Source organism: Mycobacteriales bacterium (assembly GCA_035533475.1).
Lineage (GTDB): Bacteria > Actinomycetota > Actinomycetes > DATLTS01 > DATLTS01 > DATLTS01.
This window is the reverse complement of record DATLTS010000051.1, coordinates 1-57,671: the sequence shown is the minus strand read 5'-3', so window position 1 is coordinate 57,671 and position 57,671 is coordinate 1. Positions and strand designations below refer to the sequence as shown.

The 57,671-nt window shown below is 71.7% G+C and carries 42 protein-coding genes (1 of these 42 running past the window's edge); 17 read left to right on the top strand and 25 right to left on the bottom strand.

The genetic code is table 11. The features are described 5' to 3' along the window. From holA to VNG13_12905, 8 genes are all read right to left on the bottom strand, one after another. Nucleotides 1-897 carry the 5' portion of a DNA polymerase III subunit delta gene (gene holA, locus VNG13_12940; GenBank protein HVA61424.1) on the bottom strand. 75 nt of this gene lie to the left of the window's left edge, so only the first 897 of its 972 coding nucleotides appear in the window; the start codon lies at nucleotides 895-897; its stop codon lies beyond the left edge, outside the window. A 23-nt stretch (nucleotides 898-920) separates the two neighbouring features. Then, nucleotides 921-1,784 carry a DegV family protein gene (locus VNG13_12935; protein ID HVA61423.1) on the bottom strand — a complete coding sequence of 288 codons (864 nt, stop codon included), beginning with the start codon at nucleotides 1,782-1,784 and terminating at the stop codon, nucleotides 921-923. Nucleotides 1,785-1,839: 55 nt separating this feature from the next. Beyond that, nucleotides 1,840-4,392: a leucine--tRNA ligase gene (leuS, locus tag VNG13_12930; GenBank protein ID HVA61422.1), complete on the bottom strand. Its 2,553-nt coding sequence runs from the start codon at nucleotides 4,390-4,392 to the stop codon at nucleotides 1,840-1,842. 192 nt (nucleotides 4,393-4,584) lie between these two features. Next, the gene (locus VNG13_12925; GenBank protein ID HVA61421.1) at nucleotides 4,585-5,469 is read right to left on the bottom strand and encodes a class I SAM-dependent methyltransferase; all 885 of its coding nucleotides are present in this window, start codon (nucleotides 5,467-5,469) and stop codon (nucleotides 4,585-4,587) included. 62 nt (nucleotides 5,470-5,531) lie between these two features. Further along, complete coding sequence (locus VNG13_12920) at nucleotides 5,532-6,863, bottom strand: hypothetical protein (protein HVA61420.1); 1,332 nt, start codon at nucleotides 6,861-6,863, stop codon at nucleotides 5,532-5,534. Continuing rightward, the gene (locus VNG13_12915; GenBank protein HVA61419.1) at nucleotides 6,860-8,836 is read right to left on the bottom strand and encodes a hypothetical protein; all 1,977 of its coding nucleotides are present in this window, start codon (nucleotides 8,834-8,836) and stop codon (nucleotides 6,860-6,862) included. The genes VNG13_12920 and VNG13_12915 overlap by 4 nt, the downstream gene beginning before the upstream one ends. Continuing rightward, entirely contained in the window at nucleotides 8,833-10,668 is a 1,836-nt protein-coding gene (locus tag VNG13_12910; protein ID HVA61418.1) for a glycosyltransferase, read from the bottom strand. Before VNG13_12910 ends, VNG13_12915 begins: the two co-directional genes overlap by 4 nt. Continuing rightward, nucleotides 10,665-12,272 (bottom strand): lipopolysaccharide biosynthesis protein, encoded by a 1,608-nt coding sequence (locus VNG13_12905; protein ID HVA61417.1) that lies wholly within the window; start codon nucleotides 12,270-12,272, stop codon nucleotides 10,665-10,667. The genes VNG13_12910 and VNG13_12905 overlap by 4 nt, the downstream gene beginning before the upstream one ends. A gap of 42 nt (nucleotides 12,273-12,314) precedes the next feature. Between VNG13_12905 and VNG13_12900 the strand changes: the two genes are divergently transcribed. Further along, complete coding sequence (locus tag VNG13_12900) at nucleotides 12,315-13,754, top strand: phosphotransferase (protein ID HVA61416.1); 1,440 nt, start codon at nucleotides 12,315-12,317, stop codon at nucleotides 13,752-13,754. Between the two features lie 10 nt (nucleotides 13,755-13,764). Here the strand turns inward: VNG13_12900 and VNG13_12895 are convergent, their stop codons facing one another. Next, nucleotides 13,765-14,814 (bottom strand): glycosyltransferase, encoded by a 1,050-nt coding sequence (locus VNG13_12895; GenBank protein ID HVA61415.1) that lies wholly within the window; start codon nucleotides 14,812-14,814, stop codon nucleotides 13,765-13,767. 84 nt (nucleotides 14,815-14,898) lie between these two features. Between VNG13_12895 and VNG13_12890 the strand changes: the two genes are divergently transcribed. Continuing rightward, nucleotides 14,899-16,023, top strand: a complete 1,125-nt coding sequence (locus tag VNG13_12890; protein HVA61414.1) for a glycosyltransferase family 4 protein — start codon at nucleotides 14,899-14,901, stop codon at nucleotides 16,021-16,023. A gap of 19 nt (nucleotides 16,024-16,042) precedes the next feature. Here VNG13_12890 and VNG13_12885 read toward each other — a convergent pair whose 3' ends face one another. Further along, on the bottom strand, nucleotides 16,043-18,193 hold the full coding sequence (locus tag VNG13_12885) for a putative glycoside hydrolase (protein ID HVA61413.1): 2,151 nt from the start codon (nucleotides 18,191-18,193) through the stop codon (nucleotides 16,043-16,045). Nucleotides 18,194-18,477: 284 nt separating this feature from the next. Between VNG13_12885 and VNG13_12880 the strand changes: the two genes are divergently transcribed. Continuing rightward, nucleotides 18,478-19,863: a hypothetical protein gene (locus VNG13_12880; GenBank protein ID HVA61412.1), complete on the top strand. Its 1,386-nt coding sequence runs from the start codon at nucleotides 18,478-18,480 to the stop codon at nucleotides 19,861-19,863. A gap of 2 nt (nucleotides 19,864-19,865) precedes the next feature. Here VNG13_12880 and VNG13_12875 read toward each other — a convergent pair whose 3' ends face one another. Genes VNG13_12875 through VNG13_12860 form a run of 4 tightly spaced genes read right to left on the bottom strand, consistent with a single transcriptional unit; the run spans nucleotide 19,866 to nucleotide 24,371 of the window. Further along, nucleotides 19,866-20,843 (bottom strand): glycosyltransferase, encoded by a 978-nt coding sequence (locus VNG13_12875; GenBank protein ID HVA61411.1) that lies wholly within the window; start codon nucleotides 20,841-20,843, stop codon nucleotides 19,866-19,868. Next, entirely contained in the window at nucleotides 20,840-21,886 is a 1,047-nt protein-coding gene (locus tag VNG13_12870; GenBank protein HVA61410.1) for a glycosyltransferase, read from the bottom strand. Before VNG13_12870 ends, VNG13_12875 begins: the two co-directional genes overlap by 4 nt. Continuing rightward, the gene (locus VNG13_12865; GenBank protein HVA61409.1) at nucleotides 21,868-23,238 is read right to left on the bottom strand and encodes an O-antigen ligase family protein; all 1,371 of its coding nucleotides are present in this window, start codon (nucleotides 23,236-23,238) and stop codon (nucleotides 21,868-21,870) included. Before VNG13_12865 ends, VNG13_12870 begins: the two co-directional genes overlap by 19 nt. Continuing rightward, on the bottom strand, nucleotides 23,235-24,371 hold the full coding sequence (locus VNG13_12860) for a glycosyltransferase (protein ID HVA61408.1): 1,137 nt from the start codon (nucleotides 24,369-24,371) through the stop codon (nucleotides 23,235-23,237). The genes VNG13_12865 and VNG13_12860 overlap by 4 nt, the downstream gene beginning before the upstream one ends. 75 nt (nucleotides 24,372-24,446) lie before the next feature. Here VNG13_12860 and VNG13_12855 point away from each other — a divergent pair, with 75 nt between their 5' ends. Then, entirely contained in the window at nucleotides 24,447-25,592 is a 1,146-nt protein-coding gene (locus VNG13_12855; GenBank protein HVA61407.1) for a glycosyltransferase, read from the top strand. Here the strand turns inward: VNG13_12855 and VNG13_12850 are convergent. Next, nucleotides 25,552-26,985: an exopolysaccharide biosynthesis polyprenyl glycosylphosphotransferase gene (locus VNG13_12850; protein HVA61406.1), complete on the bottom strand. Its 1,434-nt coding sequence runs from the start codon at nucleotides 26,983-26,985 to the stop codon at nucleotides 25,552-25,554. The genes VNG13_12855 and VNG13_12850 overlap by 41 nt on opposite strands. Nucleotides 26,986-27,285: 300 nt before the next feature. On the opposite strand from VNG13_12850, the gene VNG13_12845 reads away from it, so the two are divergent. The 5 genes from VNG13_12845 to egtD all read left to right on the top strand — a co-directional run bounded on the left by VNG13_12845 (nucleotide 27,286) and on the right by egtD (nucleotide 32,277). After that, nucleotides 27,286-27,582 (top strand): hypothetical protein, encoded by a 297-nt coding sequence (locus VNG13_12845; GenBank protein HVA61405.1) that lies wholly within the window; start codon nucleotides 27,286-27,288, stop codon nucleotides 27,580-27,582. A 200-nt stretch (nucleotides 27,583-27,782) separates the two neighbouring features. Next, the gene (locus tag VNG13_12840; GenBank protein ID HVA61404.1) at nucleotides 27,783-29,489 is read left to right on the top strand and encodes a DUF4012 domain-containing protein; all 1,707 of its coding nucleotides are present in this window, start codon (nucleotides 27,783-27,785) and stop codon (nucleotides 29,487-29,489) included. 31 nt (nucleotides 29,490-29,520) lie between these two features. After that, nucleotides 29,521-30,063: an amino-acid N-acetyltransferase gene (locus VNG13_12835; protein HVA61403.1), complete on the top strand. Its 543-nt coding sequence runs from the start codon at nucleotides 29,521-29,523 to the stop codon at nucleotides 30,061-30,063. 55 nt (nucleotides 30,064-30,118) lie between these two features. Continuing rightward, nucleotides 30,119-31,312, top strand: a complete 1,194-nt coding sequence (gene egtB / locus VNG13_12830) for an ergothioneine biosynthesis protein EgtB (protein ID HVA61402.1) — start codon at nucleotides 30,119-30,121, stop codon at nucleotides 31,310-31,312. Continuing rightward, the gene (gene egtD / locus VNG13_12825) at nucleotides 31,312-32,277 is read left to right on the top strand and encodes an L-histidine N(alpha)-methyltransferase (GenBank protein ID HVA61401.1); all 966 of its coding nucleotides are present in this window, start codon (nucleotides 31,312-31,314) and stop codon (nucleotides 32,275-32,277) included. Before egtB ends, egtD begins: the two co-directional genes overlap by 1 nt. 6 nt (nucleotides 32,278-32,283) lie before the next feature. On the opposite strand, the gene VNG13_12820 is transcribed toward egtD, so the two are convergent. Together VNG13_12820 and VNG13_12815 are read right to left on the bottom strand one after the other, a co-directional pair. Continuing rightward, complete coding sequence (locus VNG13_12820; GenBank protein HVA61400.1) at nucleotides 32,284-33,843, bottom strand: glycosyltransferase; 1,560 nt, start codon at nucleotides 33,841-33,843, stop codon at nucleotides 32,284-32,286. After that, nucleotides 33,840-34,895: a class I SAM-dependent methyltransferase gene (locus tag VNG13_12815; GenBank protein HVA61399.1), complete on the bottom strand. Its 1,056-nt coding sequence runs from the start codon at nucleotides 34,893-34,895 to the stop codon at nucleotides 33,840-33,842. Before VNG13_12815 ends, VNG13_12820 begins: the two co-directional genes overlap by 4 nt. Before the next feature lie 119 nt (nucleotides 34,896-35,014). On the opposite strand from VNG13_12815, the gene VNG13_12810 reads away from it, so the two are divergent. Further along, nucleotides 35,015-37,300, top strand: a complete 2,286-nt coding sequence (locus VNG13_12810) for a hypothetical protein (protein HVA61398.1) — start codon at nucleotides 35,015-35,017, stop codon at nucleotides 37,298-37,300. Here VNG13_12810 and VNG13_12805 read toward each other — a convergent pair. Beyond that, nucleotides 37,247-40,372: an IPT/TIG domain-containing protein gene (locus VNG13_12805; GenBank protein ID HVA61397.1), complete on the bottom strand. Its 3,126-nt coding sequence runs from the start codon at nucleotides 40,370-40,372 to the stop codon at nucleotides 37,247-37,249. The two genes, VNG13_12810 and VNG13_12805, sit on opposite strands and share 54 nt — an antisense overlap. Nucleotides 40,373-40,547: 175 nt before the next feature. Here VNG13_12805 and VNG13_12800 point away from each other — a divergent pair, with 175 nt between their 5' ends. The 5 genes from VNG13_12800 to VNG13_12780 all read left to right on the top strand — a co-directional run bounded on the left by VNG13_12800 (nucleotide 40,548) and on the right by VNG13_12780 (nucleotide 46,468). Beyond that, nucleotides 40,548-41,594: a glycosyltransferase gene (locus tag VNG13_12800; protein ID HVA61396.1), complete on the top strand. Its 1,047-nt coding sequence runs from the start codon at nucleotides 40,548-40,550 to the stop codon at nucleotides 41,592-41,594. Continuing rightward, a complete protein-coding gene (locus VNG13_12795; GenBank protein HVA61395.1) occupies nucleotides 41,591-42,547 on the top strand; it encodes a sulfotransferase in 957 nt (318 codons plus the stop codon). Before VNG13_12800 ends, VNG13_12795 begins: the two co-directional genes overlap by 4 nt. Before the next feature lie 688 nt (nucleotides 42,548-43,235). Beyond that, the gene (locus VNG13_12790; protein HVA61394.1) at nucleotides 43,236-43,379 is read left to right on the top strand and encodes a hypothetical protein; all 144 of its coding nucleotides are present in this window, start codon (nucleotides 43,236-43,238) and stop codon (nucleotides 43,377-43,379) included. Nucleotides 43,380-43,958: 579 nt separating this feature from the next. Next, nucleotides 43,959-45,422: a hypothetical protein gene (locus VNG13_12785; protein ID HVA61393.1), complete on the top strand. Its 1,464-nt coding sequence runs from the start codon at nucleotides 43,959-43,961 to the stop codon at nucleotides 45,420-45,422. Next, nucleotides 45,419-46,468: a sulfotransferase gene (locus VNG13_12780; GenBank protein HVA61392.1), complete on the top strand. Its 1,050-nt coding sequence runs from the start codon at nucleotides 45,419-45,421 to the stop codon at nucleotides 46,466-46,468. Before VNG13_12785 ends, VNG13_12780 begins: the two co-directional genes overlap by 4 nt. Before the next feature lie 104 nt (nucleotides 46,469-46,572). Here VNG13_12780 and VNG13_12775 read toward each other — a convergent pair whose 3' ends face one another. The 5 genes from VNG13_12775 to VNG13_12755 all read right to left on the bottom strand — a co-directional run bounded on the left by VNG13_12775 (nucleotide 46,573) and on the right by VNG13_12755 (nucleotide 51,895). Then, nucleotides 46,573-47,652 (bottom strand): sulfotransferase, encoded by a 1,080-nt coding sequence (locus VNG13_12775; protein ID HVA61391.1) that lies wholly within the window; start codon nucleotides 47,650-47,652, stop codon nucleotides 46,573-46,575. Nucleotides 47,653-47,769: 117 nt separating this feature from the next. After that, on the bottom strand, nucleotides 47,770-48,450 hold the full coding sequence (locus tag VNG13_12770) for an ATP-binding cassette domain-containing protein (protein ID HVA61390.1): 681 nt from the start codon (nucleotides 48,448-48,450) through the stop codon (nucleotides 47,770-47,772). Between the two features lie 3 nt (nucleotides 48,451-48,453). Then, complete coding sequence (locus VNG13_12765; protein ID HVA61389.1) at nucleotides 48,454-50,223, bottom strand: glycosyltransferase; 1,770 nt, start codon at nucleotides 50,221-50,223, stop codon at nucleotides 48,454-48,456. A 29-nt stretch (nucleotides 50,224-50,252) separates the two neighbouring features. Further along, complete coding sequence (locus VNG13_12760) at nucleotides 50,253-50,915, bottom strand: hypothetical protein (protein ID HVA61388.1); 663 nt, start codon at nucleotides 50,913-50,915, stop codon at nucleotides 50,253-50,255. A gap of 707 nt (nucleotides 50,916-51,622) precedes the next feature. Beyond that, nucleotides 51,623-51,895 carry a hypothetical protein gene (locus tag VNG13_12755; GenBank protein HVA61387.1) on the bottom strand — a complete coding sequence of 91 codons (273 nt, stop codon included), beginning with the start codon at nucleotides 51,893-51,895 and terminating at the stop codon, nucleotides 51,623-51,625. 371 nt (nucleotides 51,896-52,266) lie between these two features. Here VNG13_12755 and VNG13_12750 point away from each other — a divergent pair, with 371 nt between their 5' ends. After that, nucleotides 52,267-52,665 carry a hypothetical protein gene (locus VNG13_12750; protein HVA61386.1) on the top strand — a complete coding sequence of 133 codons (399 nt, stop codon included), beginning with the start codon at nucleotides 52,267-52,269 and terminating at the stop codon, nucleotides 52,663-52,665. A gap of 499 nt (nucleotides 52,666-53,164) precedes the next feature. Beyond that, complete coding sequence (locus VNG13_12745) at nucleotides 53,165-54,085, top strand: glycosyltransferase (GenBank protein HVA61385.1); 921 nt, start codon at nucleotides 53,165-53,167, stop codon at nucleotides 54,083-54,085. A 349-nt stretch (nucleotides 54,086-54,434) separates the two neighbouring features. Here VNG13_12745 and VNG13_12740 read toward each other — a convergent pair whose 3' ends face one another. Next, entirely contained in the window at nucleotides 54,435-56,408 is a 1,974-nt protein-coding gene (locus tag VNG13_12740; protein ID HVA61384.1) for a DUF2723 domain-containing protein, read from the bottom strand. Nucleotides 56,409-56,645: 237 nt separating this feature from the next. Then, nucleotides 56,646-57,473, bottom strand: coding sequence for a hypothetical protein (locus VNG13_12735; protein HVA61383.1), 828 nt, complete (start codon nucleotides 57,471-57,473; stop codon nucleotides 56,646-56,648). Nucleotides 57,474-57,671 lie beyond the last annotated feature (198 nt).

The following is a 57,671-nucleotide window of genomic DNA, read 5'->3' as shown; positions in this document are numbered from 1 at the left end:
CTTGACCGCGGCGTCGGCCGCGGCGACGGCCCGGGCGGCCACGCCCAGCGCTTCCGGATGCCATCCGCGGGCCCAGCCCTGGGCCTTGCGTACCTTCCATACCGGCAGCCGCAGCTCGGCCGCGACGGCCTGGGCGGAACTCGACCGACCGGCCCCGGCGACTTGCGCGATGGTCCGCAGGTTGATCGCAAGTGCGGCGGTCATGCCGGCGGCGGACTGTCCGACGCCGAGCGCCCAGCGCAGCAGCTCGAGGGCACCGGCGAGGTTGCCCTCGACCGCCCGATCGGCGACTGCGAAGCTGCTCGCGTCGGCGCGCCCGCTGTGGTAGCGGGCAACCACCACCTCGTCGACCGAACCTCCGGAGTCCGCTGCCAGCTGGGCCGCCGCGTTGGCGAGGTCCCGCAGGTCGGTGCCGAGGGCGACGAGCAAGGCCTGCGCCGCCTCCCGCGTGATCGTGCCACCGGCGGCGGCAACCTCATCGATCAGGAACCGTTCGCGGTCCTCCGGCCAGCGTGGCTTCGGGCACTCGACGAGTTCGGCGCCGGCCGCTCGCAGGCCGTCGGCGAGGGCCTTCCCGCGGGCCCCCCCGGCGTGCGTTACGACGAGGGCGATGTCGTCGGCCGGCGCGGATGCCTGCCGAAGGATCGCCTCGGCGAGCGGCTTAGCCGCCTGATGCGCGTCTCGGATGACGAGGACGCGGCGTTCGCCGAACAACGACGGCGAGCTGATCTCGTCGAAACGATCGGCGTCGATCCCGGCGGCCGGCAGGTCGACGACATCGGCCGCCGGATCGGCCGCGCGCACCAGGTCGACGATCCGGGACACCGCCCGGGAGACCAGCAGGTCCTCATCACCGAGAACGAGGGTCGCCGGGCTGATCCGCGTCGGCGGGGGCATGGGGGCAGCATCCCACCCGCGGGTCAGCGGCGGGAGACGACGGCGGCGAGCACGCCGGGGCCGACGTGCGCCCCGATCACGGCACCCACCTCGCCGACGTAGAGCGCGTGGAGTGCGGGCAACCGGCCACGCAGCGTTGCGGCGAGCGCGTCGGCCCGGTCCGGGGACCCGAGATGATGCACCGCGATGTCCACCGGACCGGTGCCGGCCGCGTCGACGGCGAGCTCGGCGAGTCGGCCGATCGCCCGGCTTGCGGTGCGCACCTTCTCCAGCGCCTCGATCCCCCCACCGGCCATGTGGAGCAACGGCTTCATCGCGAGTGCCGACCCGAGCAGCGCTGAGGCCTGCCCGATCCGCCCGCCCCGGCGCAGGTATTCGAGGGTGTCGACGTAGAACAGCGTCGTCGTCCGACCGGCGGCGAGCTCGGCCGCGGTGGCCACCTCGTCCAGCGAACGCTCGCCGGCGGCCAGTTCAGCGGCCGCGAGGACGGCGAAACCCAGACCCATCGCGGTGGTCCGCGAGTCGACGACCCGGACCGGGACCGGCGCCGAGCCGGCGGCCTGACGGGCGGACTCCACCGTCCCGGACAGCGCACCGGACAGGTGCACCGAGACCAGCGCCCTCGCCCCGGCCCGCGCCGCGGCCTGGTAGGCGACGGTGAAGTCCTGCGGGCTCGGCCGGGACGTGGTGATCCGGTGGCGGCGGTGGCCCGGCCCGCCGAGCAGCTCGGCGACCTCAGCCGGGTGCACGTCGCGGCCCTCGGCTCCGGATCGGTGGTCGATCACGACCCGGAGCGGTACGACGGCGACGTCGTAGCGCCCGGCGAGCCCGTCCGGCAGGTAGGCGGTGGAGTCGGTGACGACGGCAACCCGACCCGAACCCGACATGTCCGTCACGGTAGCCACCAGCCGCTTCGCCGAGGAATCGGCCGGCCGGAGCGGCTCACCCCCCGGATGGAGCCTGGCTCAATTCGGGGACGATGTTGACCAGCCGCGGGGGGCGGACGATGACGGCGCGGACCGGCCGCCCGTCCAGGGCTCGCTGCACGGCCGGCGACCCGAGGGCGGCCGCGCGCAAGGTCTCCTCGTCGATGTCGGCCGCGACCTCGAGCCGCTCCCGGACTTTCCCGGCCACCTGCACGACGCAAGTAACGGTCAACTCGACCACAAGCGCTGGATCCGGCTCCGGCCAACCGGCTTGGAGCACCGACGGCGAGTTGCCGAGCAGATACCAGGTCTCCTCGGCGGTGAACGGGGCGAACACGGCGAGCATCCGGCTGAGGAAGCCGGCCCCCTCCCGGACGACCGCCGCCTCGTCGGGCCGGTCGAGGGCGCCCGCATCGACGGCGCGCCGGAGCAGGCTGGTGAGTTCCATCAGCCGGGCGATCGCGACGTTGAAACGCTTGCCCTCGGTCAGACCGGTCGCCTCATCGGTCAGCCGATGGACGGCGGTACGAATGGCGGAGTCGCCGCCCGCGGCGGTGGACGCGTCCGATTCCGGTCCCCCCGGGGCGCCGGCCGGGCCGACGTCGACGGCCAGCCGCCAGACCCGGGCCAGCCATTTCCGGGCTCCCGTCGGCGAAAGATCGGCCCAGTCGATGTCGTCCTCCGGCGGACCGGCGAAGAGCATGGTCAGACGGACCGCGTCCGCGCCGTGCCGGCCGATCTCCTCCTGGAGGTCGACCAGGTTGCCCTTCGTCTTGCTCATCGCCTCGCCATCCATGATCACCTGACCCTGGTTGGTCAGCGCGCGGAACGGCTCGGTGAACTCGAGCAGACCCATGTCGTGCAGGGCCTTGGTCAAGAAGCGGGAGTAGAGCAGGTGCAAAATCGCGTGCTCTACCCCGCCGACGTACTCGTCGACCGGGAGCCAGCTTCGGGTGCGGTCGGGGTCGAACGGCTGTCCGGTGTCGTTCACGGAGGGATAGCGCAGGTAGTACCAGGACGAGTCGACGAAGGTGTCCATCGTGTCGGTGTCGCGGGTCGCCGGTTCCGAGCAACGCGGGCAAACGGTGGTGAGCCACGCCTCCGCGGTCTGCAGTGGGGACCGGCCGCCGTCGGGCCGCAGCTGGTAGCCCGAGTCGGGTAGCCGGACCGGCAGATCGGACTCCGGCACCGGCACCGGTCCGCAAGTCGGGCAGTGCACGATCGGGATCGGGCAGCCCCAGTAGCGCTGCCGGGAGATCAACCAGTCGCGCAGCCGGTAGGTAACCGCCGGTTCGCCGTGGCCGTCCCCGGACAGGTGGGCGACGATCCGTGCCTTGCATTCGGCGGTCGGCAGTCCGTCGTAGCGGCCGGAGTTGACCGCCCGGCCTTCGCCGAGGGTCGCGATGCCGGTGTCCGCTGGGTCCGGCTCACCGGTGCCGACCACGGTCCGGACCGGCAGGTCGAAAACCCGAGCGAAGTCCAGGTCACGCTGGTCGTGGGCCGGCACCGCCATGATCGCGCCGGTGCCGTAGTCGGCGAGCACGTAGTCCGCGGCGTATACCGGGATCCGCTCCCCGTTCACCGGATTCGTCGCGTGCCTACCGAGGAAGACCCCGGTCTTGGGCCGGTCGGTCGCCAGCCGTTCGATCTCGCTGGTCGACTTGACCTGGTCGACGTAGGCCTGCAAGGCGCCCCGCTGCTCCTCGGCGCACAGCTCCGCGGCCAGCGGTGCGTCGGCCGCGACGACGAAGAACGTCGCACCGAACAGCGTGTCCGGGCGGGTGGTGAACACCCGGACGGGTTCCGCGTGACCTTCGATCCGGAAATCGACGTAGGCCCCGGTCGAGCGGCCGATCCAGTTTCGCTGCATGGTGAGCACCGGACCGGGCCAGCGGCCCTCCAACTCGGCCATGTCGTCGAGCAGCCGGTCGGCGTAGTCGGTGATCCGGAAGAACCACTGGGTAAGGGTGCGCTTGGTGACCTGCGCGCCGCAACGTTCGCAGTGCCCGGCGATCACCTGCTCGTTGGCCAGCACGGTCTGGTCCACCGGGCACCAGTTCACCGGCGACGCCTTGCGGTATGCGAGACCGCGTTCGAACAACCGGAGAAACAACCACTGGGTCCAGCGGTAGTACTCGGGATCGGAGGTGTGCAGCCTGATCCGCCAGTCGAAGGAGATCCCGAGCCGGCGGAAGGATTCCGCCTGCACCTCGATGTTGTCGTAGGTCCACACGCGGGGGTCGAGCCCGCGCCGGAAGGCGGCATTCTCGGCGGGCAGACCGAAGGAGTCCCACCCGATCGGGTGCAGCACGTTGTAGCCGCGCATCCGGGCGAACCGGGCCACCGCGTCGCCGATCGAGAACGCCTCCGCGTGGCCCATGTGCAGGTCCCCGGACGGGTAGGGAAACATGTCGAGCACGTACCGGCGGGGCCGTGGGTCTTCCGGTCCGGCGGTCTCGTAGAGCCGCAGGTCGTCCCACACCGGCAGCCATCGGTCGACCAGGGCATGCGGGTCGTAGCCGTCGCGGGACCCCGGCTCCGCCGCGGCTGTCGACTCCGTGTCGGTCATCGGGTCCTTCCTCGGTCGATCGGCGCCACGCTAGCCGGGGCTAGCCGAGGGCTAGCCGGGGCATGAAAAAAGCCCTCCGGGGAGGGCTGCCGCACCTGCCGGACGTACCGGGTCAGCGCGGCCCGAGAAGGAGGGTGACGACCGGCACTCGCATGCGCCGACTCTACTCGACTGCGAAGCGGACGCGAGCGGTCAGCCGGGGCGAGCCACGATCCGGACGTCGAGGACACGCAGGTCGGGGTCGGGGAGCCCGCGGAACTCGCCGGCCAGGCGACGGCGATCCAGCGGAATCACCGGCCACCGCTGCGGCTCGTCGGTAACGACCTCGAAGCCGGCGGTGGCGAAGGCGGCGAGCCAGTCCGGATGCCGCATCCGGTTGGTGTAGAACCCGGACCCGGCGATGAGCCTGGACTCCCAGAGGGCGCGGGGGAACCGTAGGTTGTTGAGGCTTTCGGCCAGGTGATCGCGCAGGTCGATGCGGTGCGAGGAGACCCCGTCGGCAGCGCTGACCCGGCGCAGTTCGGCGAGGGTGTCGGCCACCTGCGCGCGGCGGACGTGCTCGAGCACCGCATGCGACCAGACGAGATGCACGCTTGCGGAGGCGATCCCGCGCAGGGAGGCGAGACCGTCGCTGAGGTACGTCGCGTGCAGGCGGTCGAGCATCGCGGGCACCGACCCGGCCGTCTCGACCGTCGGGACCGGCAGCCCCTGCTCGCGCAGGCCGGCGGCCAATCGCGCGTAGGCGCCGAGATCCACGGTCGCGAAGGGGCCGACGTCGACGAGCAGGATCCGGCCGGCGCCGAGTGCGGCCAGCACCAGGGCTGACGCCAGGGAGTCCCCGGGGCCGAGCTCCAGGCAGGTGGCGCCCTCGAGCGGCCGGCCCAGCGCGGCTACGTGCTCGCGGACGACGCCAAGCACGTAGCCGGGATCGTCCATCCGGCCGTGCTCGAACAGCGACAGCTTCTTCCACCACCGGTATGGCACCGGCAGCCGGGCCAGGACCATCTTCGCGACGGCCTTCGCCGGCCAGGGCAGCGCGGCCTTGGTGCGGGCCAGCCGGCTGGGGGACGCTTGCACGAACGCAACGTACCGGCCGCGGTGCGGCATCGACCGCCGCCGGACGGCGCCGACCGGGTGGGTCACTCGGGCAGCTCGTCGAGGACCTCGCGGACGATCTGCGCGAACACCTCCTCCGCGGCACGGGACCCGTCGATGGCGCGCACCGGCAACCGGGCTGACTCCTCGACGTAGAGCTGAGCCTGCTCGCCGAGCTCCGGCAACGTGAACTGGTCGGCCTTGCGCGAGTTGGCGGTCTCCGGCGGGACGACCAGCAGGTAGGACAGCTGCGGTCGGGGGGTCACGATCCGCAGCAGCAGGCGTTGCAGGGCGAACTCGCGCTGCCGCCCGTAGCGGAAGCGCAGCTGCACGTAGGAGTCCAGCAGGTAGCGGTCACAGATCACGTTGCGGCCCCGGCGGGTGTGCCGGCGCACAACCCGCCGATAGGTGAAGGCGTTCGCCAGCGCGACGATGAGTGCCCACGACTGGGTGACGAGGCGGTGATCGACCCGCCGCGGGGCTGGTTGCGGGGCTGGTTGCGGGGCTGGTTGCGGGGCTGGTCGCGGGGCTGGTTGCGGGGCGGGATCGGACGCCGCCCCGGCGGGCTCCGGCCCGGTCGCCGGACCGGGACGCGTGCGGATCGACAGCAGCCGCTTCACCGGCCGGGCGATCGTGTCGAGCCCGGCATTGTGGCTTAGCCGGGCCCACTCGATCACGGTGTCCTGGCCGAGATTGTCCATCGCCGCCCGCAACAGCCTGGCCTGCAGCGACTTCCCGGACCCGTCCAGCCCGGACAGGCTCACGAGCCACCCGGTTGCGCGGTCCGGTCGCTTCATCGGTGACCGGATCCGCGACCTGACCCGGGACCGGACCCGCGAGCGCAGGCGCGGCACGGGGGCGGCCAGCGGCAGCCCGGTGCGCCAGGCGAGCTTGAGCCGCTCGAGGTCCTCCTCGATGCCCCAGCGGGTGGCCCGCAACCACGCGTGCTCCCACCCGTCGGCGTCCGCGCGGAGGGCCATCTCCAAACGGGCCCGCCGATGCCGTGGCAGTGGCACCCCGGGGGTTCCCTTGAGGGTCTGCAGGAGCAGCTCGTGCACCGGACCCGGCACGAACATCCGGGTGTGGCCAGGAAGCGGCAGGGCCGCCGCGAACAGGTCCGCGATCTCCGGCCCCGGAATGCCGAGGCGGTCGGCCGGGACGAGGTCGACGACCTGGAGTTCGCAGTCGCTCACTCGGATCCAACGGGTCGCCGGCCGGTGCACGGAGAAGCCGAGCGTTCGAAGCGCTGCCGCGAACGGAGCGGCGTCTTGCGGGACGCAGACCAGGTCGTAGTCGCGGCCTTCCGGGGGAAGCGAGCCCCACACGATCACCGGTCCCGGGGCCGCCGCGTCCAGCTCGTCCAGCACGCTCGTCACGAGCCCAGCCTCCGGTCGTCGAGCAGCCGCGCGTAGCGGGCGAGCACCGACGGGGTCACGTTGACCAGACGGTCGCCGCCGGCGACGCGGGCCGCGAGCCGGTGCAGCTGGGCACCGTGTTCCCACACCTCTCCGGCCAGCGCGAACAGTGGGCTGTCGACTGTGCTGACCAACCAGCCGGGCCCGCGGCGCAGCCGCAGCCGCCGTTCCGCGGCCTCGATGTCGCCGGCCCGGCGCACCGTGTAGAACGGCGACCAACCATCCCAGTGGCCGGCGGTGAACGGCAGCGCCACGAACCCGTCGCGCCGCCAGAGCACGCGCTGCCGGCCGAAGCCGGCCTTGGTGAACATGTACTCGAGGCCGCAGTCCGCCACGGCAGCTCCGATCCGCGGTTCGAAGGCCCCGGGGCGGCGGCCGTCGAAGGGCCGCCGCTCGCCGAACAGCGCCTCCGCCCCGGCCCGCCGCACGATCTCGCCGGCCAACCGGCGAGCGTGCACTCGGGAGCCACCGCCCCCGGCGGCTTCGGCACCCTCCACGTGAACTTCGGCCCGCCGGGTGAACAGCAACCGTGGATGACCGTCCAGACGCACCGGCGGCGGCACGCTCCGGCGCAGCGGGGTGTCGAGCAGCGGCCACCAGCCACGGGGGCGAAGCGGCGCCGGCAACTCGGCGAAGCTGCGGCAGGCGCTGACCAGCCGATCAGCGAGCACGCCGTCGGGCAGGTCCCATTCCGCCGCGACCCCGTGTCCGGTACTGCCCAGCACGGGCTCGAGCCGACCGAGCAGGCCGCCTCGGTCCACCTCGACGGCCAGCGGAAGCAGCGCGTCGCCGGCCCGGATCGTCTCGGTTGTCACGATCAGCCCGGCCCGCAGCCCGGTGTCCAGAACCAGATCCAGCAACCGGGGGATGGCGTCGACTTCACGGATCATGCCGGCCCACAAGCACAAGGTGACGAGGATCCGACCCTCGTCCGCCCACCCGGCCAGCTCGGCGTCCGCCGGCTCGACGGCCGACGCAATGTCACGGGGCAGCGCCGCCGCCAGCCCGGGTGACGCCTCGAACGGTGGCCCCGGGTCGACGACCTGCAGGCCGTGGCCGAGTCGACCCAGCTCGACGAAGTCGTCGTCGTCGTACTGGCGGCCGAGCACCGGCTCCTCGGCCCGCCGGATGCTGGCGGCGGCCCGCTGCAGGATCGCCCGCTGCGGCCGGCCGTAGAGGGGAATCAGCCGACGGTGCGCGATTCGCGACAGCTGCGCGGCGGTGAGGTCCGGATCGGCCAGCAGCACTCCCGATCCCCAAGCCGCGTAACGCCCCGCGAGGTCGGACGTGAACGACGCGTAGGTGTCGAGAGCCACGTCACCGCTCGGCTGCTCCAGCCGCACGGGGAAGCGTGCGGACCGGGCCGGCTCGGGCCACAGGCCGACGAAACGGTGCACGCCGATGTCGGTCAGCCGGCCCAGCGCATCGGCGTCGGCCGACAGTTCGATCCCGAGGGCCGGCGGGCCGGACAGGAACTCCGGTGCCAGATAGGGAGCCGTCTGCAGTCCGGTCACCAACCGCGGCTCGGCGTCCACGACGTAGACGGTGTCCGGTGGTCGACGATCGAGCCGGCGACAGACCGCCTCGTAGATGGTGGCCGGGTCGTCGGAATCGACCAGAGGCTCCGATCCGGCGTCCGCGAGCGGCCCCCACATGGCGCTGCGGCCGTCGCCGACGACGACCGTCGGGTACTGGCCGGCCAACCGGCACAGCTGGTCGGTGTGGCGCCCACCGGCCAGCGGCGTCCCGCCGGCGAAACCCGGCCGGAGCCCCGAGGTCTCCCCGCCCCCGAAGTGCCGGCCCAGCGCGAGCCGGTCGTAGTAACACTCGAAACGCCAACCGGCCGCGACTGCGAGCGCGGCGAGCGCCGGCCCGACCGCCACCCGCTGCACGTCATCGTTGGCCGTCAGGTAGAGCAGCAGCGAAGGCCTCACCCGGGCGCCCGCACGGCCTGCCACACGTGCCATTTGACCAGCCCGAGCCGGCCGATGCCGGCGACCGGCCGCAGGTCCAGGCGGGCCGCCGCGGCGGCGGTGCGCACCTCGGCGGGCAGGTGGTGGCGGACCTCGGGCCATTCCGGAAGCACGCCACGAGCGGCCATGGTTCGGACCAGACGGCGCGGTCGCCAGTTGACATAGGCCGGGTGGGCCAGCACCCACCAGGGGCGGCCGTTGGTGGTGTCGAAGATCAGCCGGCCGCCGGGCCGGAGCACCCGGGCCAGCTCCCGCAGGGCCGGCTCGAGCTGGCCAACATGGCAGAGCAGGTCGATGGCGACGAGGGCGTCGAAGGCGCCGTCGGCGAAAGGAAGGGAACGCGCGTCGGCCCGGACCACGGCTACCCCGGGGCCGCACCGGGCGCGGGCCAGCGCGAGCATCTCCGCGGACAGGTCGCACATCGTTACCCGGTGTCGGCGACCGAGCGGCTCGGCGATCCGGCCGGGGCCGCCGCCCGCGTCGAGGATCCGAAGGTCGGCGGACTGGGCGAACTCGGCCAGGACCCGGACCCGCTTGCGCGCATAGCTGCGTTGGAACGGGTTCGCGGCGTCATCGGGCTGGAACCAGCGGGCGTAGCCCTGATGGAAGACCTCCGGGCCGAACCGACGCGAACCGGCGGCCGCGGAACTTGCGCCGGCGGCCGCGGCGAGCTCCGCTTCGAGCTGCTCGACGACCCGGCCGATGTCGAAGTCCGCGGCCCGCCGCCGGCCGGCCGCGGCGAGGCGGCGCCCGGTCGGCGGATCGTTGGCCAGCCGGTGCAGCGCACCGGCCAGGGCGGCGACGTCGCCCGGCGGCACAACCAGGCCGGATTCGTCCTCCTCGACGATCTCCACGAGGCCGCCGGCGCGGGACACGACCACCGGCAGCCCGAGCGCCATGGCCTCCACGCAGACGTAGCCGAAGCTCTCCCACAGCGAGGGGACGACCGCGATCTCCGCGCGGGCCGCAACGGCCAGTGCCGTGTCGGGCGGCAGTTCGCCGAGCAGGTGCACCCGCTCGGCGACCGGGGCCACCGCCGCCCGGAACTGCGAGACACTGGGATCCCCGGGGACTTCGCGGCCGATGACGACAGCGTGCAGCTCCGGGTTACGGGCCAGCACGTCGGCCAGCGCCGGGCCGAGGACGGCGATCCCCTTGCGATGTTCGAGCCGACCGACGAAGACGACGAACCGCGCCGGGAGCGCCATCGGGACCGGTCCGCCGGCCGCCCGGCGGACCGCTGCCACGTCGAGCGAGTTCACCACGATGCCCAGCCGCGACTCGGGAAGGCCCCAGTCCCGGCCCACTCGCTCGGCGATGGCCCGGCTCGGGGCGTACACCCGGCGGCTGTGCCGGGCCTGGTCCCGTTCCAACCGGCGCAGCAAAGCGCTGTTCGGGTCTTCGGGGCGGCCGTTGAGCTCTTCGACCAGATAGGTCGGCGTGGCGAGCCGGGTCACCACCGGGATCGACAGTCCGCGCGATACCGCCCAGGCGAGGGCGCCCCACTCGGCGGCGTGGACCACGTCCGGGTGGAACCGCCGGCTGGCGGCGGCCAGCCGGGCCCGGTTCACCAGCAGTTCGGCCCGGCGGTCGGGCAGCCAGCGATACCGGAGGCGCCGGGTGGTCAGCCGGCCCTCGCGGACCTCACTGCTGGACGAGTCGAGGACGAGGACGAGCGTGTCGTGGCCACGATCGGCGAGCGCCCGGGACAGCGCCGCGGTGTTGGTGCCGATGCCGCCGCGGGACGGCGACTCGGGCAGTTCTGAGGTGAGCAGGACGATGCGCATGGTCATGCCTCCGGCGGCACGGCGATGACGGGCGGCGGAGCCGGCCGGGCGGCCCAGCGGGCGAGATGGCAGACCCGGCGAACCAGGCCGCCGAGCCGGTCGCCGGCGGCCGCTTCCAGCCAGTCGAGGTCGGTCGAGGGGAATGGCCGCACGAGAACCGCAGCCACCGCGTAGGCGGCTGTGCCGGCGACCACCCCGGCGGCGACACCGGCGACGCCGCCGACCACCCGCACCGCAACGACCGCCGCTGCCGCGCTCACCCCGGTAGCGAGCAGGCCGCGGGTGATCGCGGGGAACCGCCACTCCACCGGCCCGACGATGCGCACGGCCGCGATGATCTCGAGGACCGCCGCCACCGCCTGGGCGGCGGTGTTCGCCACCGCCGCGCCGAGCGCCGCGTGGCGGGGAATGAGGGCGAGGCAGAGCGCGATGTCCACGACGGTCGCCACCGCTAGACAGCCCATCAGCACCCAGAGCCGGCGCAGCACGTTGAGGATCGACGCGCCGACCCGGGCGACGATGACCAGGGGGATGACCGCGGCCAGGATGACGAGCACCGGGCCGGTCTGGCGGTAAGCGTCGCCGTAGATCAGGCGCAGGGCCTCCGGACCCACCGCGAGCAGGCCGCCGATGATGGGTGGCGTGGCCAACAGAACCAGCCGGGCGGCCCGGCCGACGGCCACCCGGATCCGCTCGTGCTGGCCGGCGCCGAGCATGGCCGCGAGCACCGGGTGCAGCACCGCGGTAATGCCTTCGAGCACGCGCTGGACGGCGGTGGCCGAGGCGTAGGCGATGGAGAACACCGCGATCTGCGCGGCGACCGTGTAGCGGCTGAGGAAGAAGAACTCCGAACGCTGCCAGACCACGTAGGCCAGCAGGGTCTGGGCGGTGGCCAGCCCGGCGAAGCGGAGGATCTCGCCGGTGAGCTCCTCCGGGTCGCCGACGGTGGGGATCAGCTCGCGCACGGTGGCTCGGGACCGGGCCAGCACCCACCCCACGTTGACCGCGACCGCGATCAGTTCGACCCCGAACATGCCGGGGATCCCCCACCCGGCGGCCAGGACCGCCGCCGTGGCCGCGGTGGCGACCACGCCGGTGAGCAGGCCGATAACACCGGCCTGCCGCCAGCGCTGGGCGCCGATGAGGATGGCCGACGGGACGGTCTGCAGGACGGTGAGCCCGCTGGTGGCAGCCGAAAGGATCCAGGCCAGCCGGATCGTCGAGTTGGTGTGGGTCAGGCCGATCGCCGCCAGCCCGGCGAAGTCGGCGACGGCCGCGACCGACTGCAAAACCCACACCCGGCGCAGCGCACCGCGCAGGGCGGCACCCCGACCCATCCCGATGGAGGTCCCGACATAGCGGTACAGGGCGCTGGACATTCCCGAGGACAACGCCAACCCCAGCGAGAGCGACGCGAAGGCGATGAAGCTCTGCTGCCCCATGCCGGTCGGACCTAGGAACCGGGCCGCCACGACCGACGTGGTGAGCAGCAGCAGCGGGGCGGTCAGGTTCGACAGCAGAGTCCACAGCAGGCCCCCGACCGCGTTGCTCCCGGTCGTCCGAGCGAGGAACTCGCTCCCCGGTGACTCCTCGGGCGGGGCCTGGCTCACGAACCCCCTCAAGGTCGGTCTGCTCGCACCTATCCTCGCAGAATGCTCAGCGAGGGTGGCGGCGCGAGCCACATCCGCCGCTTCGACTCGAGGTTCCTGCTCCCCCGGCTGCCGAGCACGGCCGTGCTGGTCGGCGCGCTCGCCGGTTGGCGCGACGCGCTGCTGGCCGCCGGGGTCGAGCCGGTCGCCCCGGAGCGGGCTCGACCGGAGGACACGGTCTTCGCCCTGAACCGCGACGCCGACGCCGCGTTGGCGCTCGGCGCCGCGCAGGTCGTCCTGCTGGACAGCGGGGCCGGTCGGCGCCGGGTGGTCGCGGTGCCCGACCTGCACTCCCCCCGCGTGCTCGCGCCGACCGGTCATCGGGCGGCTGCCCGATATGCGGTCGGAACGTGGACGGTGGCACGCAACCGGGCCGGTCGGGTCCGGCAGGCCACAGCCGCACTCAGCGTCGGCGCCGGCTTCGCGCCCCCCCGGCTGCCGACCCTGCGGCTGGCCGGCCGCGCGGCCGGCCCACCGGCGGTAGTGGTGGCCGCAGCGTCGGCGGCTGGCGTGCCGCCCGGCGGGGGCTGGTTCTACACGGCCGAGGGTGGCGCGGCCAGCAAGCGCAGCTCGTTCTTCCTCTTCGCCCCCGGCGCCGGCCGGCCTACCGCCGTGGCGAAGTTCGCCCGACTGCCTGGTCGGCTGCCGAGTTTCGGCCGCGAGGAGCGGGGGCTGGCCGCGGCCGCGACGGCGGGTGCGGCAGTCGCCGAACGCGCACCGCGGGCCCTCGGGTGCACCGACGTCGGGCCCCATCACGTCTGCGTCCAGTCGGCGGTGCCCGGCGCGAACCTCGAGCTGATCCTGCGCGGCCCGGCCCCGCGGGCCCGCAAGGTAGGGCTGCTCGAGGCGCTGGCCGAGTGGCTCGTCGACGTGGCCAGCGAAACCTCCGGGCCGGCGAACCGGGCGGGTGACGAGCGGGGCCGGCTCCGCCGGCAGCTCGCTGCGGTCCTGCCAGCCGAGGCGTTCGGCGTGCTCGACCGGGTGCCGACGGTGTTCCAGCACGGGGACCTCGCCGGCGGCAACATCCTCGTCGACGGGGACGCGTTCATGCTGGTCGACTGGGAGTGGGCGACCGAGCACGGCCAGCCACTGTGGGATCTCCTGCACTTCGCCCTGCACGCGCTCCCGCTGCTCGACGGTGCGGACTGGACCGCGCCGTCGCTACGGGCCCTATTCGACGGCTCCGCGGCCTCCTCCGGGCTGCTGTTCGGCTGGATCCGCCGGATGGCGAAGGCGCTTGCGCTCAGCGAGGCCGACGTCGGCGGTCTCGCGCTGCTGTGCTGGGCGCGGCACGCCGCGGTGACCAGCCAGGTGCGGGCCGAGGCCGGGGCGGGGGCCGGGGCGGGGGCCGCGTCCCGCCTCGGAACGCTCCCGGTCGAGACGGCGCTCGAGCTGTGGCGGAGCGATCCGGACTTCGGGTCGGGCTGGACCCGGTGGGCCTGAGCGGGCGGGCTCAGCGCCGCTCGAGGATCCAGCGGGCGTCCCGGTGGACCAGGCCGGCGGTGCCGTCCGGGGCGCCGGGCAGGACCGCCAGATCCAGGTCGGCCGCCCGGTAGCGGAACCGGGGCTGGCTGGCCCAGACCGCCGGTCCGGGCCGCAGCGACATCCCGGCCAGCTCCGCCGCCATGCCGGCGGGCATCCGGCCCAGCCGTGGCTCGGGACTTCGCGGGCGTCCGGCGGAGGCCAGGCCCCGGGTGAAACCCGCCGCCGTCCGCACCGCCTCCCGCCGCCGCTGGCGATCCCGGGAGAGCACCCCCGTGCGCCAGCTCTGGGCGATCGCCACCCCGTACCGGGCGGCCAGCCCCAGGTCGCGATGGCGTCGGGCCAGCGCGCCGGTGCCGTAGGCGTAGGGCTCGCGGCTGGCCAGATGCTCGGCCGGCGTCTTCGACGGGTGGTAGACGACGGCGTCCGGCGTCCACACCAGCGGATGGCCGGCGCGCAGCAGCCGGACGATCACGTCGGACTCCTCCGCCGACCGGCCGGGCGCCCCCGCCCCGAGCTCCACAGTGAACCCCGAGATCTCCTGTAGCCGGTCACGCCGGAAGGCCATGTTGCCACCGGTGCCGACCACCCACGGCGGTGTCGTCGGGCGCCGGAACACCCGCAGCTCGGTTCCTTCGACGACGCAGTACGGCAAGCCCTCCTCGTCGAGCGCGGCGACGGCACCGAACACCGCCGCCGCATCCGGGTTGGTCGAGAACCCGTCGACCAGCCCGGCGGCCCAGCCGGGATCGACCACCTCGTCGTCGTCGACGAACCCGACGAGCGGGGCGGAAGCCAGGGCCAGTCCCCGGTTGCGCGCATACGACAGTCCCGCCGGGTACACGTCGAGCACGCGGGCTGGGCCCAGCGACGGCGGCGGCGAATCCGCCTGCCAGACGACGATGACCTCGATCGAGATCCCGCCGGCGCCGGCTGCCGCGAGCAGCCCGGCCACGGTCCGCTCGACATCGGCCAGCCCGAGGGTCGCCACCACAGCGGACAGCTGCGGAGCCTCAGCCACTGTGCCCTCCGTCCCGTCCGCCCAGGGTAGTGAGCCGAGCCGACGCGGGCGGTTACAGTTCGCGCCGAGCGAGGGGAGCGGCCGGTGACCAGGCTGCTGGTGGTGACCGCCCAACCCCCGCTCGTCGAGGGCGGGGCGGCCGGCCGCTGCATGGTCGCGCTGCTGCGCGGGCTGCGCGCCTGCGGGGTGGACGTCGAAACGCTCGCCCCGCGCCAGGAGTTCGCGGCCCCCGGCGACCCGCCCGACGACCTCGACGTCGAGATCGTCGCGGTGCCGGGCACGACGGCCGGCCGCTGGGACCGGCTGCGCCACCCGGTCGCGGATCTGGCCCGCGGTGCGTTCGCCGACCGGGTGCGGGAGGCCGCCGGGCGCTCCGACGCCGTCTACCTCGACCAGATCGAGACGGCCTGCCTATCCCGGGAGGTCGCCGACCGGCCGACCGCGCTGCACCTGCACTACCGGGCGCGCCGCGATGCCCCGCTCGGCGCGCCTTGGCGGCCCGCGTTCCGGCACCGGCTGGAGTTCGCCCGGGCCGAGCGCCGGGCGATCGGGGACAGCCGTTGGCTGGTGGCGAACTCCGCGGAGGTGCTGGCCGGTTTGCGTCCGGGGCGCCCCGGCGGCGGGACGGCGGTCGTCCCGCTCGCGATCGACCCGGCCGACTACCCGCTGGCCGCGGGGCCGGTGGCGCCGGTCGCCGGGATCATCGGGACCGCCTCGTGGGCGCCGACCCGGCAGGCGATGCTGCGGCTTTGCCGGGAGGTCTGGCCGCTGGTCCGCGCGCTGCTGCCGGACGCTCGGCTGCACGTCGCCGGTCGGGGGACCGACCGGCTCGCCGCCGAGCTGGCCGGACCGGGGGTCACCGTAACCGGGCCGGTGGAGTCGGCGGCCGGGTTCCTGCGGTCGGTGTCCGTGCTCGTCTTCCCGCCGGGGCGTGGGAGCGGGACCAAGGTCAAGGTGCTGGAGGCCCTGGCCAGCGCCGTTCCGGTGGTGTGCACGCCGCCCGGGGCGGAGGGCCTGGCGCCCAATCCTGGCCTGGTCGTGGCTACCAGCTCCGGTGAGCTGGCGTCCGCGGTGGCCCGGTTGCTGACCGACGGCGACGAGCGCGCCCGGCGGGGCACGGCCGGCCGCGCCTACATCGAGGCCCGGCACGGACCGGCGGCGGCCGCGGCGCCGCTGGTGGCGCTCCTGGAGCGGATGGTGCGCCAGTGAGCCTCCTGCGCCGGGTCGCTCAGGTGCCGACCGCGCCGGCCCCGTTCAAAACGGCCCGGTCGAGTCGGATCCAACCGGTGGTGCCGCTGCGCGAGTAGAGGCCGTTCGGGCCCTGGACGTAGAACGTGCGGCCCGCGGCGTCGGCGGCGAGGCCGACGGCACCGGTCAGCCGGGCGGCCAGCAACCGGGGTCCGGTCCAGCCCGCCGGGCTCCCCTCCGCGACCAGGGCGTTGCCGCCATGGGTGCGGCAGAAGAACGTGGTCGTCGAGGCGACGGTCGCCACCGCCGGGCGGCCGAAGCACGTCCACGGCAGCGTCTGCCAGTGGCTACCAGCGCCGAGGGTCAGCGTGTCCACCCGGCCGTCGGTCCCGTCGGCGAAGAAGCTGACCCGCCCGTCGACGGAGGCGATGGCCGGTCCGCTGTCCACCTGGCGGCCGCCGAGGCGGGTCCAACCCCCGGCGTGCGGAGCGGAGCCGTTCGCGGGCACCGGCGCCACCGCGTAGTAGAGCAGGTGGTTCGTGCTCTCGCAGGAGACGACGACGGCCTGCCCGTCGGACCAGGAGGGAACGCTGCCGAAGGCGGCGGCGTCGGTCACCACGGCACCGGGGGCGTCGAGGCAGGCGCCGGCCCCGACGAACTGCGTCCACCCCTGGTTCAGGGTGCGCACATAGACGCGACGGTTGCTGCTGATCGCGAAGAACGCGAGCTCGGACGAGCCCGAGCCGTTGGGGATGCTGACCACGGCCGGTGCGGCGGTGGTCACCCCGCCGAGGTCATGCCAGCCCCCGCCGCTTCCGCGGGCCATCCACACCGCGTGGTCGGTGCCCTCGACGGTGAGCACGGTGGCCGCGCCCGGCGGGTAGGCGATCGAGGCGACCGTCGACTGGGCGCTGGCGCTTGTCGCCGGAACCGGCGACGCGGCCCCCCCGCGAGCGGCCAGCAGGGTTGACGCCGTCGAGGGGTCCGCGGCGGACTGGAGCACCGCCGCCTGGGTCGGACCGAGGGTCACCGCGCTGACCGCCGTGCCGTCCGGCTCGGTGAAGGTCGCGCCCAGCGGAACGGTCACCGTCGCCGTGGTGCTGGGGTTGACGAGCACCTGGCCGGCGGTGAACTGCCGCTGCCACACCCCGGATGCGAGCTGGGTCCGGGCCCCGGTCGGGGTACCGACCGACGCGGTCCAGGCCGGCTGCCAGGGATCGGTGTTCGTCGAGGTGGGTGACCAGATCTGCCCGGCCTGGCCACCGTTCCAGGTCAGCAGGAAGCTGGCCCGCGCGTAGGTCTGGGACGTGGTGTCGTTGATGTCGCCGTAGGTCACCGGGAGGAAGATCTTGCCGGCGGACTCCACGTCGTCGGCCTGCTGCATCTGCCAACCCCAGCCCGCGTCGCCGAGGCGGGCGTAGCTCGAGTCGTGACCGTACTTGGACCAGTACTCGTACATCACGCCGTCGACGTCGCCGACCCACCGCTGCCACAGCGGCTCCCAGTTGGTGCTCCACGGCTCGCTGATGTTGGCAATCGCCTGGACACCGGAGGCGTGCAGCGCCGGGACGACGCTTTCGAGGAAGCTCTGGGTGGCCGCGGCCCACGAGGCGTCGGTCGGGTACTTCGCGAGGGTCGTGCCGGAGGCCAGGTGGAATCCGAGGGCGGCGTTGACGTCGTCCATCATCACCCCGTCCGCCCCGTAGCGGTGAACGTCGGCGGCGACGTTGGCCGCCCAGGCGGCCTGGTAGCTCGGGGATGCGACGTCCATCCACCAGTCCCCGGCGTAGTCGTCGAACGGCACCCGGGCTCCGGTGGTGTCCTGGAGGAACCATTCGGGGTGCGATGCGGCGGCCTCGGCGTACCCGACACCGGTCGTGAGCGGGGTCTGGTCCACGCCTCCGACGACCTCGTTCGTCGTGGTCGCCTGGACGTCTTTGTAGATGTAGACCTTGAGCGAGGGGTCGGCCGCCTTGAGCGCGGGGATCTGCGCCCACTCCGAGGGCTGGCCGAGCACCATCACGTCGTACCGGCCGAGCTGGGTGGCGGCCGGCAGGTCCCCGGAGCGCAGCGCCATCAGGCCGGTCGCGGGGTTGGGGAGCGTGGCCGCCGACGCCTGCCCGGCGGTACCGATCAGCGAGGTGGCCGCTGCCGCACCGGCAACCACGATGGTGAACGCTCGCCTGAACACTTCCGCCTCCGGATCCCCACGACGTCGAGGTGCGTCGCTTCTCTTTGGGGATCGGGGCATTCGGGCGAACGCTGACCCGCCCATTGGGGTGACCCTGAGTATTTTTTCTCGGTGATATGCGCCGGTTTGTCGCAATTTTCGGTCACGGATGGTCATCGACGGCCAGAGGTCGAGGCGAAACAGGGCCGCCGGGGCAATTCCCAGGCCTGGCGGATCCGCCCCGGGAACTCCGATGCTGCGCCACTATCCTGAGACGCTCGAAACCTTCAGCTGCCGGGAGCCCGATGAACCTGCCCGACGTCCTCGCGGTGTTGCGCCGGCGCTGGGTGACCTTCGTCCTGGCGCTGCTGGCCGTGATCGGCGCGTCGATCGGCGCCCTGGAGCTGCAGACCCCGGTCTACCAGGCGTCCGCCACGCTTTCGCTGACCCCGGTCACCACCGCGGCGAACCCGGCCCTGGCGCTGGAGATCCTGCCGCAGATCGGCGTGCTCACGCCGGCCTACGCCGAGGAGATCACCGCCGCCGACACCCGGGTGATCGCCCGGGCGCAGCTCGCGACCCAGCCGGGCAACTACGCCCTCACCGACGCGAAGGTCTCGACGTTCCCGAACGCCCCGACGATTCTCAAGCTGAGCACCAACTCGACGAGCCCGCTGGACGCCCAACTGTCGGCGGCGGCCTACGTCACCGCCCTGAACACCCGGGTCAAGGCCGGGCAGTTGGGCGGCAACATCCTGATCAAGGTGGACGAGATCGAGTCGCCGGTCCTGCCCACCGCACCGGTCTCCCCCCGCAAGACGGTCACCATCGGCGCCGGGGTGCTGCTCGGTCTGATCGTCGCGTTCATCGCCGCCTGGGTCCGTGATCAGACCGGCGGGACGATCGAGGACGCGGAGGCCCTCCGGCACGCCGCCGGGATCCAGGTGTTCGGTGAGATCCCGGAGAGCCGTCGGGTCCCGCGGATCCACAGCGTGGACGCGCTCCTCACCGACGACCGGCTGCGTCCGGTAGCCGAGGCGATGCGTGACCTCGGGGTGGCCCTCCAGCTCACCCAGTTCGACGCCGACTCCGTCCTGGTCACGAGTCCCGGCGTGGCCAACGGCAAGACCACGGTCGCGTTCGGCCTGGCCGTCGCGCTGGCCCGGTCCGGGGTCGAGACGCTGCTCGTGGACGGCGATCTGCGACGGGGACGGCTCGAGGAGCTGCTCTCCGAGGAGCCGACCGGGGTGCGCAAGTCGCCGGGGCTGATGGACGTGCTGCGCGGCCTGCCGTTCGAGGACGCCGTCCAGGGGACGACGCTGGCGAACCTGCACGTGCTGACGAGCGGGGAGCTGGTGGAGGATCCGAGCGTGCTGCTCGACTCCGCCTTCCCCGCCGTGCTGCGCGAGATGGAGCGCCGCTACGCGGTGGTGCTCGACGCCACCCCGCTGATGCCGATCAACGATTCCCGGGTGATGGCCAAGTTCTGCAGCACCACGCTGCTGGTCGCCAGCTCAGGCTCGGCGAGCCGGCGGGACATCAAGCGCGCCCTCGACCGGCTCAAGATCATCGGAGTGACACCCACCGCCACCGTGCTCAACCGCGCCCGGGTGCGTGACTCGGTGGGCTACGGCAGCCCCTACCTGCGGGCCAGGTCGGCCCGGGAGACGGTCCGCGGAGCCTCCAGCTGAGCTCAGCGGTCGTGCCGCTCGTCCATGCCCAGCCGGGCCTCCCGGGCGAGCTGGCGGCGGCGAAGCACCGGGCCGACCAGCCAAGGTACCGGCCGCATGATCCGAGCCTTGCGCACCAGCGGCGTCTCGTCGGGGATCAGTTCGGCCGCGGCGCCGTAGAGCCGGGCGGCCGCCCGGTACTGCCCGACGCGCAGCGCACGGTCGCCCTGCCCGGCGAGGTCGTTGGGGGTCGGGGCGGCGAGCCGGCGGCCCACCCAGGCCCTTTCCGAATCCGTCAGATCCGGCCGGGCGGCCACCCGGGTGAGGATCTCGTGCTCGGCGGCCCGGAACGACTCCGCCCGCGCGGACAGCCCGTCGACACTCCACCGGTACAGCGCGAGCGGGCGCGGTTGGTGCACGACCGGGTAGCCGGCGAGCACCGCGCGGATCCAGAACTCCCAGTCCTCGCCCTGGCGCAGCGTCGGGTCGAACGACCCGACGTGGTCGACCATGGTCCGTGGGAACATCGACATGGTCGAGAGGAAGTTCGACGCCAGGATCGCCCGCCGCTGCTCGGCCGGGGGCGGGAAGCGCCCCCGGTGACGCAGCTTGCGGACGTCGATCCCGCCGGGCAACCACCAGTAGGCGTTCGCCGTCGCGATGCCGCCATTCCCCCGCTCGGTCCACACCGCGTACAGCGCCTCGAGGTGGCGGTCGAAGAGCAGGTCGTCGGCATCGCAGAAGGCGATGAGCTCGCCGCGCGCCGCCGCGATCCCCGCCGCCCGGGCGGCGCCGACTCCGGCGTTGGGCTGGCGGACGATCGTCGCCCCGGGTGCCACCGCCCGCGCGATGTCGACGGTCGCGTCGGTGGAGCCGTCGTCCACGATCACGGTCTCCACGTCGGCGAGGGTCTGGGCGAGCACCGAGGACAGGGCGGCGCCGATCGTCGCCGCCGCGTTGTACGCCGGCATGACCAGGCTCACCCGGGGCCGGCGCGTCACCGGGCCAGCTCCCGGTACAGCTCCAGGTAGCCGTCGACCATCGCGGTCTCGGTGTAGCCGGACACGGCCTCCGCGGCGGCCGCCCCGAGCCGCCCCCCGAGCGCCGGATCGTCGAGGAGCCGGGTCACGGCGACGGCAAACCCGGTGGCGTCGCCTGCCGGGACCAGCAGGCCGGTTCGCCCGTCATCGATGATCTCCCGCGACCCCCGGACGTCGGTTGCGACCACCGGGCGGCGGTCGGCCATCGCCTCGCAGATCGCAAGCGACATGCCCTCCGAGGTGGAGGTGGATACGGCGACGTCCGCCACCGCCTGGATGGCCCGGGCGTCCGCCCGGGTTCCGGCGAAGACCACCCGACCGGCCACGTCGAGTCGGGCGGCGAGCGCCTCGAGGGCATCGCGCTCCGGCCCTTCGCCGATCAGGATCAGCCGCACCGCCGCCGGCATCTCGGGCAGCGCGCGGATCGCCAGGGCCTGGTTCTTCACCGCGGCGAGCCGCCCTACGCCGACCACCAGCCGGCTCTGCGGCGGCAGCCGCCACGCGCGCAGAACGTCGCGCCGGTCGATCGGGGCGGGGGCCGGCGCGACCCCGTTGGGCACCATTCGGTGCGGCCGGAGCCCTTCCGCGCGCAACGCCTCGTCGACCCCCGGGCCGCAGGAAACCACCGGCAGCCGCCCCCAGCGCAACAGCCGGGCCGCCCTCGGGTAGTCGCCGGCCGGCAGACCGTGCACGGTGGCCAGCGCCGGGCGGCGGGTCGCCAGGGCGGTCACCACCGCCATCCCGGGATTGTGCACGTGGCAGACGTCGGGCCGAAACGCCGCGAGGGCCCGCCGGACGTCGCGGACGGCGCCGGGCAGGCGCAGTGGATGACGTTCGAGCAGCCGGATCGGGTAGCAGGCGACGTCGAGCTCCGACGCCAGGTCCCCCGGCTCGGCGACGATGGCGCACTCCACGCCGCGGGAGGCGCTCGCCCGCACCAGCCGCGCGACGACCGACTCGGCACCGCCGGTCCGCATCTGTTGGATCACGTGGAGGACTCGCACGACTCCACCCACAGGATCGTGGCCAGGCCCCCGAGCAGCCAGACCGGGGCGAAGAACTCCTCGGACAAGGTGAGAAACCCGACGAGCACCGCGATGAACGACGCGCGGACGAAACCCGCGAGCCCGGGCGGGCCGGCCCCGGAACGCACCGCCCCGTTGAGCCGGAGCAGACACATGGCGAGGAAGGTCATGAAGAAGATGAAGCCGGGAACGCCGAGCTCGGCGGCGACCTCGAGGTAGGTGTCGTGGACGACGAGCAGCGGCGGTGTTCCCGGCGGGGCGCCGGTGATCTGGTAGTAGTAGTTGCCGAAGTTCCCGGGGCCGACGCCGAGCAGCGGGTGCCGGACGGTCAGGCCAAGGGCGCCCTGATAGAGCGCGAGGCGGCTGTCGACGTTCTCCTGGGCGACCACCTGTTTGGCCTGCACGCCTTGGCTCACCCGTCCCGGGTTGGCGTAGACGAACAGGGACGTGACCACGGCGGCGACGAGGGCCAGGCCGACGATCCGGCTGGCATGCTGGCGGTTGGCCGCCGCGTACAGGACGAAGGACGCGACGACCGCGAGCCACGCGCCTCGGGAAACGCTGAGGACGATGCCGGCGGCGATCAATCCGGCCGATACGAGCGCCACAATCCGACGCCATCCGGTCTGGTTCAGCACCAGCCACGCACCGATCGGCAAGACCGCCGCGAGCACGAAGGCGTAGTCGTTCTGCTGCCCGTAGCGCAGGTCGGCCAGCTGGGTGAGCCCGGCCAGGAAGTTGTAGCTGCCGATCGCGCCGGCGGCGCCGGAGCTCAGGACCAGGGCCCAGACCAGCCGGCGGAGCAACGCCCGGTCGCCCGGGAACTGGGTGAGCACGAAGTAGAGCAGCGCCCAGCTCACGTACCGCAGCGTGGTGGTCGTGCCCTCCGACACCGATTGCGAGAGCGCGGTGGAGGCGAGGGCGAGCAGCAGCAGGCCGACGATGAGCAGGTGGCTGCTGTCGAGGAACAGCGGCCGCCGCTGGCGGACCGCGTAGATGGCGAACGCGGCGAAGCACAGCCCGCCGGCCAGCTTGGTGATGGTCAGCGACGGGCTCGCGCCCAACCTGAACTCGTACTCCAGCGGGATCGTGGCCACGAACAGGATCAGCGCCCATTGCGGCCGGGCGCCGAAGAAGGCGAGGCAACCGAGCGCGGCCAGCCCGCCGAGCACCGGGACGGTCGCCCAGCTGGCGGCCGCCGCGAGGCCGGCACCGACTACGACGACCAGACCGGGCAGGAGCAGGCCGGCGACGCCGGGGCCGCCACCGGCGCCCCGTCGGAGCCGGGCCGGCCGAGCCAGGGGCAGCCGGTTCGTGCCGGCATGGCTCACGGCCCGGCTCCGGGGATCGATGCCGACGGGACGGCGGTGACGTCGCGATACAGCGCGGCCCAAAGCCCGGCCACGACGTCGATGTCGAACTTCGCTGCCGCCATGGCGCGCGCGGACTGCGCCCGGGCGGTTGCCGCCCGCGGATCGGTGAGGCACGCCACGATGGCGGCGGCGAGCTCCTGCGGGTCCCCGGGCCGGACCAGCAGCCCGGTCTCGCCGTGCGCCAACAGTTCGGCGGTCCCGCCGACGGCGGTCGCCACCAGCGGCGCGGCCTGCGCCATCGCCTCGTAGACGACGTTCGGGGATCCCTCGCTGCGGGACGGGACCACGACGACCGCGGCCGCGCCGAGCAGCCCGGTGGGGTCGCTGACCGGGCCGACGAACTCGATCCGCTCGGTGAGCCCGAGCTCGGCGACCCGGGCACGCAGCGACCCCGCGAACTCCCGCTCCACCGGCTGCTCGGCCGGTCCGGCCAGCCGGCAGCGGGCGTTCGGGACGGCGCGCAGCACGCTAGGCATCGCCTCGACGAGGAGGTCCGCGCCCTTCACCGGATGCAGCCGGCCGAGGTACACCACCTGTCCAGCAACCCGCTCGCCGCGCCCGACCTCGGCCGGCACGACGACCCCGTTCGGGATCACCTCGAATCGGGTCCCGCCGTTGCCGACGGCGAGGAAGCTGCGGACCGCGGCCGAGTTGGTCACCACCCGGTCCGCCCAGCGGTAGACCCGGGCGTCGACCCGGCGGTGCAGGCGCCCCTTCCACTCGTCGAGGGCGCCTTCGGTGACCACCAGGTGGGGCACACCGGCCAGCCGGGCCGCCGCGGCCCCCCAGACGTTGGCCGTGGTCCCCCAGGTCTGGAGCACGTCCGGGGCCTGGCGGCGCACCGCCGCGACCAGGCGGGCCAGGAACACCGGGTCCACCTTGCCGTGTTTGGGGATCAGCTCGGTCGGCACCGCCCGGGCGAAGTCGGCCGCGAGCCGCCCCCCGCGAATGATGACCAGGCGGGTGTCGATCAGCCCGGCCAGCCGGGGCAGCAGGAGCAGCAGCTGCCGCTCGGTCCCCCCGACGCCGGCGCCGGCGAGGACGTGCAGGACCCGGACCGGCGCATCGACCGGCGAGCCGTCCTGCGACATCCGTTCGACCTTTCGCTCGGGTCCGAACGACGCTACCTCCGGGACGGGGCCGTGCCGGTCGATAACGTGCGTTCCGTGCCGACACCCCGGGTTGTCCACGTGGCGCAACCCACCGACGGCGGGGTCGCGGCCTACGTCGCGCGCCTGGCCGGGGACCAGGCCCGGCGCGGCGTGGAGGTGGCGGTCGCCTGCCCGTCCGGTGAGCCGCTGGGCGGCGAGCTGGACCGGCGCGGAATACCTCGGCTGGCCTGGTCGGCGGGGCGCGGGCCGTCGCGCCGGCTGGCCGGGGAGGTCGCCGCGCTGTCGGCGGTGCTGCGCGAGCGGGTCCCGGATCTGGTGCACCTGCATTCGTCCACGGCCGGGCTGGCCGGTCGCCTGGCGCTGCGCGGGCGGACCGCGACGCTGTTCCAGCCGCACGGCTGGTCCTGGCTCGCGGTCGGCGGGGCGCTCGCGCCGGCAACCCGCGGCTGGGAGCGATGGGCGGGCAGGTGGGCCGACCGGGTGGTGTGCGTGTCCGAGGCCGAACGCGAGCTCGCGGAGCGCGCCGGGGTGCGATCCCGGTTCGCGGTGGTGCGCAACGGGGTCGACCTGGCCCGGTTCCCGCCAGCGACCGCCGAGGAACGGCTCGCGGCCCGGGCCGCGCTCGGGCTCAGCGCCGGCCCGCTCGCCGTGTGCGTCGGGCGGATCGCGGCACAGAAGGGCCAGGATCTGCTGGCCGCGGCCTGGCCGCGGGTCCGCCAGCGGGTCCCCGGGGCGCGGCTGGAGCTAGTCGGCGGCGGGGAGTTCCGCGCACCGGGCGAGGGTGTCCGCCACGTCGGCGCCACCGACGACGTGCGGTCCTGGTACGCCGCGGCCGACGTGGTCGTCTTCCCATCCCGGTGGGAGGGGCTCTCGCTCGCGCTGCTCGAGGCCTGCGCGACCGGCTCGAGCATCGTCGCCACCGATGTGGCCGGGGTCCGCGAGATCCTCGGGGGGAGCCAGCGCGGCGCGGTCGTGCCCGCCGGGACCGCGTCACTCGTCGACGCGGTCGCGCGGCGGCTGGCCGAGCCGGCACTGGTGGAAACCGAGCGGGCCGGAACCGCCGCGTTCGCCGCGGCCCACCTCGACGAGCAGGTCACCTTCGAGCAGATGAACGCGCTGGTCACCACCGTCCTCGACGAGCGGCGCGGCCCGCCCCCGGTCAGCCGCCGCGGGCGGCCGACATCGCGGTCCGAAGGATGATCTTCACGTCGAGCCACAGCGACCAGTTCTCGACGTAGTAGTTGTCGAACCGCGCCCGGTCGGCGATCGACGTGTCGCCACGCAGACCGTGCACCTGGGCGTATCCGGTCAGGCCGGCCGGAACCCGGTTGCGGTGGACGTAGCGGGGCAGCGAGCGGGCGAACTCGGCGGCGAAGAACGGCCGCTCCGGGCGCGGACCGACCAGGCTCATGTCCCCGGTCAGCACGTTCCAGAGCTGCGGGAGCTCGTCGAGCGAGCTGCGCCGGAGGAACCGTCCGACCCGCCCCATCCGGTGATCCCCGACGACACTCCACCGGGTAGCCGACTCCTCGTCGTCGACCGGGCGCAGCGTGCGGAACTTGTAGACCTGGAACCGGCGGCCGTCGACGCCGACCCGCTCCTGGCGGAACAGCACCCCCCGCCCGCTGTCGGAGCGGACCGCGAGGGCGATCAGCCCCATGAGCGGGGCGGCGACGGTGAGCGCGACGGCCGCGGCGACGACGTCGAAGAGCCGCTTCGCCCGCCACGAAGCCGAGCGGTACGCGGCCCGGCGCATCCGGACCAGCGGCAGGCCCCAAACCGTGTCCATCCCCTGCCCGCCCGCGCTGTGCATCTCGAAGAGCCGGGGGACGAAGAAGATCTCGCACTTGAGCCGGTCGCAGGTACGCAACATGTCGATCATGTTCGACTCGCGCTGGCCGGAGAAGGCGATGATGACCTCGCGGACCGAGAACTCGTGGATCACCCGAGCCAGCTCGTCGTAGCCGCCGAGCAACGGCACCGGCCGCTGCGACTCGCCCAGCAGCGGATCGGAGTCGAGGAAGCCGACCGGGAGCAGGCCGTACTCCGGGTGCTCGAGCAGGGTCTCGGCGAGCTGGCCGCCGATCTGTCCGGCACCGAGCACGAGCGTCGGGTGCGCCACGAAGCCGTTCCTGCGGACCTGGCGGACGACGGTGTAGGCAACGGTGCGGGCGAGCGCCGCGGCCACCACGAAGACCGCGGTGGTGCCGAGCAGCCCCGCATGCACGGCCCGGCCGTTGCGGGCGACGTCGACGGCGAGCGCGATGGCCCCGGCGGCCAGTCCGCGCGCGACGAGAACGGGCAGGTCATCGAGCAGCGACAGGGTGAGGCGCGACCGGTACAGGCCGCCGAGGCCGTACACGACGAGCGTCGCCACGGCGAGGACACCGACCGACTGGAGCGGCGCGACGGTGAGCGCACCGGCTACGACGACGGCGAGCAGGTCGACCGCAACCAGGAACGGGCTGACGCCGTAGCGCAGCGCCCGACCGCGCAGCTGTTCGCGGGCCTGGAGCAGCCCCTCGATCCGCCGTTCCACCGGCGCGAGAGCAAGCGCGAAGCCGACGTTCTCCTCGCGACTGATAACACTCACGAGCAGCGCACCCCCTACCTTCCAGCCAGATGAGGTCGGTCACTGACCGCGACAGCGGAGCGTGGGGACGTGACGCGCCCTACTGTCAGTGAGAACGACCAGGTAAGCGGAAGGTTACTCACAGTCAGCCGGGTTGTCTCGTCGATCGCCCGATAAGGCGTCTTTACCCCGCTTTACGCTCCGTAATTATCCGGAGCGTGACGAGTTTCGCTCCGCCAGTCACGGGCAGAACCTAGGAAGCACTTGCCGCCGGTCGAAAAATCCGTCACACTCTGTTCCACTACAACGAGGGGACGTCCGATGGTCCGGCTGCCGAGAGCGACTGCGGTCGCAGCCCTTGCGATCGGGCTGAGCATCGCGCCCGCCGTCGCAGCCCAGGCCGCCGGCGGAACCTGCGAGGCGTACAGCCAGAATTGCCCGCAGGTCCAGGGCAAGCAGTTCCACAAGGCGACCCCCCCGACCGTCGTGCTCGGTGAGCACTTCGCGCTGCCGTTCACCGGCGCGGACGTCGCGCTGATGTCGCTGGCCGGCGGGGTGGCCCTCGGTGGTGGCACCCTGATGATCGTCGCCGGCCGACGCCGGCGCGCCGCCGCCTGACCGAGCCGGGACAGCCGGAGCCGGGACTGCCCGAGCCGGGCCTGACCGAGCCGGGACGGCTCGAGCCGGGACGGCCCGGGTCCCGGTCGCGCCGTCGACGCCTGCTCCGACCCGCGGTCGCCCTCCTCGTCGTCGCCGCGTGCGGGCTGCTGGCCTGGGCCGCCGTCGACGCGGTCATCGTCCGCGACCGGTTGACCGCGGTGCGGGACGATCTGCGCAACCTCGCGGCCGGCGAGCACGTCGGCGTCGCGCAGACGCTGCCCCGGCTCGCCGCCGACCTGCGCTCCGCCCAGTCGGCGCTCGGCCTGCTCTCGGCTGTCGGACCCCGGCTGGTCGGTGACGTCCCGCTGCTCGGGCGCTCCGTAGTAGCCGAACGCGCGGTCGGCACCGCATTCGTCTCGCTGCTGTCCGCGAGCCGAACGCTGGCCGCGGACACCGAGCACCTCGGCACCGCCGGCCGGATCGACCTGACCCGGCTCGACCGCCTGCACACCGACCTGGCGGGCTCCGAGCTCGCGGTGGCCGGCGCGCTCGACCGGCTGGACCGGGTCCAGACCTCGTTCACCCCCTGGTTCGTCGGGTCCGCGGTCAGCTCGGCCCGCGGCCGGGTCGCCGGCGCCGACGCCGGCCTGCGCCGGGCCACCGCGATGACCGCCGCGCTCGGCGACCTGCTCGGGGCCGGCGGCCCGCGCACCCTGCTGCTGGGACTGGAGAACAACGCCGAGATCCGCGGCACCGGCGGCCTCGTCTCGACGGTCGCGCTGGCGCACAGCAGCAGCGGCCGGCTGACGGTCGGCGCGTTCCGCGACGTCACGTCCAGCCTGTCCAGGTCGCCGTCCTACGCCACGTCGGTCCCCGCCCCGGCGGACTACCTGCGCTCCTACGGCGGGTTCGGCGCGAACACCACGATCTGGACGAACGCCAACTTCTCCCCGAGCGTCCCGGACAGCGCCACGGTGCTGGCCGGGTTGACCCAGCGCAGCCTCGGCGTGCGGCCCGACGCGGTCGTGCTGCTCGACGTGCCGGCGATGGCGGCGATCGTCGGCAGCACCGGGTCCACGGTGCTGCTCCCCGACGGGCACCGGGTGACCGGCCCGGAGCTGGCCTACGACCTGCTGGTGCAAAGCTACGGCCCGGTCCCGGTCGACCCCGCGCAGCAGCAGGCCCGGCGGGTCGGGCTCGAACGGGCCGCTGGCGGGGTGGTCCGCACGCTGCTCGGCCGGCCCCCGACGCTCAGCCTCATCCTGACCCTCGCCGCGCAGGTCGCCGGGCGGCACATCGTGCTGTGGAGCGCCGACCCCGCCGCCGAGGCGGAGCTGGTCGACGCCGGCGCCGCCGGGGCGGTCGACCCCGCGGGGGGCGACATCGCGATGGCGACGGTGGACAACCTCGGGGACAGCCCGATGCACGGCAACAAGCTCGACTACTACGCCCGCCGCACGCTCGACGTGCAGGTCGTTCTCGGTAAAGGACAGGCGGAGGTCTTCGAAACCTTTCATCTGCATAACGACGCCCCCGCCGCCCTCGGCAGCTACGTAGCCGGACCGCTGCATCCGGGGCGGCTCAGCGAGCTGGTCGGGTTGGCTTTCGGTGGCTCCGCCCGGGTGACCGGGTTCTCCGTCGACGGGGTCCCCGGCCGCGGGGAGGTCGAGCCGCTCGACGGCGGCCAGCAGCTGCTGACCGAGGTGGTCCTCCCCCGCGGCGCGAGCGTCACGCTGAGCCTGTCCTACACCGTCGCGATCACCGGCGGGAGCTACCGGCTGCTGCTCGTGCCGCAACCGACGGTGTACCCGGCGCAGCTCGTGGTCCGGTTCTCCGCCCAGTCCGGGGTCCGCCTGCACGCCCCGCTGCCCTCGATCGACCGACCGTGGACGAGCGTGTCCACGCTGACGGTGGCCGTTGGCTGACCGGACCGGGGTAGGTTCCGCCCTCGTGCGAATCCGCCGGGCCCGAACCGAGGACGTGGCGGCGATCCGGGCGCTGGTCGACACCTATGCCGGCCGGCGGATCCTGCTGGACAAGGCGACGGTCACCCTCTACGAGGACATCCAGGAGTTCTGGGTGGCCGAACCGGCGTCCGGACCCGGGATCGCGGGCTGCGGGGCGCTGCACGTGATGTGGCAGGACCTCGCCGAGATCCGGACCCTCGCCGTCGCCCCCGAGGCCAGGGGCCGCGGGGTCGGGCACGCCCTGCTCGAGCGGCTGCTCGACACCGCCCGGGAGCTCGGGATCCGGCGGGTTTTCTGCCTGACCTTCGAGGTGGACTTCTTCGGCCGGCACGGGTTTCGGGTCACCGACGGCGCGCCGGTGGAGTCCGAGGTCTACGCCGAGCTGCTGCGCTCCTACGACGAGGGGGTCGCCGAATTCCTCGACCTGGAACGGGTCAAGCCGAACACCCTGGGCAACACCCGGATGCTCGTCGAGCTGGAAGCCCGGCCTGAACCGCATCCGGTAGGCATCGAACACCCCCCGGGCGGGTAGCGTTCGAAGGGTGTCCGTGACCTCGCAGCCACAGGTCGCAGCTCCAGATCTCGCGATCTCCCTGAACGACAGCGGCGGCGACCCCGGTCCGACGGCGAGCTGGGCGGAGCGCTACCGGGCCGTGCGTGCCCAAACCGAGTTGCTCGCCGCCCCGCTCTCGGCCGAGGACCAGACCGTGCAGTCGATGCCGGACACCAGCCCCACGAAATGGCATCGCGGCCATACCAGCTGGTTCTTCGAGACGTTCCTGCTCGAGCCGCGGGAGGGCTACCGGCCGTTCGACCCGGCATTCGGCTACCTGTTCAACTCCTACTACGAGGCGGTCGGGCCCCGCCAGCCGCGCCCGCAGCGCGGTGTGATCTCCCGCCCCGGGATCGCGGAGGTCGCCGCCTACCGGGAACACGTCGACCGGGCGATGCGCGACCTGCTCGCCGCTCCGCTGGCCGGGGGGCTAGCGGAGCTGACCGAGCTGGGCCTCAACCACGAGCAGCAGCACCAGGAGCTGCTGCTGATGGACATCAAGCACGCGCTGTCGCTCAACGTGATGCGCCCCGCCTACCGCGACGTTCCGCACCGGGCCGGCACGCTCGACCGGGCCGCGCGCTGGGTCGAGCATCCGGGCGGCGTCGCCGCGATCGGCCACGCGGGGGACGGCTTCTGCTTCGACAACGAGACCCCGCGCCACCGGGTGCTGCTGGAGCCGTTCGCGCTGGCCGACCGGCCGGTGTCCTGCGGCGACTGGCTGGCCTTCGTCGCCGACGGCGGGTACCGCCGCCCGGAACTGTGGCTCTCCGACGGGTGGGCGACCGTGCTCGACCAGGGTTGGACGGCGCCGCTGTACTGGTTCGAGGACGCCGGCGAGTGGCAGCTGTTCACCCTCGGCGGCCCCCGCCCGGTCGCCACCGACGAGCCGGTCTGCCACATCAGCTACTACGAGGCGGACGCCTACGCCCGCTGGTCGGGGGCCCGGCTGCCCACCGAGTTCGAGTGGGAGGCGGCCGCACCGGCCGGCGCCGGTTACGTGTGGGAGTGGACCGGCTCGGCCTACCTGCCCTACCCGGGGTTCCAGCCGGCCCGCGGGGCGGTCGGCGAGTACAACGGCAAGTTCATGGTCAGCCAGCACGTGCTGCGCGGCGGCAGCGCCGTCACGCCCCCGGGGCACGCCCGGCTCACCTACCGCAACTTCTTCCCGCCCTCGGCCCGCTGGGCGTTCAGCGGCGCCCGGCTGGCCCGCGGGCCGCTGCGCTGATGCTGACCGTCGACGTGCATCTCGCGCAGGGCGAGCGCCGGGCCGCGCTGCTCGCCGACGCCGCCGCCGGGCTCACCGCCAGCCCCAAGTCGATGCCGCCACTGTGGTTCTACGACGAGCGGGGCAGCCGCCTGTTCGACGACATCACCAAGCTGGCGGAGTACTACCCGACCCGGGCCGAGCGGGCGATCCTCGCCACCCACGCCTCCGACATCGTCGGGCGGGCCGGCGCCGACACCCTCGTCGAGCTCGGCTCCGGATCGTCGGAGAAGACCCGGCTGCTGCTCACGGCGATGGCGGCGGCCGGCTCGCTGCACCGGTTCGTGCCGTTCGACGTCAGCGAGGTGGCGCTGCGGGAGGCCGCCGCGCGGATCAGCCGCGAGTTCGCGGTCGAGGTCCGCGGGGTGGTCGGCGACTTCCACCGCCATCTCGGCGAGATCCCGACCGACGGCCGGCGCCTGGTGGCCTTCCTCGGCGGCACGATCGGCAACCTCACCCCGGCGCAGCGGGCGGTGTTCCTCGCCGACCTGGCCGCCGGGATGACCCGCGGCGACACGCTGCTCCTCGGCACCGACCTGGTCAAGTCCCCGCAGCGCCTGGTCCGCGCCTACGACGACAGCCTCGGGGTGACCGCCGAGTTCAACCGCAACCTGCTCCAGGTGCTGAACAACGAGCTCGGCGCCGACTTCGACCTGGCCGCCTTCGACCACGTGGCCGTGTGGGACGCCGACGCGCAGTGGATCGAGATGCGGCTGCGGTCCCGCGTCGCGCAGAGCGTCCACGTAACCGACCTCGACCTGATCATCGGCTTCGACGAGGGCGAGTACCTCCTCACCGAGATCTCGGCGAAGTTCACCCCGGAGCGGATCGAGCACGAGCTGGCCACCGCCGGCTTCGGCGTCGAGCAGGCGTGGACCGATCCCGACGGGGACTTCCAGCTGACCCTGGCCCGCCCGCTGCGCTGACCGGGCTCACGGCTCGCAGACGTTGGAGAAGCCGTCGTGCACCGTGTGGGCGTGCCAGTCGTCGAGGAAGCGGCGAACCTCTGCGGTGGTGACGATGGCGGCCCGGGTGGCCGACTCGTGGTGGACCAGCCGCGCACCGTTGGCCTGCACGATCCGGTACCCGCAGAGCCCGATCTTCAGGCAGAAGTCGATGTCGTTGAAGTTCATCGGGTACGCCGGGTTGTATCCGCCGACCCGCGTGAACAGGTCCCGGCGGACCAGCTGGCAGGCGCCGGTGACCGCCAGGTAGTTGAGGTTCACCACCAGGTTGCTGTAGTAGCCGGTGCCGTCCGGCTGCGCGTACGCGCGGTGGTGCGGCAGGCCGTCCACGTGGATGACACCGGCGTGCTGCACGGTCCCGTCGTCGTAGAGCAACTTCGCCCCGACCGCGCCGACCGCCGGATCGGCGGCCAACTCCACCATCACGTTCAGCCAATCCGGGTCGAGAGGTTCGACGTCATCGTTGAGAAAAAGAAGCAGTTCGGACCGGGCGTGCGTCGCCCCGATATCGATCACCCGGGCGTAGTTGAACGGACCCTGCGGATAGACGAAGCGGATCCGCTCGCCGGCGATCGCGAGCAGCCGCTCGGCGAGCCGCGGCGGCGCCTTCTCGTCGATCAGGCAGACGATCTCGATGTTGGGGTAGTCGGTGCGGTTGATCAGCCCGTCGACGCAGCGCGACACCAGCTCGACCGGCGCGCCGCCATTGGCCCGGGTCGCGCCAGCGGTGGGCAGCACGACGGAGACCCGGGGCGGGTCGGGCAGCCGGCGGCGGGGACGGTAGTGGCCGGGGTTCGGGGTGTCCTCGATCCAGCCGTCGATCCCCCGCCGGCGCAGCGCGTCGGCTAGGGCGCGGCGGCCGGCCTCGTTCGCGTAGGGCTTGGCGATCGGGGAGGACGCGACGCTTCCCGCCCCGACCCGCCAGTGGTAGCGCACCCGCGCCACGTGCTCGATGCGGGCGGCGCGTTCGGTGACCCGCAACGCGAGATCCCAGTCCTGGGAGCCCTCGTACTCGGCGCGGAACCCGCCGACCGCCTCGACCAGCGAGCGGCGGTAGACGACGAGGTGCCCGATGTACATGGCGCAGTCGAGGTATTCCGGCGACCAGGCCGGCTTGCGGAACGCGGAGCCGTGCGTCCCGTCCGGGTAGAGCTTGTCCTCGTCGGTGTAGACGACGTCGGCGTCGAAGTTGTAGGTCACATGGTGGATGTCGGAGAGGGCCTCCGGGTGCAGCGCGTCGTCGTGGTCGAGCAGGGCGACGTACTCGCCGACGGCCATGGCGAGGGCGTCGTTGGTGGCCTCGGCGGTCCCGCCCCGCCGGTCGCGGGACACGAGCCGGATCCGCGGGTCCCGGGCCGCCAGCGCGGCAAGGGTCGCGACCGTGTCCGGCCGGGCGGAGTGGTCGTCGACGAGGCACAGCTCCCAGTCCGGGAAGGTCTGCGCCAGCACCGACTCGACGGTGGCGGTGAGCACGTCGGGCGGGGTTTCGTAGACCGGGGTGAGCACCGAGAACTCGGGTCGGCTCACCGCCCGACGCTCCGCTGGCGGATCCGCTCCACCACCTGCCGGTAGCGGGTCGCGGTCAGCCACAACCGGGAGCCGTAGATCTCCGCGAGGGTGGTCTCGAGCGCGGCGGTGCGCGCGGACTCCTCCCGGGCCGAGCGTTCCGCCGCCTCCAGGGCCGCCCGATGCCGGGCCAGCTCCTTCTCGCTGCGGATCAGCTCGTCGCGGGCCGCGAGCAACTCGAGGTAGGCCTGCTCCGCGGTGGCCCGCAGCTCGGCGAGCTCGCCGTCCCGGCCGATGCGCAGCGTCGCGTTCTCCGCGGCGAGCGGCGACAGCCGCTCGATCAGCGCCGGCAACCCCGCCCCGTCGAGCGCCTCGGTGGGGTAGGCGAGCGCCACGTACTGGTAGTCGATCGCGGTGGGGTCGTGATCGACGAAGCCGGTAACGGCGTCCGGCAGGTGCACCTGCGGCGCCGGCTTCACCTCCGCGTCGCGGACGCCGAGCAGCACCGGCTCGACGTGCACCGTGGTGAAGCCGCCGGCGGCGAGCATCTCGAGCAACGTCTCGCGGGTGTAGAAGCGCACGTGGGTGCGGTCCAGCAGGCCGGTGTCGGTGTAGTCGAACTTGCCGGTGAGCAGGGCCAACCGGACGCTGCCGTGCGCGATGTTCGGCACCGAGACCACCAGGTGGCCGCCGGGGTTGAGCGCGTGCCGCAGCGCGTCCAGCAGCTGCTCGGGGGCCCGCAGGTGTTCCAGGATGTCGCCGCAGACGACCACGTCGAAGCGGCGGTCCCCCAGCCGCTCCTTGAGGTCGATCGTCTCCAGGTCGGCCTCGATGACCTCCTCGCAGTGCTCCCGGGCCAGCGCCGCCAGCTCGGGGTCGTACTCGATGCCGACCACCTGGCAGCCGCGGCGGACCAGCTCCCGGGCGAGGAACCCGCTCGCGCAGCCGACGTCGAGCACCCGGGCGCCGGACCAGATCAGCCGCAGCATCGTGCCGTGCGAGGACCGCGGGTCGATCTCCCCGGTGACGTGGTAACGCGCGGCGTCACCGTCGGAGGCGCTGGACGAGGTCACGGACCTGCTCTTCGCGGGTAGGTTCGCCGTCGACCGGCCCGGCCGCAGCGCCCGGTAGTCTACCCGGCAACCGTCCCGCGGCGGGGCGGCCGCGCCAGGTCGTCCGACGGGGAGTCTCTGTGGCCGAGGCCCGCCGGCACCGGCTCGGGTCGTCGGATGTCGGTCCGATGGTGGGCATCGTCGCGGCCGTCGTACTGGCGAGCGCCGTCTACCTGCTCGGGCTCGCGCACGCCGACCCGCGCTGGGCCCGCAGCGGGCTCGCGTCCGGCACCACCCAGCTGCTGCCGGGGTCGCCCTCGGCCGATCCGAACGACGGTTTCACCGCGCAGGCGCTCGGGCACCGGGCGGCCCTGGACTGGCTCGGCGGCACGCTGCCCTGGTGGAACCCCTACGAGGGGCTAGGGGCGCCGCTCGCCGCCGAGCTGCAGTCCGGGGCCCTGTTCCCCCCGGCGGCGCTGCTCGCGGCCCCGTGGGGGCAGCTGCCGTTCCACCTGCTGCTCCAGATCGGGTCGGGGCTCGCCGCCTACGCGCTGCTGCGCCGGCTGCGGCTGGGCCGGGCCGCGGCGCTGCTCGGCGGGATGGCGTTCGGGCTCAACGGCGTGCTGGGCTTCTTCGACCACGCGCCGGGGAACCCGGTGCCGTTCCTGCCGCTCGCGGTGCTGGCCGTGCAGCGCCTCGCCGACCGGCACGCCGAGCGCCGGCCCGGCGGCGCCGGGCTGCTCGCGCTGGCGCTGGCCGGGTCGGTTTACGCCGGGTTCCCGGAGACCGCCTACCTGGACGCGCTCGTCGTCGTGGTGTGGGCCGGCTGGTGCGTGGCGGTGGCCGAGCCGGGCCGGCGGCTGCGGCTGGCCGGTCGGCTCTCCGGGGCGGCCGCCGCCGGGGTGGCGCTGTCCGCGCCGGTGCTCGTGCCGTTCCTGGAGTACCTGAGCCGCGCCGACGTCGGCGCGCACACCGGCGCGTTCTCCGACATCGCGCTGGGCGGGGCGCAGGGCCCGCCGACCCTGCTGCCGTTCGTCTACGGGCCGATCCAGGCGTTTCAGGGTCCCCGGCTGACGGTGACCGCGTGGGCCGGCGGCGGATGGCTCACCACCTCGGTCGTGGTCCTCGCGCTGGTCGGGCTGGTCGGGCGGCGCCGGCGGGGGCTGCGGGTCGCCCTGGCCGTGCTGTCGCTCGCGTTGATCGGCCGGACGTTCGGCGTGCCCGGGGTCTGGCCCCTGGTCGACGCCGTGCCCGGCCTGCGCTACATCGCGGTGTACCGCTACGGCAGCGCGGCCTGGGTCTTCGTCGCCGCGGTGCTCGCCGCCTTCGCGCTCGACGACCTGGTGACCCGCGCGGTCTCCCGGCGGTGGCTGGTCGGCGCGGCGGGCGGGACGCTGCTCCTGGTCGGACTGCTCGGCCTCGAAGCCGGCCACGTGACCAGCGGCGTCGCTCCCGCCGATCACGCCGGCGCGTACACCGCCGGGGCGCTGATCTGGGGGTTGGTGGCGGCGGGCGCGGTCGGCCTGGTCCTGCTCGCCCTCCCGGTCCGGGCGGGGGCCGCCGCCGCGGTGGCGATCGTCACGGTCGACGCGGCGGCGATGGTGCTGTTCCCGCAGCTGTCCGCCCCGCGGGGCGGCCGGCTCGACCTGGGGCCGGTCGCCTACCTGGCGCGGCACCTGGGCGTGGGGCGGGTGTTCACTCTCGGCAACGTGCTCCAGCCGGACTACGGCAGCTACTTCGGGATCGCCCAGCTCGACGTCAACGACCTGCCGGTGCCGGCCGCGTTCGCCCGCTTCGTCACCCACCGGCTGGACCCGGGCGCGAATCCGATCGTGTTCGTCGGCGCCGACGCCGGCCGCCGGGCGGGCGCCCCCGGGCCGGTGACCGAGTTCCTCACCCACCTGCCCGGCTACCAGGCGGCGGCGGTCGGCTACGTGCTGGTCGGGGCCGGGATCGGGCTGCCGGCGCGGGTCGGGACCGCATCGCTGCACCTGGTCTACCGGGATCCGCAGGCGGACATCTACCGGCTCACCCCCACCGACCCGTACCTGTCCGCCGCCGGATGCACGGTCACCGCGACCGCCCGGACCGCCGCTGCCGTCGACTGCGCCCGCCCGTCGGTTCTGCTGCGCCGCGAGCTGTGGATGCCGGGCTGGTCGGCCAGCGTGGACGGGCGGGTCGAGCCGGTGCGCGCCGCCGGCGTGTTCCAGGACGTGGCCGTGCCCGCGGGGCGGTCTCGGGTGGCGTTCACCTACGGCCCGCCCGGGCAGCAGTGGGCGCTCGGGGCGTTCGTCGCCGGCCTGGCGGCCCTGGCCGGCGGGGGCATCGCCCGCCGGCGGGTGGCCCGGACCGCCAGCTACCGCCGGCTGCCGCTAGCTGCCGTTGGGGAACCACCCGGCGACGTCGACCGCGATGTTGACCTTTGAGCCGTCGCTGTAGAAGTTCACCGTCCCGTTGCTAGCCAGCCGGACGAGCACGAAGTTGGCGATCGCCGCACCGCCGTTGTAGTTGATCGTCGACACGGTGGGTGCCGTGCTCTGGTCACCGGGGAACACCCGGAGGTTCCCGACGCCGGTGGACGGCCCGATGGAGGTCACCTGGAGCAGCACCGACTCGGCGTTGGCGGGCACGTTGCCCTTGCCGGCGACCGTGACCGGGACCACCGTGTTCGCGGCGATCGGGCTCGGCCGCGAGTCGAAGATCCGCACCGGGGTCTGGGTGACCACCTTCGCCGCCGATCCGCTGAAGTACCCGACCACGTCCACGTCGAGCGCGATCGTGGCGTTGTCGCTGTAGAAGTCGATCTTCCCGTTGGACGGGACCTGCATGATCACGAAGGCTGCGGTGGTCTGGCCGACGATGTAGTTGATGTTGGAGGTGGTCGGGATCTTCGGGGTGGCGGTGCCCTGGTCCGGGAAGACCCGCAGGTTCCCGACGGCGTTGGGCGCCACCGCGGTGACGGTCATCGCCACCGCCGTGGCCCCGGTCGCCGGGACCCCGCCCTGGCCGGCCACCGCGAAGGCGTCGACATGGCCGGCGGCCAGCGGCCCGGTCGGCTTCGGGGATCCGATGCCGTTGCGGGTGTCCACGATGCGGGCCGGCGCCTGCGCCGTGTACCCGGAGGTGCTGGTGTAGTAGCCCACCACGTCGATGAGCACGTCGACGCTGGCGCCGTCGGAGTAGATGTCGATCTTTCCGTTGGACGGAAGCTGCACCGTGTCGAAGTTCGCGACCGCCTTGTGGGCTACGTAGTTCAGGGCGGAGGCGTTCGGCGTGCTGGCCCCGTTCGGGTAGACCCTCAGGTTTCCGATCCCGGAGGGGTTGACCGCGGTGATGTTGAGCGCGACCGCGGTGACCCCGCTCGAAGGCACGCCGGTGGTCCCGGCGACGGTGACGGCCTCAGGCGTGCCGGCCGGCACCGGATGCGGGATGCCCTGGTTGTTCGTGGTGCTGCGGGTGTCGAGGATCCGGTTCGGCGGGAGCGCCTCGTAGCCCTGCGGGGCCTGGTAGGTGAACTGGTCGGCCTTGGTGGCTGTGCTGGCGCCGCCCGGATTGGTCACGATGATGTTGACCGTGTCCGGCGGGCTGACCGTGCCGGACGGGTCCTGCGGCGCCACCGCGTCGATCTCGGTGTCGCTCTTCACCTTGTAGCTCGTGGCGTTCTGGCACAGCGGAGAGGCCTGCTGGTTGCAGAACGTCACGCCGCCAGCGCCGGTGGTCCCGGTGAACCCGGTCCCGATGATCGCCACCGGGGTGCCACCGGAGTTCGGTCCGTAGTTCGGCGTGACGCTGGTCACCGTCGCCGCCCCGGGTGCGAGGTAGGCGAACTGGTCCTGGGTGACCGCCGTGCTGGTGCCGCCGGCGGCGGTAACCTCGATGTCGTAGACGCCGACGCTCGTCTCCGCCGGGGAGGCGATCGTCAGCGAGGTCGGCGAGGTCGTGGTCTCGTGCGTGCCGGCAGTGCAGACCGCGCTGGCCGGGGGCGAGGGCTGGCTGCAGAACTTGACGGCGGACACCCCGTCGAACTGGCTGCCGCTGACCGTGACCACCGTCCCGCCGACGAGCGGGCCGCTGTTCGGGGACACCCCGGACACGATCGGCAGGCCGGCGAAGGCGACCTTGTCGGCGCTGCTCGCCGGGCTGGTCGCGCCGGTGCCGTCCTCCACCTGCACGTCGTAGCTGCCGGGGGGAAGCGCCGACAAGGTCGAGACCCGGATCTGATTGCCGTTGCTGCTCGGCGTTCCGCCCATCGGCACCCCGTCGATGACCACGACGCTGCTGGAATCGAAGCCGGTGCCGTCGACCGTCAGGCTGCTGCCACCGCTGGCCGGAACCGCGCTCGGCGTCACGCTGCTCACCGCGAGCGGGGTGGCCCCGTAGGTGAACTTGCTCGCCGAGGAGGTGCCGCTGGTGCCGCTGGACGTGGCGACCGTCACGTCCGGGGTTCCGGAACCCGGCGTCGGGTCGACGGCGATGACCTCGCAGTCGCTGACGAAGGTGAACTTCGCCGAGGTGCTGCCGAAGTTCACGGCGGTGGCCCCGGTGAAGCCCGTTCCGATGACGGCCACGTTCTCGCTGGCGTTGGGTGGGCCCCCGGTCGGGTTCAGCCCGACGACCGACGGCGCGCTGCCGCTGGCGGCCGGCGTGCAGGTCGGCTGGTAGGCGAACTTGTCGGTGTCGTCGGAGGTGGCCGGGCTGATCCCGCCGCCCTGATCGGCGAACTCTCCGGTGGTCGCCACCGGGGGCACCTGCACCCGGACGTCGACCAGGCTGTTGCTGTTGGCGACCGCCGGCACGGGGTTGACGGTCAGCGTGCCGTCAGGGTTGGCGGTCACAGTCTTCGCCTGCGAGGTGCCGAAGTAGACGTTCGGGGTACCGCCTACGGTGAGGTCGGTGCCGGTGATCGTGACCGTGTCCCCGGCCGCGCCGGAGGCCGGGGCGCTGCTGGTGGAGGCGTTTTTCGTGGTGGTGTCGTTGACCCCGGTGACGGTGACCTGCCCGGCGAGGTAGGCGAATTGGTCGGCGGTGGATGTGGAGGAGCTGGAACCTGAGGGGGGTGAGCCGTCCCAGACCACGATGTCCACGATCTGCTGCGTCCCGTTCGGGGACTTTGGCGCGTTCACGACCAGCGTGGTGTCGGAGACGATCTCCGGGACGAGGTAGGAGCAGTCGGGCTTCTGCAGGCTCGAAGCCATCTGCTGCTGCTGGCAGTCGAACGAGCTGGCCCCGGGAATGCTGCTCGGCCCGTCGAAGTCCACCTCGGTGGCGCCGGTGAACCCGGTGCCGGTCACGGTGATCTGGGTGCCGCCGGCGATCGGGCCGGAATCCGGCGTCACCGCGGTCACCGTGGGCGCGGACGCCGCGGTCGCCGGGGTCGACAGCGCGGCCAGCGGGGCGGCGACGATAGTGGTCGTCGCCGCGAGAGCCGCCAGCCGCCGCCAGACCAGTGCGTGTCGCCCCATGGTGTCGTCCTCCCGCTCGCCGATGACCGGTTTCACTCTATCCGTGGACATTCTTCCGCACCGGTAGCCGTGTTCCTGCCGCCGCCGGGACAGAGTCTTCTTTCCCGGCTCCGGCGGGAGCGCTCCGCACCGGACTCTCCCCCCCGGCCGCCCTTTGCACCCAGGCCGCTCACGAATGCTGAGGCGACCCAGGGTTGACTACATTTGCCCGGTGACGCCATCGCGCGACGCCAACGCTGCCCCATCGCCGACGGTCACGATCGTGATGACCCAGCGGGAGCGGTTCAGCCCGACGCAAGCCTCGTTGGACAGCGTCTACGAGAACACCGTCATGCCGTTCGAGTTCATCTACGTCGACGGCGGATCACCGCTTCCGATCCGCAACTTCTTGGCGGAGCGGTCGGCCGTCTACGGTTTTCGGCACCTGCGCCGCGAGCATTTCCTCACCCAGAACGAGGCCCGCAATCTGGCGCTCGGCATGGTGAGAAGCAGCCATGTGTGCTTTCTTGACAACGATGTGATCGCGTTTCCCGGCTGGCTCGAACGGCTCGTCGCCTGCGCCGAGGAGACCGGCGCCGATGTGGTTGGTCCGCTCTACGGGATCCACACCCGGCGGGAGGGCCACCGGGTGCACACGACGAGCGGCCTGTTCCGCAGCACCGGAAGAGCCGGGCGCCGAAGCTACATGTACCGCCTGCAGAACGAGGGACGGCCGCTGGAAGATCCGGACCTGCCCCGCGACCGCTACCGGTGCGAGCACGTCGAGTTCCACTGCATGCTCGTGTCGAGTGCCTTGGTGCGCTCGATCGGCGGCCTGGACGAGGGGTTCCGGAGCTCGCTCGACCACGTCGACCTGTGCCTTTCGGCCGCCCGCGCGGGGGCCGAGATCTGGTCGGAGCCCTCGGCCGTGGTCAGCTACCTTCAGCCGCCGCCGGTGACCCGGACCGATCTCCCGTTCTTCATGTGGCGCTGGAGCGAAGCGTGGAACGTGGCGGATGGGCGGCACTTCGCCGCGAAGTGGGGGTTCCGCTCCCGGTACGACCATCGCATCTGGGTCCGGTACCACCGGTCGCTGTCGTATGAATGGCTCCCCCGCGCGGTGATCAGGCTGGTGGGCGAGCGCCTCGCGATCGCCCTCCTCGCCGTCACACTGTTTCCGGTGGAGAGCTTGGGCAACCGCGTGCTTTTCCGGCTGCTGACCAGGCGACAGCGGGCCCGGGCTGAGTCCGGGGCAGCATTGGGCCCCTCCGGGGCGTGAGCGGATCAACAGGGAGGACGACTCCCTTCTTCGTCGTCGGGGCGCCGAGGTCCGGGACCACGCTGACCCGGCTGATGCTCGACAGTCATCCGCGCCTGGCGATCCCCCCGGAATCGCACTTCATCGTCCGGCTCGCCTACCGACGGCTCCGGCTGATGCATCGACCGGAACTGGCGTTGGAGCGCATCCTCGCGCATACCCGGTTCCGCGCCTGGGATCTCGATCCCGACGATGCTCGAGCGTTTGTGACTCGAGCCCGAGCCGCCAGCTATCCCGACGTGGTCCGGGCCGTATTCGACGCGTACGCCTCGGCGTACGGGAAGCCGCGATGGGGCGACAAGACGCCTGGCTACGTCCACTTCTTGCCTGAGCTGGCCCAGCTCTTTCCCGATGCGCAGTTCATCCACGTCGTTCGCGACGGGCGCGAGGTCGCCGTATCGGTCTCGGAACGCGACTGGTGGCCGGGAAGCCCAGTGTCGGCAGCGTTCTGGTGGCGACGCTACGTCCGGGTCGGCCGGGAGGCCGGGACCCGGCTCGGACCCGACCGATACCTCGAGCTTCGCCTCGAACGGCTGATCGCCGACCCGCAGGCCGAGCTTGGCAGCGTATGCGCCTTCCTCGGCGAGTCCTACGACCCGGCGATGCTCGCGTACCCCACCCGCTCCAGAGGCCGCATGGGGCTGAGCAGCGCTGAGCCCCTGCCCCCGCACCTGTCGCACATCGCAGAGCCCCCGACCGCACGGCTCCGTTCCTGGAGCGACGGGCTCCCGTCCTCGGTGGCTGCCCAGGTCGAGGCCGCCTGCTGGCCGATGTTGCAACAGCTCGGCTACGACACTCGGCGCCCCGCCGTAGCGCTCCGGCTGGCGGCCCGGAGCCGCTGGCTCGCGGACCTGCCGCCGCGGGTGCGACTCTTCCTGAGCGACCAGCGGCACCCCCAGCGAGCAGATACCTGACACCTGGGCGGGCCAAACCTCGGCGTCCCTCGCCGTCGAGCCGAAATGCGAAATGGCGCTCCAGACCGAGGGCGATCTAGGTCCCGGGAAGTCGAGCCCCAGGACCGGCTCCCGGCGCGTCTCAACCCTGCCATCGAGACGGTCGTCGTCATCGGTCACGGGCGCGACTACGCGGGCCGAGACCCCTTCCCCAACGGGCGAGTCGCGAATGCGACGCACCGCGGCGAAGCGAGCCCGGCGTCGATGTCGCCGAACCCAGGGTTGCTTCGATCCCATCTAGCGTTCGCGTTAGCGTGAAGTGGCTGTCCACATGGGTCCGGCAGGCCCCTGCGAGTCGGGGCCACCGGGTTCGCCAACCGTTCAGAACCGAGAGTTTCTGTGCGAGTTCCCCCATGTCTCCCGGTCGGAACAGCCACCGGGAGAACTCACCCGAGAGCACCTCTGGGATTCCACCAGTTCGGGAACCCAGCGCGGGAACACCACATGACATCGCCTCGATGAGCACCCGGCCGAATGGTTCTTCGTTGACACTTGGGAGCACGAGGACGTCGACTGCCTGGAGCAGCGGTACGACGTCGAGATGGCGCCCCAGAAACCTGGCGCTCGGCGCCCCGCGCCGAAGCTCGCCGACATAACGGTCTGCCGCTTCCGGGGTCGGATGCCACGTAGGGCCGCCGATGATCACTAGGTGTATCCGCATGTGTGGGAGAAGGTTGACGGCGCCGATGAGAACTTCGAGGCCCTTCTCGCGGTCGAGCCGTCCGCAGTAGGCGACCACCAGATCGTCGGCCCTAACGTCGACCAGGCCGAGCCGACCGCGGCGCCGTTCTAGCGTGTCCGATCCATCGGGCGGCAGGTAGTGCGCTGGATCGACACCGTTGTAGACGACGTCGATTCGGTCCGCCACGAGACCAGCCTCCCCCCAGACCCGCTTGACGTGCTCGGAGACAGCGATGAAACGGGTCGCCGAGGGCAAACCCGCAATCGAGTGTCCGTCGAAACGCCGGGGTAGCGGGGCATGCAGATGACACACCAGAGGGATTCGTTTGGCTCGAGCCAGAACGGAGCCATACAAGATGTGACGGTACCGATGCAGGTACACAACATCGCTGCGAAGGCGGAGTCCGGCAGCGACGGTTGTAGCGAAGCCGAGCGAAGTCGAGAACGGGGCTCGCGGCTGAATTCGATAGCTGCCGACTCGACGGACAGATCGGCACCACCGTTCGTAGTCGGTCAAGAACTCACCCGGCTCGGTGTAGAGCAGGTCCAGCACATGTCCACGATCAGCCAAGCCGGCTCCGAACTCCAGCCCGCATATGGCGCCGCCCCCAGTCGGCGCGGGGCGGTCCTCAGTGAGGAGAAGCCGCATCGCACCCCTTGCAGTCAGCTGCGCGCAAGTAGCATACCGGCCGTGCCAGTCTCCTTGAGTGTGATCGTGACTTCCCCCACTTGGGGGGACCTCGAGGGTTGCACGGCGGCATTGGCGAAGCAACTGGGGCCGCGCGACGAGTTGATCGTAGTCGTGGGCGAGATACCGACGGCGCCGGCCGGCGAGGCCGGACGGCAGGACATGCGGGTAGTCGAAACCGCGGGCTGGCGTGGCCGAGCGGCCAGCCTCAACCTTGGCGCGCGCGAGGCCCGCGGAGAACGACTGGTGTTTCTGGGTCAGCCGGCCCGCCCGGCCGCCGGATGGTTGGCCGCGCTCACCGCTGCCTTCGAACGTGGCGCCGTCATCGTCGCCGGAGACGTCGGGTCTTCCGCAACTGCCGCCTCATTGTCGTCGCTGGTCGCGTCCTGGTGCGGTCCTGATCCGACCGGACGAAACGGTTTTCTACCCTGGTCCCCGAATGTCAATCTGGCCGTCTTGCGGTCGATCTTCGAGGAGCTGCGGGGCTTCGATGAACAGCTCCCGGACCAAAACGGCATGGATTGGTGTTTTCGTGCGCACCTGGCCGGCCACCGACTGACACAACTACCCGATGCCCCGGTGATCCTGTCCACCGAGGCGAGGGTGCGCGATATCGTGGCGGCAGTTGGCGCCGCCGGTCGGGCCGAGCTGGCAATGCGGGCGCGGTATCGGCGATTTGCCTTTCATGATGCCGTTGTCCGTGGCAGCCGCAGCCGGCTGCGGAGCGAACTGACGGCCCTCCCGATGAGGGTGCTGCTCCGTCCCGCCCTCCTGGCGCGACAAGGTGAGAACGCGCCCAAACCGGCTGGAGCGCTGGCCTCGGCGGTCCTTCCCAGCATGGTGTGGGTGGCCGCCGCCGCCGGTATGTTCCGGGCCTGGATCGACCTGCTCCTCGGGCTGCGATCCAGGCCCCCGCTGGTGTTGCCTCCCGACGGCGACGCACAGAGCATCGCAACGCCGCCTCCGACTAGCCCGGGCTTGGTCGTCACCGGCGCCAACCGCTGGTTATTCGCCCTGGTGCTCACCGCTCTACGACTGGCCGATGTCTCGGCCGCTCCGGTCGGTGTCGACGCCCATGCCGCGCGACACTGGGCCGAGCCGGCCCCCTGGTCACTCGCCGTCACTCGACTGGCCCGCCGGAGGGGGTGGGGTATCGAGCCTCGGTTAGCGGCTGTTCGCCTTGAGCGAGAGAGGCCCGCCACGTGGGGGGAGGCATATCTTCACCTGCTGGGTATCGAAGCATGGCTTCACGGCCGAAAGCGGTTCGCGATCGCGCTCGGGGAAGACAGCCTCGACGCGATCCTGCCCCGGCTCGGCTCGGTGCCGGTGCTAACCGTGGGGACGAAGAGCGTGGCCCACCCCGGGCCCGCTCTCCAGGTCACAGTGCAGGACATCTTCCGGCACCCCCGAACATGGCCGGAACCCATCTTCGCGCTGCTGGACGACGAATCGGTCAGCGCTCGATGAATGGAGCCATCGAGCTGCGCCCGACGCTGGATCCAGTGCTGTTCATCGGGGGCGCCGGACGCTCCGGCACCACGTTGCTTCGCAACCTACTGACGGCGCACCCCAAATTGGCGGTTCCCGGGGAGAGTTACTTCATCTACAACGTGTACAACCAGCTCCGGTCGATCGATGCTGTTGACGACCCTTGGATCGCTTGGCAGCTGATCCAAAGGAACCGCTTTTTTACCCAGTGGCGCCTCGACGTCTCCTTCGTCGAGGAACTCCTCGCGGCCAACAAACCAATCTGGTATGCCGACTTGCTCCGTTTGCTTTTCGCCGCATACGCCGCCTCGAAGGGCAAGTCACGGAGCGCGGACAAGACCCCGTTGCACGTCCAACACTTCTCTTGGCTCGCAAGCCAGTTTCCGTCAAGCAGGTTCGTGCACGTCATCCGCGACCCGCGAGCGGTGTGCATGTCCGGGGCGCTGCAGCCCTGGAAGCGCCGGGGTATCGCCGGGGAGGCTGCCGATTGGGCCCGCGCGATCCGCGCCGGGCTAACTGCGCTGGATCGCTTTGGACCCCGGGTGCTCGAGGTGCGCTACGAACGATTGGTGGCCGACCCGGAAGTGGAACTGCGTCGGGTCTGTGAACATGCCCGACTTGAATACTCCCCGACGATGCTCGACTACGGGCGGCAGCGCGACCTACTCCCCGACCGCCACCACATGTCCGCAACCGGGCCGCCCCGCCAAGACCTTCGCACCTGGCGATCGGGCCTTGAAGCTGGCGACATCGCCCTGATAGAGGCCATCGCCGGACGCGAGATGGACGCCACCGGGTACGAGCGAGTCGGAGGCATCCTCACCGTGCGACCCGCCTACGAATTGCTCAGCTTGCGCGCCGGCGACGCCGTGGATCTGTGGACGACCTTCGTGGCCCCTATCCTCGGTGGCGCCCTCAGGGGGATGGGCCGGCGGTTGGGCGGTAGCCGGGTGGCGACGCTAGGCACGACGAAGCGCCACGTGGTTCCCCGGCCCTCGAGGAAACGGATCACTGTCCCGTCGTGAGGGCAGGCCTCCGTGCGAATCAAGGCGTTCGACGCTCAGCGGCATCGCGACTTCGGGTCACCGGGCGCAACTCGGATAGGGACGAGACGCGCCTGGCTCCCCCGTCAACGCGAATGACCGTCGGCAGGGCCGGCCCCGACGGGCTGTTCTGGTTCCTTCGGTGTACCGCCGGCTCGGAGGTAGCCGAGCCGGTCAAGATGAGCGCCGAGTTCACTCTCGAGGAAGTCCACGACGGCCGGGGCAAGGTCACGGCGCCAACGGCCCACAGAATCGGCAGCGGTTTCGGTGGTCAGGTGGTGGCGGAGACTGTCCAGATTGACGTCAACGACGCCGGGGTCGAGTGGCAGCCCGAGCCAGCGGCCGACCCGATGGGTCTCCCCCGCGAGGTCCGCAATCAAATCCTCATAGCGGAGCAGGACTGCGGGCAGGCCCGGTACGGGCGCGGCCAGCTCGTCCAGCCGAAGTCGGATGGAGCGGGCGTAGGCGCGTAGGTAGTCCTCGTCGGACTGACCCTCACGCCGGCCGAAGCCGTAGTAGCCGCGCTTGGCGTCGAACGCCTGGATGGACGCCCATATGTCCCGTGGGTCGCGCACTATGTCGAGCACCCGGAACGGGATGCCGGCCTCGACCAGCACCTCGGCGTACCCGGAATACTTCTCGGCGTAGTAGCGCAACGGCCGTCCGGACGCCCGCTCGGCTGCGGCTGAGAACGCCTGCCATACCCCCCGGACCGCACCCAGATGCACATCGGCGCGATCCACTCCGAGGTTCTCGTAGTTCAGCGGCTGCCCCTGCGGATCGAAGCCAAACTCCGCGGGGTCGATCCACACGACCCGGTCCGGAGCTTCCGTCCACCACGTGGTTCGCGGTGGCAACGGCGCGCGAAGCGGGGAAAGGTAGTACAGGAGGTTGGCCAAGCAACGGTCCTCGAAGGGATACACCTTGTCGAAGAATATGTCCGGGGAACTGCCCAGAAGCTGCATGACCAGGGTGCTTCCTACTCGGCCCGATGGCATGCGAACCAAGATCGGCTCGAGCAGGCCGGACCGCACCTGGGCCGCCGGCTCGATATCCAATTCCTCGGCCAGGGTCTGCACAAGGCGGGTAACCCGCCCGCGCGCAGCCGCGCGCCACCGTGGGGGGAGCCTCGCTCCAGCGCGACTCAGCGCGCTCGGGCCGGTCATTGGCCCAGGATACGAACCGCTCGCCGCCGATCGATGCGCGGGCCCGCGGCGCGACCCGGGGCTGGCACCTATCGCCGACCGATGGTCGGCCCGTCGGTCAGTTACGGCCGCCTCCGGTTATGGCGGCGGGTACCGGGCGAGCGCATCGCCGGGGGGGCCGACGAAGTCGACGGCCCCATCTCGGAGGACGGTCACCTCGTCGGTGTTCGCGGCGATGAGGCCAAGATCGTGCGAAGCAAAGACAACGGCGGTGCCCTCGACCGCCAGCGCGGTGAGCTGATCCAGCGCCTGGTCGCGATAGCCGGCGTCCGCGGCGGACAGCACCTCGTCGACCGCCAGCACCGCCGGACGGTTCACCAAGGCGAGGGCGAGTTGCAAACGCAGGGTCATCCCCAGCGAGTAGGTGTACACCGACTGTTCGAGGACGTCCGTCGTCAGACACGTGGCGTCGACAATTTCCGCCCGTTGGCGTCGCCAGCGGGCTGCGGACATGCCGTCGACGGCGGCCCAGACGGCGAGACATTCGAGGCCGGACAGGTCTCGCTGCACGCCGAGTCCGAGATCGCAAATCCCGGCGGCCCGCCCGGAAATCCGGGCCACCCCCCGGGTCGGCCGGTACACTCCGGTGACGGTCCGCAGCAGCGTGGTCTTACCGGCGCCATTGCCCCCGATGACGCCGACGCGACATCCGGGCGAAAGGGCGAGGTTGACGCCCCGTAGTGCCCACCGGCGCGCGTCGCGGTGCCGACCCCGCCGGGGACGGTAATCGACCCAAACATCCTCGAGCCGGACCGACATGTCTTAGACGTCCTTGGGTAGCCGGTCGGACAAGCCGGCGCCGACCCGGAGCACGATCAGCGCGAAGCCAAAGCAGATGCCGATGAGTTCGATGTCGTGCGCCGGCCGAGACAGCTGACCGTAATACAGCACGTCGCGGAACTCGCCCACGATCAGGTTAACCGGGTCGACCGAACGGAACACCAGCAGACGACTGGTCAATGCCCGCTGGGTGTAGACGATCGGAACGAGAAAGAACCAGATCGTCAGCAGATTGCCGAGGACCTGCCTGAGATCACGGTTGTAGACGTCGATGAGGCCGAGTGCCGTCGACAATGCACCGACGAATACGTAAAGCGCGGTCAGCGGCAGCAGCAGCCCGGGCAGGACGGACCACACCAGCTCGCCACGAGCGGCGAGGTACACGACGAACCCGGTGACGGTCGCGACGAAGTACATGAACGTCGCCGTGACGCTCGCCATCGGGAGCAGCACGTAGGGAAACCGGGCGCGCCGGATCAGTTCCGGTTCGGTGGACAGCGAGATCACCGCCGCGCCCAGAGACTGGGCGAGGAAAGTCCACGGCAGCAGGCCGGCGAAGAGGAATACCGGGTAGTTGCGGATCGGGATGTGGAAAACGGTTCGGAAGACGAACACATACAGCGCCAGCAACACCAGGGGGGCGAGCACCGGCCAGACGATCCCGATGAACGCCCGCTTGGACCGCAGCCTGAGTTGCCGGACCACGAGAACCCACAGCAGCCGAAAGACGGCGAGCCCCGCACCCCGCGCAGGCCCCCGCCGCGGCTCTGCCAGGCCCGCGAAGAGACCGCACCCGTAGCAGACGTGCAGCACCAGCAGGAGGCCGAACGCCTCCGGCGCTGCACCGGGCCGGGCGAGGGTGCGCGAGATCCACGCAGCTTGGCCCAGCAGGGCAGCCAGGTATCCGGCGACCGGAAGCAGCAGCAGCGGCTCGAAGGCTCCCCCGACTATCGCCGCGGCGAGATAGGCAACTGCCAGACTCGGTGCCAGGTGGGCCGGACGCAGGGTGCGCGGCGAGCGGACCGCGAGCTGGCCACGTCCGCGCCCGTACTTCCACATCTGCGCCGCGAAACCCCGCCGATCGGGCCGCCGGTGGTGACCGCTGGAGAGCTGCGGGTCGTAGCGCATCCGAACCCCGCTCGCCCGCAGCCGCCCAAGCAATTCGTTCTCTTCGGCGCACACGAGATCGTCGTCGAACCGGGTCATGACCTCGCGACGGACCGCCAGGTTGCACAGAGTGAAGTAACGCTCGTCCGCCTCCGTGGCCGGGTGCGGCCCATAGCGGCGTCGGACCGGCCCGGCGCCCACCAACGAGCTGAGCACCGCGCCCTGGGTCACCTCAAACCTCGAACTGCCGAACGGGGTCACGTTCGGGCCGCCGAAGACGCCTGCCTCCGGGTGCGACCCGGCCAGCTCAGCGAGTCGAGCCAGGTAGTCCGGGGGCAATGTCGCGTCGTCGTCGAGGAAGAGCAGCAGCTCTCCCCGGGCGCGGTGCAGGACCTGGTTGCGCAGCCCCGCCGGGGTTCGGCCTGGCACGAGCGTCACGTCCCCGGTCCGGAACATCCCGTCCACGCGCTGACCCCGCGCCACAGTCGAATCCGCACAGAGGATGAGTTCCCAGGCTGGCGCCTCGCGTTGCTGGCGCAGGCTCGCGACACAGCGCGCCAGTAGGTCGTTACGCCCACCGGCTACCACGACCACGCTAACGACCGGGGGGACGCTGTGACGGCGGTCGGCGGCTGTGAGGCGCACGGGGGGGAGCTCACCGCCGGTCCGCTCGGTCACCCGGCGCCCAGTTGCGAAAGGATCCGCAAGGCAGTGGAGTTGCTCGGCTGAATCCGCAACACCGCGCGCAAGTGAGCGACAACGTCGGGCTTGTCGCCAGCGTCGTCGTAGGCCTTGGCCAGCGCCAGCTCGGCGAATGCGTATTCGTCGCGGACGACAGTGCTCGGCCAGCGGTCCCACAGCCTGGAGGTCAACTGCGCCGACCGCTCGGCGGCGGTCAGGGTGGCGGTCACCGAGGACAGTGCCGTCACGGTCGGGTGGCCCTCCGAGGTCATCACAGACAGCAGGCCCACCGGCTCGGTATTCAGCGTGCTGCCCAACAACGCCGTGGCGGCACCGTCGAGGTAGACTGGGCGGATACGCCCGACGCTCCTCGCCACCGCGCCAGAGCAAATGACCACATTGGACTGAAAGGAGGGAAGCCCCAATCCCAACCGGTGCGAGATTCCCCCCCGGTGCCGCGACAGCCTGGCCAGTATGTTGGGTTTGGCCAACTCCGCGTAGAACCGCGGCCACAGGCCGACGGCGAGTACGGCTGCCGCCCAGCCGAGGGCAACCACAAATCGGGCGATCAGCAGTGTTCCGGCAACCGCCAGAGCGGTACCGACAAGGCTGAGTGGCTTGAGGCGGAACGGCGCGGATGCGACCGACAGCGCCATGCCCACCACCTTGGGCATAGGGACGCGCGCAGGGTAGCCCGGCGCGAGCAGCTCATCCAGACTGGCGACCCCTGCGACGCTTTGCGGGGCGGCACCAAGGTCAGGTAATGACCTCAGACCAGCCGGGTGGGGGGCGGTCGCGACATTGATCGCTAACAAGGGATCTCCCGTCGCAGCCCTACCGGCGGCAAACACGTGCGGACAAATAGCAACTCCCGGCGAGATGAACTTGGCGTCGCACGCTGGCCCGGCCGGCCCGGCCGAATGGCCAATCGCCGTCCTCCCGAGGCCCCGGACCCGCGCGTCGGCCGACAGCCTACCGAAGCCGTCCCGCGGCGCGCTGCCGAGGTGACCAGGGCGGCGAACCTCTCGGGGCGACACTGTGCGCACCGAAGAGGTCCCAGGGGTCGCCGAGGTGGGTACCGGCGACGCGCTGCTGGTCGTCGTTGGGGCCGGCTCCATCCCGCAGAGTATTCGAGGTCGAGCGCCGGGGGTGGGTCATCCGCCGGACCCAGGGGCTCACCATCGCACGGCAACGCGGTCGCGGAGGGGAGATCGGCATTGGCATTCCTTAACCCTGATCCACCGATTGGAGTTAGCAAAGCGCGGCGCGGCAAGAAGATCAAATGCCCTCTGAGCTGGGACGATGTGGGTGTCTACGCCACAGAGTCCGCGAGCCGAGAAGGCACCTGATAGATGCGAGCATCTCACGATCTGACCCGAGTGTCGGCGAGCCGCGACGAGTCGAATCTGGTGCCGTCGGCGGGGCTGCTCCCAGCGGCCGCGTTGGCCCAGCGACTTGGGCTGGCCGAGCTGCTCGATGACCGGCTGCGGCTGGCCCGCGACGGCGGGAACGGCGGCGCGAAAGCGCTCACGGTGATCGGGTCGATGCTGCGGGCCGGCGCGACCGGCGAGCTGTTCGACGACACCCGGGCCCCGTCCACGGTCGGGTCGTGGCTGCGGGCGTTCCAATGGTGCAACGTGCGGCAGCTCGACGCGGTCTCCCGCGAGTTGCTGGCCCGCTGCGGAGCCGCCGGAGCCGGCTCCGCCCGATCTGGCCGTGCCGATGACGCTGGACCTGGACTCGACGATCGCGTCGGTTTCGGCTATACGAAGGTCCGCGGCTACCACCCACTGTTCGCGACCTGTGCCGAGACCGGGGACGTGGTCTTCGCCCGGCTGCGTGGCGGGTCGGCCGGCTCGGCTCGCTGCGCGAAGGGTTTCCTCACCGAGACGATCAGCCGGATCCGCCACGCTGGCGTGACCGGCCAGCTCACGGTGCGGGCCGACTCGGCGTCCTACTCCAAGGCGACCCTGGCCACCGCGGCCCGTTTTCGACGTGCGGTTCCCGGTGACCGTGCGGCAGAACCCGGCCATCCGCCGGGCGATCGGCGCGATCCCGGATGCGGCGTGGACCCCGATCCCGTACTGGCTGTCCACCCCGAAAGTCTCCGGCGCCGATGTCGCCGAGACCACCTACACCTGCTTCGCCGGCACCCGGCACACCCGCGCGCTGCGGCTGGTCGTGGGCCGGGGCCACCCGACACCGGGCAGCCAGCTCGCGCTATTCGCGACCTACGACAACCGCGCGTTCGTCACCGACCGGGTCGGCGTACTCGTCGAGGTCGCGGCCGACCATCGCCGTCACGCCGTCGTCGAACAGACCATCGCCGAGTTGAAGCGCGCCGGGCTCGCGCACCTGCCGTCGGGCCGTTCATGGCCAACGCCGCCTGGCTCGCCCTGGCCGTAATGGCGCACAACCTCGGACACGCAGTCGGCTCACTCGCCGGCCCCGAGATGGACCGGGCCACCGCCCCCACCCTGCGCCGGCGGCTGTTCACCAATGCCCGCGCGGCTGGTGCACTCTGCCCGTCGCCAGCACTGGAGAGCACCCGAGAACTGGCCATGGGCGGCATCGTTACGCTCAGCGCTTGCGGCGATCGCCGAGCTGGCCGCCCGCTGCTGAACATCGCCACCCGCCCCCACTACCCGAGGACCGGAGACGCCGGCAGACCGGCCGAACCGGCGCGCCCAATCACACCGGCAGCGCCGACACACCGTCTTCGCGGGCGTCAAACACCACCATCGCATTCAGCCAGTGAATCCGGGCTCAGCGACGACGGGGGTCGACCGACCACCGGGCCAGCTTGGCGTGAAGCGCGGGGACCCGGGGTGCGCGACAAGCTCATGACTAGCCGCACCCTCGCGGGCAGAGGGACGGCAGGCACATGCTGACGTAGGGTTCCTCGATGGCGGCCGATCAACTCCCGATTACCTCCGTGATCATCCCTGCCTACGGGATGGCGACACTGTCGGCGTGCGTCGAGCGACTGCTCGATCAGCGAGGTGCCGAGCCATTCGAAGTGATCGTGTGCGCCAGCGCCGACGCCGAGTCGGAGTTGCCGACCCTTCCGAGTCACCCGCGGCTGCGCGTGTTGCGCATCGTTCCACGGCTACGCGCCGCCGAAGCGCGCAACCGGGCCGTCGAGGTGAGCCGCGGACGGCTCCTTGCGTTCACCGACGCAGACGTTTTCGTCTCACGCGACTGGTTGGCAGAGCTAACCCAGGCTTCGCAGGGAACCGACTGCATCGCCGGGTCGGTGGTCAATGGGACGCCGAGTAGTGCCGCTGGAACGGTCGAATACCTTGTTGAGTTCCTCGACCTGCATCCGCAGCGACCGCCTCGCACGCTGTGGCACGGAGCTACATGCAACCTGCTGGTGCCCCGCACGCTGTGGGACGAGCTGGGGCCGTTCCCAGAGGACCTCGGTGGTGGCGAGGACACGTGGTTCACTGTCGCCGCTCGCACACACGGTCGGTTCCGCTTCGCCCCGACAGCTATCGTTTCTCATCAGAATCGGACAGGTTGGCTGGCGGTAGCGCGCCACCAGGCTTCATTCGGACGGTTCACCGCGCGGCTGGGGCGGCGCGGGGGGTACAAGTGGCGCCCACTCGTGCGCTACACCCCGCTGGCGCCACTTGCCGTCCTCGGCCGGATCATTTCACTCTACGCTCGGGTCGCACTCTGGGATCGGACTTCATTGGCCCGGGCCGTCAGACTGTTTCCCGGGGTCGTAGCCGTCCTCGGCTGCTGGGGCGCCGGCCTGCTAGCCGAAGGCGCCCGACTGGACTTCAGCGCCTTGCGGGCCCGATGCCGTCGGAAGCGGTGACCGGCTCGATCACCACACCCGTCGGGCCGACGCAGCGTTGGTCCAACAGCAGCCCAACAGATTCGCTAGCGCACGCCCGCACACGACATCCGCGGCCGCCGAGGCGTGAAGAGGGCGGACGGTGCTACTGAGAAGCTGGCATGGTGAGGCCTGTCATTGGTCGTGAGCTCAACCAGGTGTATGTGGGCTAGTGCAGAGTGCAGAGTGCGGACTCGGACAACGTGGTGTCAGTCGGGTAACGGTCGGGAGAGATTCAAGATGTCTGTGGGCTACCTCTGACGTATTCGGAGAGCCGGTAGGCGGCTTGCGCCCAATAGGGCGACTCGAGGGGTCACCGGCTTGGTCCCTTTCACTCTGCCCCCAGCTGAGCCAAGTCATCCCGCGCCACAGCATTGTCGGGTTGGATTCGCAGAAGTGCACGCAGATGAATGGCGGTATCGGTAACATCACCAATATCCGAGTACGCCTTCGCTAGGGCAAGCTCCGCGTAGGCATAGCTGTCACGTACGGTCGTGTTCGGCCACTGTGCCCAGCCAGCATCGTAGATATTGGCGCTTTGCTCAGCGGCGTCCACGACCTTCGACACGATGGCCAACTCCGCGCGGTTCTGCCGCGGAGCGAACGTGACAATGGAAAGAAGCCCGACGGGCTGGGTACTCAACGACGACCCCAGGAGCACCGTCGTAGGCGCGTCGAGGTAGACGGGACGGCTCGACTGGAGACTCCTAGTCAGTGCATCGGCATAGGCGATGATATTGCCCTTGTAGCCAGGTAGGCGCCGGTGAAGACGAGCGCTGAGTTCCGCACGATACCACGACTGCCCCAAAGCATCCAAATAGAGCACAAGCACGTCCTGTCGCTGATGTGCAACCACCTGGCGGTAAAGCAAGGGCGCTGATCGTTCATAGGGGACGACGATGAGAACGGCGTCGCGAGGGAGCTCGCTGAAGACCGTGGATGCGTAACGGGCTTCCAAGTCTGGCCCTTGCGCCGCATGGCTACTTTCCAAGAGACCTTGGAAGATCCCGAGGAGCGCAACTGTTGCTAGGGCGGCCGGCCCGAGATGTCCCCGGGCCTGGAACCACGCTGGGCGATACCGACGCAGCATCTCGTCCACTTGCGTGAGCGCCAAGCCGGCACCAGCCGCCAATGGCACGAGGTTGCCGAACAAGAACCCTTCCTCGATGAGGTCAATCGCCCACTTATGGTGGGATCCAGGTCCGGCGACAAGCGCCACGAGGAAGAGATTCGTCAGGAACACGACGGACAGGACCGCTGCGGGCAAGCTTCTACGTCTCAGGCCACGGGTGAGGCCAAGCGCTCCGAGGAGAAGCCCAAAGACCCCCAACTCGCGAGCAAAGACCACGAAGTAGCTGACCAAGCTCGAACCGAGGATGGGGAGTTTGCCGTGTGCTGCCGTCGCCCCTAGAGAGACGGTCGATTTACCCTGACCCGGCGTACCGCCGATACCGAGGTCCCGGAGAGTCACGAGGTGAACCAGGCGTCCAAAGTCCGTAGCGTAGCCCCAGTTTACCGGTGGGTTTGCCCCTGCTCGCACGAGGACGAAGCCATAGCACGCGACAACCGGGAGGAGGCCCGCAGAGGCGCCAACCAAGACGTGTGACACACGGATCCGCCGCCGTCCGACAAACAAGATCAGACAGATGGCGGGGCCTAGGAGCACCGTAAGCTGCCACGACGCAGATAGCCCAAGGCCGAGCAGGCCACCGGCGGCAGCTGCACGGCCGCCAGTTGGCCCCCGAACGTAGAGCATGAGCGAGATGAGAGCGGCGACCAGGAGTAGCGAAGCGAGTGCGTCATATTTGTCGAAGGTCGAGTAGAACCGAAAGCTGGGGCCAACAGCGAAGATCGCGGCCGCGATGACGCTCGCCCAGCGGGCTGCCCCTGACAACCGGGCAAGGATCGCCACCCCGCCAACCGCGATCGCGGAGCAGAGCAAGCTGAAGAGGGCCAAGCGGAACGCCAGAGTACCGGCAGGAATCACCAGTGTCGCGAGCCTGCCGAGAAGCACATACGCCGGATAGCCTGGCGCGTGCAGGATGCCCAGGCTTGCCACGCCCGCCACGCTCTCCGGGGCGTCTCCGAGTGCGGGAAATGATCTCAAGCCGGGCAGGCAGATGCCGGCAGCGGCAATGGATACAGCACCTGCGTAGAACAGATCCCGTCTGTCGAGGGATGTCCAGGTGGACTCCCAGCCCCGTGGCCTGGGGGCGGTTGCCGGAACTCGGCGAACACGGCTACGTGGTTGCGTGCTCCTACGGGCGGCAGGATGCTGCCGCGGTCTGCGGTTTCCTTTCGGCACCCTGACTCCTCGGCTGGACCTGCGTCAGCCTAGCCCGAAGTTTCGTGATCTTGGGTGGGTTGTAGCTCGCTGACCTGGACTTATGCCGGTTCGGGTCTGGGGGTGCTGACTACGCGAGGTTGAGCGGGATGGGTCGGTCGAGGAGTTCGAAGGCGCGTCGCTGGGTGGGGGTAGGTAGTGCGAGTTGCTCGACGACGGGCTGGTCGGTGACGGCGAGAAACCGGACCTGGTCGCGGGTCAGGTCGCGAGGTGGTTGAGCAGGCTGGGGAAGTCGTGGACGGGCAGGTCGTCGCTGGTGGTTTTGGTCGCGGCCTTGCGGTCCGCGGCGGCCGAGCGGCGCGCGGGTGCGACCGGGTCGGTCGGTTCGGGTCGGGTCTCGTCGGTGAACGTCAGCGGTGCCCGGGTCTGGCGTAGGTGCCAGACCAAGTAGGCGGCGAGGGTGCAGAGGAACACGTGCGCCCGGACCCGGGTCTCGGTGTAGTGCCGGATGGGGCGCAGGTCCAGGTCGATGCGCTTCAGCGACCGGAAGTCACGTTCGGCGTGACTGAGGCTCTTGTAGGTCGCCACGACCTGGCCGGCGGTCATCTGCTCAGCACCGACGCTGGTGCGGATCACGTAGATGCCGTCGAGGGCGGTCTCGGCGTCGATTGCGGCTTGGTCGCGAGCGAAGGTGAAGGTGTTGTCAGTGATGGTCAGGGTGTAGTGCTTGGCCATCTTGTACTTGCCGATGACCTGGCCGATCCGGATCCCGATCTTCCCGGCACCGACGAGCCGCTCGGCGTCGACGGCGGCGGCGATGGTGGTGAGTTCACCGTCGGTGGCGTCGAGCAGGGCGAGGCGTTTACGGGCTCGTTCGTCTGCCAGCGCGGGGTTGCGGCAGGCGATCAGCCGCTCCCCCGGGTAGTCGGGGTGGGTGATCTCGGCGAGGTTGGTCTGGTCGAACAGGGTCATCTGCAACGGCCCGTCATCCGCGGCCAGTGCGGCGATCGCGGGGGCGCGTAGGGCGGTGACCCAGCCGAACCCACCGAGTTCCCGCAACTGGGAGATGCGGGCGGTGGTGATCATTCCGCGGTCCCCGACCATCACCATGTCACGGAGCTTGAAGGTGTCTCGGATCTCGTTGGGCCTGTCAAGTTCTCTGTGTGTGACGGTGCTTGATGGATGGGGCTGAATAGCTCCTGGACGAGCACTGGCTCGTCGCAGTTGGGGCAATGGCCGCCGTCTCCCAGCCGGCGGCTGAACAGGTTGCAGTCCGGGCAGCGA

Coding starts and splice junctions, on each gene's coding strand:
- VNG13_12780 (HVA61392.1), top strand. CDS start 45,419: ATGAATGGAGCCATCGAGCTGCGCCCGACGCTGGATCCAGTGCTGTTC.
- VNG13_12900 (HVA61416.1), top strand. CDS start 12,315: ATGCTCAGCGAGGGTGGCGGCGCGAGCCACATCCGCCGCTTCGACTCG.
- VNG13_12845 (HVA61405.1), top strand. CDS start 27,286: ATGGTCCGGCTGCCGAGAGCGACTGCGGTCGCAGCCCTTGCGATCGGG.
- VNG13_12775 (HVA61391.1), bottom strand. CDS start 47,652: ATGACCGGCCCGAGCGCGCTGAGTCGCGCTGGAGCGAGGCTCCCCCCA.
- leuS (HVA61422.1), bottom strand. CDS start 4,392: ATGACCGACACGGAGTCGACAGCCGCGGCGGAGCCGGGGTCCCGCGAC.
- VNG13_12880 (HVA61412.1), top strand. CDS start 18,478: ATGAACCTGCCCGACGTCCTCGCGGTGTTGCGCCGGCGCTGGGTGACC.
- VNG13_12760 (HVA61388.1), bottom strand. CDS start 50,915: ATGGCGCTGTCGGTCGCATCCGCGCCGTTCCGCCTCAAGCCACTCAGC.
- VNG13_12910 (HVA61418.1), bottom strand. CDS start 10,668: ATGACCATGCGCATCGTCCTGCTCACCTCAGAACTGCCCGAGTCGCCG.
- VNG13_12735 (HVA61383.1), bottom strand. CDS start 57,473: ATGATCACCACCGCCCGCATCTCCCAGTTGCGGGAACTCGGTGGGTTC.
- VNG13_12770 (HVA61390.1), bottom strand. CDS start 48,450: ATGTCGGTCCGGCTCGAGGATGTTTGGGTCGATTACCGTCCCCGGCGG.
- VNG13_12745 (HVA61385.1), top strand. CDS start 53,165: ATGGCGGCCGATCAACTCCCGATTACCTCCGTGATCATCCCTGCCTAC.
- egtD (HVA61401.1), top strand. CDS start 31,312: ATGCTGACCGTCGACGTGCATCTCGCGCAGGGCGAGCGCCGGGCCGCG.
- VNG13_12935 (HVA61423.1), bottom strand. CDS start 1,784: ATGTCGGGTTCGGGTCGGGTTGCCGTCGTCACCGACTCCACCGCCTAC.
- VNG13_12860 (HVA61408.1), bottom strand. CDS start 24,371: ATGTCGCAGGACGGCTCGCCGGTCGATGCGCCGGTCCGGGTCCTGCAC.